We start from the raw sequence: 55,045 nt of genomic DNA, 5'->3' as shown, positions 1-55,045 counted from the left end.
GGTGTCGCCGCGCCCGCCCGGCTGTTGCACCGAATGGGTTGCGTCAAACACGACCGGCGCGCCGAAGCTCTTCATGATCGGGATCGCGCGCATGTCGGAGACGAGCGTGTTGTAGCCGAACGAGGCGCCGCGCTCGCAGGCCATCACGTTGGGATTGCCGCTGCCCGTGATCTTGGCGATCACGTTCTTCATGTCCCAGGGGGCCAGGAACTGGCCCTTCTTGACGTTGATCGGCTTGCCGGTCTCGGCGGCGGCGACGAGCAAATCGGTCTGTCGGCAAAGGAAGGCTGGGATTTGCAGCACATCGACGACTTCGGCGACTTCCGCGCATTGCTCGGGCAAGTGGACGTCGGTGATCACTGGCACGCCGAGCTTGGTGCGGATTTCTTCAAAGATCGGCGCCGAGGCTTCAAAGCCCGCGCCGCGCTTGGTGCCGAGGCTGGAGCGGTTGGCCTTGTCGAAGCTGGTTTTATAGATGAACCCAGCGCCGGCGCGCTTGAACACGCCGCGCAGAAATTCCGCCGTCTCCAAGGCGTGCGCCCGGCTTTCGAGCTGGCACGGGCCGCAGATGAACGTCAGCGGCAGGGCGTTGCCGATCTCAAGCGGGGTGCTTTCCACGCGCGGTATGCGGATCACGGAGGCGGGGTTCATTTTTGTCCTATCCTGGTTCCCCACCAAATAGGCCGACCGAGGCTTCCCCTCAACCGGCCCGATGCGCTGGGCGACGGTGAACTCTCCGTCATTTGGGCGGGCTTGGCGATTAGAAAGCCCCAATGCGGGCGATTGGGGTTTTCGATCTAGCCGACGCTGTTAGCCGGCGACCGTGATTGGGCAGGGAAGTTCTTCAGACGCCGCTTGGGCTTCGAGCCATTCCCTTAAGCGAAGGGCGTCAGGGTTGGCGGCCCGGCCCGTGGGCCAAGCGAGCCAGTAGGCCATATCGTCCCGTACGGCGAGGTCGAACGGCGCGACGAGGCGGCCCGCGCGCAATTCGTCCACCGCCAGCCATTGCCGGCCAAGCGCTACGCCATTTCCAGCAAGCGCCGCGCGCAACAGGAGCGGCGCATCGTCAAACTTCGGGCCGCGCGTCGGCTCCGGCCAATCGAGCCCGGCGGCTCGAAACCAGCGCGCCCATGGCGTCCACGGATTGAGCAGCATGGTCGCACGCTTCAGATCGCTAGGCGCGCGCAACTCAAGCTGATCGCGATACTCCGGCGTACACACCGGCGTCAGCGCTTCATCGAACAGCTTCACTGCGTTCAAACCCGGCCAACCACCGCCGCCGAGACGAATGCCCAGATCAATGCCCTCTCGTCGGTAATCATTGAGCGCTTCGGAGACACGCAGCTCAATGTCGAGATCGGGATGCTCGGCGCGGAATTGTGCGAGCCGCGCGAACAACCAGGTGGAGCCCATGCTCGGCACCGAGGTGATGACGATATGGCGCTTAGCTCTTGTCGTTGCCGTCTTTGGCGGCGCGAAGGCTTGCTCTAGCAGCGACAGGCCCTGGCGCACTTGCGCTTCGAGTTTTTGGCCGGCTTCGGTCAATTGCATCGAATTGCCGACGCGCTTGAAGAGCGGCACGCCCAAGCGCTCTTCCAATTCGCGAATGCGATGGCTCACCGCGCCATGCGTGAGGCCGAGCTCTTCAGCCGCCTTGGAATAGGATTTGTGCCGACCCGCGGCGACGAAGGCGCGCAGCGTCTGCAGCGAGGGCAAATGGCTCATGGGGCGCGCCGCTGAGGATGTGAAAACCGCTCACACCCAAGTCGTCAATCGCTCGTTCGCGATCAAGGGGTCGGCTTCCCATTTCCTGGTTGTAGCCGGCGATCCTCCCCCAAAAACAGCCGGCATTAAACTTTCAGGAGAGTATCCAATGCGTGGCCACCCTTATCTCGACATCCTCGAAACCGGCACGCCGTTCGCTGTAAAGGCCGCTTCGCTTGCGGTGGCCGCGATCCTGTTTCTCGTTGTCGCGTTGCCGGTTTTGGCCGTCGGCGCGGCGGTCGTGGCGTGATCTCATCTCGTCCGTTACGACCAAAGGCGGGGCCGCCGTCCGCCCCCTAGCCCTGACCGCGGCGGTCCCGCCTCTTATTTTTGAGATACGCGCAGCAAATGATCCTGCAAACGACGTGAGAGCGTCTGCAGATTGAAACGCTCAAGCGCCAGCGCGCGGCCGGCTTCGCCCATGCGCCGCGTGGCTTCGGGATCATCGAGCATGCGGCCGATGCGGTCGGCCAGCGCCGCGTCGTCGCGCTCGTCGACGAGATAGCCGGTCTTTCCGTCCTCGACGCATTCGGGAATGCCGGCGTGTTTGGTGGCGGCCAGCGCGCAGCCGGAGAGCATGGCTTCCACGCAGACCAGCGGCAGGCCCTCGGCGTCGCCCGAACGCGCGCGTTCAGACGGCACGCACACGATCGTGCTTTCGGCGAAATGCTTCGGCATCTCGTCCGCCGGAATCCAGCCGGGCAGTTCCACCTTCACGTTCGCGGCTTCGAGCTGCTGCAGCAGCGGCGCTTTGAGTTCGCCGTCGCCGAGCAAACGCACGCGCCAATTCTGCAAACGTGGCCCCAACCGCGCGAGCGCCCGGATCAGCGTGCCAATGCCCTTTTTCTCGGTCCAGCGGCCAGCAAAGAGGAGGATGTTTTGCTTTTCGCCGGGGGAGAAGCGGTCGGGGTCGGCGGCGTTGTAGTGCACGACCATTTTGTCTTGCGGCGCGCCCTTGGCGGCGAGTTCGCGGCGGATGAAGTCCGAGCACGGCAGGATGAGAGAAGCTTCACGCCAGAGCGCTGCGCGGCGGCGATTATAGACGCGGACGAAATTGTCGGCCGTGTTCTGCGTCTTGGTGGCGTCGCCGCCATAATAGGTGACGACGAGCGGCAGATTGAGCGCCCGCGCCAGCGGCAGCGCATAGGCGCCGGATTTGCCGAAGTGCGCGTGAATGGCGATCGGCTTTTCCGTCAACAGTCGCGCCTTCAGTTTTTCCGACACCCAGCCGAATTGCTTGAAGCCGGCCTCGCCGCCAAAGCCATGCAGGGCCCCCAGCTCCAGCGCGCGCACGCCGTCGGGCGCGGGCCCGCGCCGATCGTGGCCGATGAAGAGCGGCGAGAGCTGGTCGAACGCGCGGTAAGAGCGGTGGATGAAGCTCTCCGACGGCGTGAACATCTTGTCCGAGTACGCCAGGATAGTCGCAGCCATCAGCGCGTGCGTCCGATAATGGGGCGCACCAGAGCGCCGGCCCGAAGGGGGCTCCCTGTAGCCCCGGCGCTGGCGATCGGCAATCCGGGCGCCTGCCATGCGGTGACAAACCGGGGCCAGCCGCTAGAAGGACGGCAATGACCGACATCATCAAGCCGGACGCGGCGGTCGCCGCGGGCCAGGAAACCATCCGCATAGAAGCCAGGGCGCTGGAAACACTGGCGCAGGCCTTGGCCGCCGATTTGAAGGAGCCCTTCGTGCACGCGGCGCGCTTGCTGGCGGGCGCGAAGGGGCGGGTGATCGTCTCGGGCATGGGCAAGTCGGGCCACATCGCGCGCAAGATCGCCGCGACCCTGGCCTCCACAGGCACGCCGGCCCAATTCGTCCACCCCGCCGAAGCCAGCCACGGCGATCTCGGCATGATCGTGGAGCAAGATTGCGTGCTGGCCATTTCGCGCTCGGGCGAGACGGCGGAATTGTCGGACCTGCTCTATCATTGCCGCCGCATCGCAGTGCCCGTGATCGGCATGACGTTTAAGCCGAACTCGTCGCTGGCGCGCGCGTCGACGGCGGCGCTGATTTTGCCCGATTGCGGCGAGGCTAGCGAAGAAGCGCCGGCGCCGACGACGTCGACGACGATGTGCTTGGCGCTGGGCGATGCGCTGTCGGTGGCGTTGTTGAAAGCGCGTGGCTTCACCGCCGACCATTTCGGCGCGATCCATCCGGGCGGGAAGCTGGGCGCGGCGTTGAAGCGCGTGCGCGACGTGATGCGCGTGGGCGGCGACGATCCGCTCATCTCGCCGGAAACCAGCGTGCCGAAAGCGCTCGAAGCGATGAGCGTTGGCGGCATAGGCGCCGCGGGTGTGATCGAGAACGGCAAGTTGATTGGGATTATCACGGACGGTGATGTGCGCCGCCGCTTGTCGCCGGAGATGTTTGGGAAGACCGCGCGCGATCTGATGACGGCGAACCCGAAGACGATCGCGCCGGACGCGCCGCTGGCGGATGCAATTGCGATCATGAATTCGAAGCGGATTAATCTGCTGTTCGCGCTGGAAGACGGCAAGCCGGTGGGCGTGGTGCATATGCACGATTTATTGGCGGCTGGGGTTCGCTAGTTGTGGGACATAATACTCCCTCATTCCGGGGCATCGCGCAGCGATGAACCCGGAACCCAGGGCAAGCGACGTGCCGGCGCCCTGGGTTCCGGATCGCGCTCCGCGCGTCCGCAATGACGGAATAGGGGGGTAGGTCAGATGAAACATTTCGCGACGATCGCTTTGGCTGCGGCTTTGTTTGCGGCGCCTGCGCATGCGCAAACTCACCCGGGTTTTTCGCCCGCCGTTGAAAGCTCCATCCAATCCGTGCTGCCGCGCATGGTCACGTGGCGGCGCGACTTTCACCAGAATCCGGAGCTCTCTTATGAAGAGGTCCGCACGGCGCGCATCGTGGCGGCGCACTTGCGTTCGCTGCGCATGGACGTGCGCACCGGCGTTGCGCAGACAGGCGTTGTTGGCGTGCTGCGCGGTGGGCGGCCAGGGCCGGTGATCGCGTTGCGTGCGGACATGGACGCGCTGCCAGTCACCGAGGAAGGCGATCTGCCGTTCCGGTCGCGGGCGCGCGGGCATTATAATGGCCAAGAGGTCGGCATCATGCATGCGTGCGGGCACGACACGCATGTGGCGATCCTGATGGCGGCGGCGAGCGTGCTTGCGGCGCGACGCGAAGAGATTGCCGGCACGATCATCTTCGTGTTCCAGCCGTCTGAAGAGGGCGCGCCTCCAGGCGGGCTGGGCGGCGCGCGGCGCATGCTGGCGGAAAATGTGTTCGGCGATTTGCGGCCGGAAGCGATTTACGGGCTGCACGCTTGGCCCTCCGACAGCGGCACGATCACGATGATCCCAGGCCCGATGATGGCCGGCTCCGATCGCCTCGACATCACCATTACGGGTAGCCAAACCCATGGCGCCCAGCCGCATGCTGGCATTGATCCGATCGTGGTGTCGTCGCAGATCATCAATGCGCTGCAGACGGTGCCGTCGCGGCAGATGGATGCGGTGCGCTCGCCGGTAATCGTCACGATCGGCATGATCCAGGGCGGCGTGCGCTACAACATCATCCCGCAGACCGTGCAGATGCAGGGCACGATCCGTTATCTGAACCCGGAAACGCGCGAGGATCTTTATGCGCGCATTCGCCGGACCATCGCTGAAACCGCCGCTGCTTCTGGCGCGACGGCTGAAGTCACCATTACCGAAAATGCGATCCCCACCGTCAATCCGCCGGACCTGCTCGCGCGCGCACGCAGCGCAGCGGTCGGCGCGCTTGGCGAAGACAATGTGCGCAGCGGTTATCCTGTGATGCCGGCGGAGGATTTCGCCTATTTCCAGCAGGCTGTGCCGGGCGTGTTCTTCTTCTACGGCGTCAATGCGCCCGGTGTGGCCCAGGCGGACGCGGCTCCCAACCACAACCCTCGCTTCTTCGTGCACGAACCAGCGATGGAAACAGGGTTGCGGGCGATGCTCGCGATCGCGCTGGATCGCGTCGGTGCGCCTGCGAATGAGTGAACCGGAGGCCCAAAAGGCGAAAACGCCTTATTTGACGGTGTTTTGCTTCTGTGCTTACCTGAAGTTGTAGTGTCCTGGGGGCTGACCTCGCGGCGCGCATTTGTTTGCGAGAGCGGGGAGGCTGCTCGTGAGCGCTTTTGGTAATGTTGGTCTGGGCGAAATCAGTGCGCTCATCCTGGCGGTCGGCGCGTTTGGCGCGGCGGCTTACGGCATTGTCGAAGCATTCGGTAAAGCGTCCGCATCTTCACATTGGAAAATCATCGACGAGGCCTCGGGGCAAATCGCGCCCAAGCCGCGCGTGGCGACGTTGTGGACGCGCTTCCGCGGCTTACCTTATGTCGGCTTCTCGGCGGTGCAGGATTTCATGCATGTCTTCGCACCGGCGCTGAAGGCGGCGTACGGGCTCGACTATCAGAAGATCGTTCTCGGCCAGTATCGCAATGGGCGAGGCTCGGGCGATGCCCCAGGGACGATACGGCAAGGCGTGCGCATGGGCTTGGCGCTGCTGTCGCCGACTGAGCTCAGCGACATGATTGCACAGACGTGGGGGCTGTCGCGCGAGTCCTCGACGGCGCTGGCGGAGGCGATTTCCGCGCGCAATGCGGCGCTTGCGGAGTCGGCGGAACCGGTTTCGGATGCGCGCACCGAGGGGCTGATGGCGTCTTTTGTCACGGCGCTCGACGCGCGCCTCGACGCGGCCTTCTCGCTGGCGGAAGAGCGCTATCTCTCCGCCGCGCGGACGTGGGCGGCGGTGACGTCGGTCGTGCTCGTCTTGGCTTTGAATTACATTGCGCTTTATTCGAAGACGGGCGATGGCGCTGGTGAGCCGGCGTTGCCTTGGGAAGTGGCGCTGTTCATCGGCGTGGTGGCTGTGCCGCTGGCGCCGATCAGCAAGGATTTGGCCAAGGCGATCTCTGAAGCTGTCGGCGCGTTTCGTTCGTTCAAACTGAGCCGCTAAATGGCGCCGGCGCGCTATCTCCTCTCGCTACGCCGAGACGAGGTCGGCGGACCGGTGACATCGCCGATTCTCTATGCCGTGGGCGGCGATCCCGGCGCGCCCACCAACGGCGTCGACAAGTTCGACGCGCAACTCAGATCCGGCCAATTGCAGCGTCAGGATGTCGAGTTCAACAATCCAATCCTGCGTTACGGGCGCGTTCTGTTCATCGCCCACGGCTTCAACACCTCGCGGTCGCGCGGCATGTGGTCGGGCGAGGAATTGGGGCGACAGGATTTGAACTATGAGTGTGTTGTCGCCTGCCTTTGGCCCGGCGACTCGCATATCGGCGGCGCCATCTATCCGTTCGTGCTCGGTGATGCGCGCGACGCTGGCGACAGGCTGGCCACGTTTCTCGCGCGGCTTAGCATGCGCGCCGACATCGATTTCGTGACGCACAGTTTCGGCGTCCGTGTCGTGTTGCAGGCGGTGCGCCGCTTGATTGACGCTCAGCCGGAGCGGCGCTTGGGACAGGCGGTGTTCATGGGCTCCGCCGCCGACGAATCCATTTTGGAATGGCGCGAATACAAGAAGGGTCTGGAGGCGTTCGCGCGCGTGCTCGTTCTCTCGTCGACTGAAGACAGCACTTTGAAAGATCTCTATCCGAAAGGCGATTGGGTGGAGGATCAATTCTATCGTTCGGAGCGTGGCCGACATCGTGCGCTCGGACGGTACGGGCCGCTACGCGCGCCGGACAGCGTGCTCAATCCGAAGCTGGAGCATGTGGAGATTGATCGCCGGTACGAGCAAGATCACAATAATTACATGCCGTGGCCCTGGGACAAGGGACTCGCCACCGGTGGTTGGGAGCCGAAACGCGTTCGCGTCCGCACCGCGCTCGAAGAAAGGTCGCGGAATAAAGCGCTTAGCGATCCGGCGATGCTTACGCCGCCGGATCGGTTCGGCGACATCCCGCAAAATTAGGCGTTGCACTCGATCGCGTCGGTGCGCCTGCGAACGAGTGACTGATCTCAACCTTTGCTTGACTTGTTCCGGCGCCTCACGCCCAATAGGGACGGACTATCGGTCGTGACGCCGACCGTGCGCGCGCGCACGGCTTTCGTACTTCCACTTGTCCCAGCCGTCCTCGCTCGTGAGGCGGTGCGCTAAAACTGGGAGGGCCGTATGCCCGCTGGCGTCGTAAAGTGGTTCAACATGACCAAGGGCTTCGGTTTCATCGCCCCGGAAGGCGGCGGTCCCGACGTGTTCGTGCACGTCAGCGCGGTCGAGCGCTCGGGCCTCAACGGCCTGCGCGAAGGCCAAGCGGTGACGTTCGATGTTGAGAACGATCCGCGCAAGAACAAGCCCTCGGCGGTGAACATCAAGGCGGTATAGCGCCTCTACGAATTGACTTTCTGTCGCCGTGCGGTTTCTACCCGCGCGGCGATATTGCTTTTCAGGACCCCTCCAATGAATGCTCCGTTCCGCCTCTATGGCGCTGAGCTTTCGCCATACTCGGTGAAGGTTCGTTCCTATCTGCGCTTTAAGGGCGTCGACTTCGACTGGCTACCGCGCACCAATGCGCGCCAAGAGGAATTCGCGCGCTATTCCAAGCTGCCGTTGATCCCGCTCCTGGTCGATGCGGACGAAAATGTGCTGCAGGATTCCACCCCGATCATTGAGACGCTCGATGCGCAATTCGCCGAGCCCTCCATCACGCCGGACGATCCAGCGCTCGGTTTCATCTCGGCATTGCTCGAAGATTATGCGGACGAATGGCTCAACAAGGCGATGTTCCACTATCGCTGGACCTATCCGGAAGATCAGCAGAGCGCCGCGCGCCGCATCGTCTCGATGATCTTCGATGGGGCCGAAGCGCCGGAAGGTCTCGAAGAGAATGTGCGTACGCGCATGGTGAGCCGGCTCTATCATGTGGGCTCGTCGGCCGAGACCGCGCCATTGATCGAAGGTTCGTTCACACGGCTGCTGGCGCTGCTGGAGCGCCTGTTGGCGGGTCGCCCATACTTGTTCGGCGGTCGTCCGTGTCTCGCGGATTTCGGTCTTGCCGGCCAACTTGCCCAGCTGAATTCGGACCCCACCCCGGGCGCGTTGATCAAAGCGCAGGCGCCGAACGTCTCGCGTTGGCTTGAGCGTATGGACAACCCGAAGGTCGAAGGTGACTTCCTCTCGCTCGACGCCCTCCGTGAAGACCTAGCCGCACTGCTGCGTGACGAGGTCGCTGGGGCCTATCTCCTGTGGATGGAAGCCAATGCGCGCGCCGTTGCGGACGATGCGCCAGGCGTGAGCATCGAGATCGCGGGCCATGCCTTTACGCAGAAGCCGCAGCGTTATGCGGCCAAGGCGTTCACGGAGCTGAAGCGTAAGCGCGCCGCGCATTACGATTCGGCCGCGCTGACGGCGCTGTTGGAGGAGACCGGCTGCGAACCGTTCCTTTCATCGCCGCCGATGGAATCCTCTGGCGCGGATGAAGAAGAGGGTGATGACGCAGGCGATGACGCCGAAGACTAGATGTCAGGTCACGCACGCGGCGCGGAAATCGTAAGGCGTCTCGGATGCACAATCGGGCCAAACGTCGGCCTCGCGCCAGTAACGCGCGAGGCCGATGCGTTTGCAGAGCTCGGCGAACCCCGGATCCATCCGCAGCGGCTTGGTCTGGTCGATGAAAAGCAGCGCGCTTTCGTAACCGATGTGTGGCCGGGCGGCCTCCAGCGCGCCGGCACGCCAGGCGTCCACATTGTCGAGCGCCTCGCCGAAGATGGCGAGCGCCGGCCCCGTGAAACCCAGTACGGAGAGCGCGACCGCAAGATCGAGAGCTGAGGCGGGCTCTGCTTCGGCCATCGCCGCGAAATCCTGGCCGAGCTGCAGGAACGCCTCGGGTGAGGGGGCCATCATCAAGTGCTGCATTCGCTCGCCGGCCTTGTAGGAGGCGGAATCGGCCAAACCGGGCACAAGCCGGACGCCGTCGGCGCGCAGTGCGCTGGCGGCGGCGAAATCGCCATCGAGCGCCGCTGTGTTCAAGCGCATGAACCAAACGAACACATTGTCGGGATAGCGCCTGGCGGCGTCTTCCAGGATTGCCCTGCCCGCAGCTTTGTCGCGGCGCGCCCACACATTATAGCCGTGAAACGCCGCGAACATCGGGTCGAGCGGATCAAGCTCGTAAGCGCGTGCTTGTTGCGCATAACCATCTTCAACCCGCCCGGTCGCCACCAGGAATTGCCCATGGCGGAAGAGCAGCAGGGGGTGGTTGGGCTCCACCTCTAGCGCACGCTCGATCAATGCTTCGCGCTCACGCCAGCGGCCGAGATATTCGCCCTCAAGCGCCGCCAAAACGGCGTACGCCTCCCCCATGCTCGGATCCACGCCAAGGGCGCGCTCCGCGGCTTCGCGCGCTTCCTCCACCAATTTGGCGCGATCGGCGCGGGTGAGGCGAAGCACTTCCAGCTTTGCCGTCGCCAGCGCCGCCCAAGCGCGGGCGAAATCGGGAGCTTCGCGGACGATCTTGTCGAGTGCTGCGGCCGCACTCTGGACGCAGACGACCGCGCCGGTGCGAATGAATTCGCGCGCCTCAAAATAGGCGTCCGACAATGCCGCCGTCAGTTTCGGCGCCCGCGCGCGGCGCGCTTCGCCAAGCGTCACCTCCAACGCCTTCGCCACTTCCCCCGCGATTTCTTCCTCAAGTGCAAACGCATCGACGATGTCGCGCTCATAGCGCTCAGACCAGAGAACGACGCCACTCTCAGCCTCAGCGAGGTGCGCCGCCACGCGGATGCGATCCTCCAAGCGTCGCACCGAGCCATCGAGGATATGCGTGGCGTTCAATGCTTTCGCGGCACGGGGTTTGTCGCGGCCACGAAACGCAAAGCTCGACGTTGACCCGATCACTTTGAGGCCAGGCATGCGCGAGACCGCGTAGAGGATCTCCTCCGAGACGCCATCCGAGAAGGTGCGCGTCGCTCGATCACGCGCGGGCGAGTCGAACGCGAGCACCGCGAGCACCGGCTTTGCCGCCACGCGCGCGGTTGTCACCTCGCCGCTGGGCGTGAATGCAAACACCGGAAGGGTGGTGCGCATCTTCGCGAGCTTGATGCGGCCGCGCGGCGCGAACTTGTCCGCCAATTCAGGCGCCACGTTGTCGCGTACGATGGCCGAGATGAGGATTGCGCCTGCGATCGCTTCCGCCTGGAGGCGTGCAGCCACGTTCACGCCGTGGCCGAGCAGATCGCCATCGTCCGTCTGGGTGACTTCCGCCATGTGGACGCCAAAACGCAGTCTCGCGTCGCGCTCCCGCTCGCAGAGGCGAATCGAGGCGACGAGCGCATCGCTGGCGCTGGCGAATTCGAGCATCAGCCCGTCGCCCGCCGTGTTGAAAATTCGCCCGCCGTGGCTATCGGCCACCGCCCCAGCAAGTTCGCGCACGCGCTCGACATGGGCCAGCGCGGCGGCGGCGTCGCGTTCCGTCAGCGCGGAATAGCCTGCGATATCGATGGAAACGATCGCGGCGAGCTTGCGGGGGGCGTCAGGCATCGCGCGCTGATTGTAGCACGTTTATACCCGGGCTCCGCAAAAGCAAAACCGCGTGAGCGGGCGCAAAAATGGCGCGCATCTGGGGGAATGCGCGCCATCGTGATTTCAAGGAATTAGGGCCTGCCGCGCGGCATTCGGGGGGAGGGGGAATTTCGCCGCGCGGCAGGTGGAAGCGGGATTTAGGCCGCTTCTGTCTCGTCATTGGCCGCCGCCTCGACCACTTTGGCCTTCGGCTTTTGCGCGACCGTATTGTTGATCTCGATCTTGCGCGGCTTCAGGATTTCCGGAAGTTCACGCACGAGATCGATCGTCAGCAACCCATTCTCAAGCTTGGCGCCGCCGACGCGGACGTGATCGGCGAGACCGAAGCGGCGTTCAAAGCTGCGCTCGGCGATGCCGCGATGTAGGAAATTGCGCTGCGTCTCGGGCTGCTTGCGCTGGCCGGTCACGATTAGCGAATTCTGTTTGAACTCGATGGTGAGATCATCTTGGCCAAAGCCGGCCACCGCAAGCTCGATGCGGAACTGATCGTCGCCAATCTGCTCAATGTTGAACGGAGGATAGCCCGGCGCAGCGTCGAGGCGCGCAGCCTGGTCCATCAAGTTCGCGATGCGGTCAAATCCGACCAGCGTGCGATAGAGCGGATTGAGTTCGTTCGTAGCCATTTGATTGTCCTTTCAAAGCGACATTCACGCTCCCGAGGGAGCCTGGGTTGGGCGGTATGAATTCCATCCCCGAAGGCGACGTTCATCCCGCGTGTGACCTCTGCAGAGCGCCACATGAAGCCAGATGGGGAGGCGAAATCCGGGTTCAAGCCCCTTTGGTTTGACATTGTTAGGGGTTGACCGTTAGCGCTCGCCCCCATGACGAATTGGACACGCCGCCAAGCGCTTTTCGCCACTGCCGCTCTGGGCCTCGCCGGGTGCGGGGAGGAAACGCCGCGTCTGGGCCAACAAGATTTCGCGCCGGAAGGGTCTTTGGCTTGGGCGATCGACGGCGCCTGGCGGCTCGAGCCCGAACGCGATGAATGGCGCCATCCTTTGCAGACGCTGCAATTCTGGGGGCTCGCGCCTGGGCAAACCGTGCTGGAGATATTGCCGGGCCGTGGTTGGTACACCGCGATCCTGGCGCCCTATCTTGCGCGCAACGAGGGTCGTTTGATCGCGGCGAGTTTTGATCCGGCGTCGCGCTCGCTGGCGCAACGCGAAACGCTCGCGGCGTGGGAAGCGCGGTTTGCCTCGGATCCCGCGCTCTATGGTGACATCGAACGCACAATTGTTGGTCGCGGCGCCTTGGCGCCTGCCGGCAGCGTCGATCTCGCGATCCTGGCGAACAATGTGCACACGCTGATGGCGGAGGGCGTGGCCGAACAAGTGTTCCGTCAAACGCTCGCGGCCTTGAAGCCGGGCGGCGCGTTTGGCGTGGAGCAGCATCGCGCTGCATCGACTGGCCTGCAGGACCCGCTGGCTGGGACCGGCTATGTGCAAGAGGCCTACGTCAAAGCGCTTGCGCAGGAGGCCGGTTTCGAGTTCGTCGCCGCCAGCGATGTGAACGCCAATCCGCGCGACACACGCGATCACCCCTTTGGCGTTTGGACGCTGCCTCCGACCCTCCGGAGTTCACCGCTCGGCGCGCCCGATGATCCGGGCTTCAATTCCGCCCCTTACGCTACGATTGGCGAGAGTGATCGCATGACGCTTCGTTTCCGTAAGCCCAATGGCGCCGGCGCCACAGCACCGATCCCGGCGCCCTAAAAGCGAGGTTGACGCCGCCGTCACCCTTGCGGGAGGCCGCGCCCTAGTGTGTAAGGGGGATCGAGGCTTTTCAGTCCGGAGGAAACACATGACGTTCGATGACATCTATGGTCGTTTTTCCAGCGCCAGCGCCACGGTTGCGGGCAAGAAGGTGAAGTTCGATTTCGGCGACGCCGGCAAGATCTTCCTCGATGGCGTCGGCGGTTCGGTGTCGAAGGACGACGCCGCGGCTGACACGACCATCAAAGTGAAACTCGAAGACTTCGTCTCGATGGCTGAAGGCAAGCTCGACCCGACGGCGGCTTTCATGCAAGGCAAGTTGAAGGTAGAAGGTGACATGGGCGTCGCCATGCAGCTGCAAAGCGTGATGGCGAAGCTGCGCGGCTAACATAGGCAGACGAGAGTCGATGGCGTTCGTTCGCGTCCCAGGTAACGATATCCCCGAGGGCGCGGAGGAGCATTGGCTCGAGGGCCGCGGCGGCGTGAAGGTGCGCGTCATGACGGCGCCCGCTACGCGTAGCCCGGTCCGCGGCTCGGTCATCGTCGCGCCCGGCCGCACGGAATTTATCGAAAAGTATTTCGAGGTGATCCGCGAGCTTCAGGCTCGCGGATTTGCCGTTTTTTGCATCGACTGGCGCGGCCAGGGCCTCTCAGGCCGCGAGGTGGAGAATAGCCAAAAAGGCCATTTCGTCAGTTTTGACGATCCGGTGAACGATCTCTCCACAGCACTGAAGTTGCTCGCCGGCAAGCTGCCGCGCCCGCATATCGGGCTCGCGCATTCAATGGGTGGGGCCATCCTGTTGCGCGCGCTGTTGACGCGCCGCATCGAGCTCGACGCTGCGGTGTTTTCCGCACCGATGTGGGGGATCGCGGGCCTGACCGACCTCGCCAAGAAATACGTGCGCTTCATGGTGGCGCTGGGCGTGGGTTCAATGTTTGCGCCGAGCGTCGAGAAGAAGTGGAAGCGCGAGAATTTCAAAAAGAATCCGGTCACGCACGACAAGGAACGGCACGCCCGCTGCCAGGGTCTTATCACCGAGGAGCCGCGTTTGGCGCTCGCTGGTCCCACAATCGGTTGGGTGGCCGCGGCGGCCGACGTCACGGAATCGTTCCAGCAGCCCGGCGCGCTTGCGCATGTGCGCATTCCGATCTTGATCGCCACAGCCGGCGAAGAGCAATTGGTCGACAACGCGAGCCATCCGATCGTGGCGAATGCTCTGCCGCAGGCGCGCCACATCACCATCGCGGGCGCCAAGCATGAAATCCTGATGGAGCGCGATGAATTCCGCGCGCTCTTCTGGCAAGCGTTCGACGAATTGGTTGAGCGCGTGGCGCCCGTGCCGGCGTAACGCTCGCTATAGACAGGCGCCAATGGACGGCGCCGCAGCGCCCACTACGCTTGTCCTAATAAATTGAGGGAGGCCGCTCATGGCTGGAGAATTGGTTCTCGTCACCGGCGGCTCGGGCTTTGTCGGCTCGCACGTCATTTTGCAATTGCTGAACGCCGGCTATCAGGTGCGCACAAGCGTGCGTTCGCTGAAGCGCGAGGGCGAAGTGCGCGACATGCTGCGCGTAGGCGGCGTGGAGGCGGGCGATCGCCTGAGCTTCGCGGCGGCTGATCTTACCAGCGATGCCGGTTGGTCGGAGGCCGTCGCGGGCTGCACCTACGTGCATCACGTTGCCTCGCCATTCCCGCCGGAAATTCCCAAGCACGAAGACGAAGTGATTATCCCGGCGCGCGATGGCGCGCTGCGTGTGCTGAAGGCGGCGCGCGATGCGGGCGTGAAGCGCGTGGTGCTGACCTCATCCTACGCCGCGATCGGCTATGGTCAGCCTGAGCAGAAGGCGCCGTTCGATGAAACGAACTGGACTGACCCAAACGGCGATGACGTCCGCGCCTATGTGAAATCGAAGACGCTGGCTGAGCGCGCGGCGTGGGATTTCATCGCGCGCGAGGGCGGCGCGCTTGAGCTTTCAGTGGTGAATCCGGTCGCGGTGCTGGGGCCAGCGCTGGCGCCGGACTATTCAACCTCGATCATGCTGATCCAGCGTTTGATGGACGGCGCCATGCCGGGGTGTCCGCGGCTCTATTTTGGCATTGTCGACGTGCGCGATGTCGCCGACATGCATATGCGCTGCATGACCAATCCGGCCGCGAAGGGTGAGCGCTTCCTGGCCTTGGCGGGCGAATTCCTCTCGATCGCGCAGATCGCGCGCATCTTGAAGCGCAATCTCGGGGCGGCGGCGAAGCGCGTGCCGACGTTGGAGCTGCCGGATTTCCTGATCCGCATGGCGGCGCGCAACGACCCGGCCGTGCAGCAGATTCTGCCGGAGCTGGGTAAGCGCAAGGACGGGACTAACGCAAAGGCCAAGCGCGTGCTGGGCTGGGCGCCGCGTTCCAACGAGGAGGCGATCGTGGCGACCGCCGAAAGCCTCATGCGTCTCGGCCTTTTGAAGGATTCGCCGAAAAAGGCCGCCTGAGTGTCGAAACCGACTAGCGTGGCGCGTCACTGAGGTGCGGGTACGATCCCCGCGACCTAAGAGGAGGCGTTCATGCACTACATGCTTTTGATTTACGGCGATGAATCCGTGTGGGCGAACCTGTCGCCGGAGCAAATCTCGGCCGAGATGGGCGCTTATTTCGCGTATAGCGAAGACTTGGCGAAGGCCGGCGTGTTGCTTGGCGGTGATGAACTGCACCCGGTCGCCACTGCGAAAACGATCAGCGTCAGCGATGGCAAGCAGAAGGTTGTCGACGGTCCATTCGCTGAAACCAAGGAAGCGCTAGGCGGCTATTATCTGATCAATGTCGAGACCATCGAGGACGCTTTGGCGTGGGCCGCGAAATGCCCCGGCGCGCGCTATGGGCGCATCGAGGTTCGCCCTGTCGTTATGCGCTAGCGCATGAATGCCGCCGCCGCCGCCGAACGCGTCGCGCGCGAGAGCTACGGGCGTTTGCTCGCGCTGCTCGCCGCGCGCACGCGGGACGTGGCCGCGGCCGAAGATGCGCTGGCGGATGCGTTTGCGGCAGCTCTCTCGGCGTGGCCGCGCGGCGGCTTGCCAGATAATCCGGAAGCTTGGCTCTTCGCCGCCGCCAAGCGCAAGCTGATCGACGCCGCGCGTCGGCGAAAAACCGCGAGCGACGGCGAGCAGCAGATCATTCTCGGCATCGAGGAGCTTGAGGCGGAAATGTCGGCGAGCGATACGCCGGACAAGCGCTTGGGGCTCATGTTCGCGTGCGCGCACCCGGCAATCGAAGAAAGCGTGCGCACGCCCTTGATGCTGCAAGTGGTGCTGGGTTTCTCCGCCGAGCGTATTGCCAGCGCTTTTCTCGTCGAACCCAGCGCGATGGGGCAACGTCTTGTTCGCGCGAAGAAGAAAATTCGCGACGCCGGCATTGGCTTCGAAGTGCCCGAGCCTGACGCGTGGCGCGCGCGCCTTGGCGCTGTGCTTGATGCGATCTATGCGGCCTACACCTCCGGCTGGAGTGATCCGCTGGGCGCCGACCCGGAGCGGCGCGGCTTGGCGGAAGAGGGCGTGTGGCTTGCCCGCGTGCTGGTGTCGCAAGTACGCGACGATCCAGAGCCGCTAGGTTTACTATCGTTGATGCTGCATCTGGAAGCGCGGCGCCCTGCGCGCCGAGATCGCGATGGCTGTTTTGTGCCGTTGGACGAGCAAGACGTCTCGCTTTGGAAGCGCGAATATATGCTGGAGGCTGAGGCTGCTTTACGCGCCGCGAGCCTCGCCAAGCGACCGGGCCGCTATCAGCTCGAAGCCGCGATTCAATCCGCGCACGCGACCCGCGCGTGGCGCGGCGAGGCGGATTGGGAGGCGATTGTGCTCCTCTATGGCGCGCTGTCGGAATTGACGGGTTCGCCAGTCGCGCGCCTCAACGCCGCCGCCGCCATAGCGCGACGCGATGGGCCGGAGCGGGGGCTCGCAGCGGCGGAGGAGGTGGCGCGCCTGCATCCCCTGCTGAATACGTACCAACCCTATTGGGCGCTGCGCGCCGATCTCTGCGCGCGCCTGGGGCGGGCCGACGCGGCGCGGGCGGCCTATGATGAAGCCATCGCGCGCGAAGCCGACAAAGCGGTGGTGGCGTTCCTCGAAGCGCGCCGCGACAGCGTGTAAGTCGAAGCCGAGTTTGCCCGCGCGTCTTAGCGGCGAGGGCGGCATGAGGCCGCCCGAGGGAGACCGAAATGCACTACGCCATTCTCTGCTACGAAACGCCCGACGATTTCGCGCGCCGCGAAGATCCCGAGCGTCAAGGCGCCTATCGCGGGGCGCACGCTGATTTTCTGCAAGCTCTACGCGACGCGAAGGTCGCCGCGACCAGCGTTGCCGGCGGCGCGGGTCTCGTCGCGCCCCACGCCGCGACGACGCTGCGCGTTCGCGGCGGGTCGCGTCAGGTCGTGGATGGTCCTTACAGCGACATCAAGGAGAGGCTCGGCGGCATCTATCTCATCGATGTGCCCGACCTGGACGTGGCGCTTTCGTGGGCCGAACGCTGTCCGTGTGCGCGCACAGGCGCTGTTGAAGTGCGTCCCGTGATGTATGCGCCCTGATCAGTTCGGGTGAAGACGCGCCATTTCCGCGCGCGCTGCATCTAGTTCGCGCTGAAATTCCGGATCGGCATGGAGTCGGGCCACGGCGGCTGAGGCCACCGTGCGCCCGGCTTCCACGTCGCTTGGATAGTGCACGCCGCAGACGACGCGGCTCCAACTGAAATCATATCCACGCGCGATGAGTGCGTCCGCGCGCGTCGGTACAAGTTCGGCCAGCACCAACGACCAGGCAAAACCAAGCGCGGCGTGACCGGATGGATAGGAAAAGCTCGCCCGCAACGCGGGCTCGTCGGGAATGCAGGGCGTGATGTTGCTGTCGGTGACGAACGGACGCGGGCGTTGGTGGAGTGCTTTGACCGGATCGCCGGCGTAGCCGGCGGCGCGCCCTGTGCGCGTCAGGACGGCCAGAGTCGCGGGATAGTTCGCGGCGGTGAAATCCTCGCCAAGCACGGCGTCGAACGCGGCGAAGGGATCGATGGCGTTGTCCTCGAGCGCTTGCTGGCGGCGCGCCTCGCTCCACGGGCCACGGACGATCGCCAATTCTTGTTGTGCAAGCGCGCTGCCCGCCGCCGGCGGCGCGGGCAAGAATGTCCGAGCGTCCACCTGCACGGCGGCGTGACGTTGCGCCGCGCTCACGGGCGCGGGCGGCGGCGGCGCGGTAGGGGGCGCGCCGATTTCAGCCGTTGCGCAGGCGGCCAGAAGAAGCGCGAACAGGGGGGCGATTTTCAAATGCATGACCGATCCCTAACCGATCACGCGTCTGCCCGCCAATTGGCGCCGGTCGATTTGTTAGGCGACGCGCCGCAGCATGTTGCGATTGAGGATCGGCGCTTGCGCTTCCAGCAAGTCCTTCTCGACGCGCTCGCGGGTCTGACCGTCCTTGACCACGAGAATATGGATTTCTCGCGCGCCCAGGTTCTGTGCGGCTTGCCACATATCATGCCGCGCTAGCGTAGTGGAGAAATCGTCGGTCTTGGCGGCGAACAAGCAGATAGGGCCGCCCCAATCCATGGAAGGCTGCTCGGGCGGCTTCACGAACAGATAGACGCCGCCGACGGGCTCCCATGCGCGCTGCGCACGGACGATTTCAAACTCGTACCAACGACCGCTGCCGCCCTGCCAAGAATACGTGTTCACCCATGCCTCCGAAGCACCCAGTGATCGCGACCGTAAGCTGAGTCGCGGCGTCATAAACGCTACGCGCTAGGGGGCGGGGTCGGTGCTTACAGTTTGGACATCGGCTGCATCGAAGAAGCTTGGCCAAAATTCCGTAAGCGCAATGGCCTGACGCTCGGCGTGGTCAGGGCGATCAAGGGGAACGACCCGAAGGTCGACGCGCTCAAGGTCTGGTGGACCTTGCGGGGAGGCCGCGCGCCATGCCGCATAATTTGCTGGCTCGTTGTAAAGTGAGAAGCTTGGCGGATCGTGTTCCAGGAGGTCTGAAATCAGCACCAGCCTGCGGATCGTCAGGCGATCATATTGGCCAAGCCTCGCGCGTTCCTGCATCAACACAGCACGCAACTTTCGACGGTGACGCGGTTCTAGCCGATCGGTGGAATCCACCAGCACGATTGTATGTGCGCCAAGCGGCGCGTCGATGCGGCACAGCGTTGTTTCATCCAAAGGCGGCGGTCGCAGGAGAAAGGTCGCCGCGCCCAAACCGCCGAGCACCGCCATTGCGGCGACGATGAGCGCCACGCCCAGCAGGTTCGACCCGCGCGCGGCGCGCGCGCGTCTCACGCGCCGCCGCCGGTGTCGAGACGTTCGGCGGCCGCCTCCAATTCCTGCAGCAAGGCTTCAAGCGCTTGCGCGGATTGCTTCTGCGCATCGGCGAGGCGCGTCCTTGCATCATCGATCATGTTGGCCGCGCCCGACAGCGCATCGAGCGAGGGGCCGACTGTGGGCGGCGGCGCGTTGAAATAGGCCGGCGCCGGCGTGGTTCGCACCGCTGCATTCTCTTGACGGTACAAATGGATTGCGCTTGCTGCGGCTTCATCGAGGGCGCGCGCTTTGGCGTCGAGGGCCTCCAACTTGAGCGCCGCGGTGTCGAACGCCTTGTTCATGGCCTCAAACTCCGCGCGCATCTTCTCGAGCCGCGCGGCGAGTGCAACCTTGGCGGATTCAATTGGCGCTTCCAGTTCGCGCCGCGCCTCCGCCCGCAGCGTCGAGAGATGTTCTGCCGCGTCGTGCGCGGCGCGGTCCATTTTTCCGAAATCGGGGTAGGGATCGTCGAAACCCGAATAGCCCTTTAATGTCGCAAACACCCAAACGGCTGCGCCGAGCATGAGCAGAATGATCGCTTGCGGCGAATCCAATTGTAGCAGCGACCAGAAGCGGAAGCTGGCGTCGGATCCAAGATCCACTTCACGCCCCGCCAGCGCCGCCATCTGATCGCGCCAATCGGCCGCGAACAGATTCAACATCAACGCCAACGCGGTGAAGATCATGAAGGCGGCGGCGCCCATGATCTTTGGCGGCAATCTGACGTGCTGGAGATAGCGAAGGCCCAGAAAACCGGCGAGATAGCCAAGCGTAACGTTCGCGCCCGACAAGCCGATCGCCGTGATTGCGCCGCCGAGCAGGCCGCGCGCATCGTCCTCGGCAAAGAGCGCGGCGCTGAACAAGGCTTCGAACACCGCGGCGCAGAGCAGCAGGCCGGCCTGCAGAAGTGTTGAGCTTGGATACACGGCGCCTCTGCGCAATTGGTTCGCGCGCTTGAACGCCTCCAGATCGGCGCGCGCCTGCGCCGCGCCTGCGGCCGCCTCGCCCCAATCATGGCCGACGCGCCCGGCGGCTTGCTTGAGCGCGAGGCGGGCATCGAGCGCAGGGCCGGCGAAATCCTGCGGGGTCGGCGCAAGCGCCCGCAAACGCCGTTCCGCCTCCGCCTTCACCTCGTTGCGCGCCTGGTCGACGTGAGCGCGCTCTGTGCCCACGGCCTCAAGGACGGCCCGTTCGGCCGCGGAGAGGTCTTCGGCGTCGTGTCGCGGGGCGTTATGGGCGGCGTCTTCTCTGGCGCGTTTGCGCAGATGCAGACGCTTCTCCAACGCCGTGGCGCTGAAGCCTTGCGGCGGCTTCGCCGCGCGCCCGCTGGCCTTGGCTTGCCCGCCATCCATAGCCCGCTCCCGGCGGCACTAAAGCGCGGATGCGGCGCTTCTCCAAGAGGATCGCGGGCGCTATCACGCTCATGGGAGCCGATCTTGAGCGAATTGCACGACTTGCTGGCCATCGCCGAATCCGCCGCCGCGGAGGCCAGCGCGGCGCTCTTGGCGCATCGCGCCGCCTGGAGCGTGATCGCGGGGGAAGAGGGCCGTGAGGTCAAGATCGACGCCGACAAGCGCGCCGAGGCGCTCATCCTTGCGGCGCTGGAGCGAACCTCTCCCTATGCTGTGATTTCCGAGGAGGCCGGCTGGGTGCGGGCCGCGGAGCGCGGAGACCGTTTCGTGTGGGCGGTCGATCCGCTTGACGGGAGCGTCAATTATTTGCGCGACTATCCCCACTGCGCAGTCTCAATTGCATTGCTCGACAATGGCCGGCCGATTTTGGGGGTGGTCGATTGTTTCGCACTCCGTGAGCGCTTCACCGGCATTGTAGGGGTTGGAGCCTGGCTGAACGGCAAGCCCATGCGCGTGTCGGACATTACCGCGCCGGCGAGCGGTATTCTGCAGACAGGCGTGCCGTCGCGCGCCACTGCGGAATCAATGCGTCTGTTCGAGGATCGCCTGAAGACTTGGCGAAAAGTCCGCATGATCGGTTCCGCCGCGTCCGCGCTTGCGTATGTGGCGGCGGGCCGCGCGGAGGCCTACCGCGAGTCAGGCTCCATGATCTGGGATGTGGCCGCGGGATGCGCGCTTGTTGAGGCGGCCGGGGGCGAGTTCCGCATCGAGGGCGCTGGCCTGGACCAGCCACTGGAGGTCGCTGCCGGCAACGCCCGGATAGGTCTGCCGGCTTAGTCCCGAGGCGGTTACATATTGTTTTTGTGAAATTGCGACGGACGCGCTGTACACGGGCGTTTGATCAGGCAATCGTTATACCTCTAGCTGCAACGTGCGGTGGACACGACTGCGCGATTCGGTGATGGGTTCGACGGGATCAACGGTCGGCGAGCGAGGGGATGACGCTGGCAGCCATTATTATCGGTTCCGCCTGCTCGGTGGATGACGCGTGGCGCACGCGCGATGCTTGGCGCGCCCGCGGCATGCGCCTCGATGGCGCAGTTGTTGTCGGTCCAGGTCAAGTCGAACTCCCCCTGGCCGCAAGAATTTCCGCATGGGATGCGTTTGAAAGCTCATCGCTTACTTGCGAAGTACTGATCCTGGCAGAACCCCCACGCTCGGCCGCGCTCTCGCGTGACTTGCTGCACAAGGCGGCGGCCGCGCGCATGCAGATTTCGATGCTTGAGGGTGGGCGCCTGCGTCCAATGGCGTTGCACGATCTGATCGGCGGCGCGCTCGCCGATATCGACATCGCGCGCATCGCCAAGACGTTCGCGGACAAGCGCATTCTGATTACGGGCGGCGGCGGTTCGATCGGTTCCGAGCTCGCGCGGCGCATCGCGGCGTGTGGCCCCTCTCACCTGACGCTGCTCGACAGCTCCGAGTACAATCTCTTCAAGATCTGCAACGAATTGCGGGACGCGCGCCCGGTGCTGGCCGACATTCGCGATGCGGCGGCGATGCGCCGTTGGTTTGCGCGGGAGCGGCCGGAAATCGTCTTCCATGCGGCGGCGCTGAAGCAGGTGCCCCTTGTCGAGGCGTTCCCCAGCGAGGGCGTGCTCACCAATATTGGCGGTTTGCGCAACGTGGCCGAGGCGGCGCACTTCGTCGACGCCGATCTCATCCTGCTTTCCACCGACAAAGCTGTTGATCCGTCGGGCGCGATGGGCGCTTCCAAGCGTTTAGGCGAACTCTATTGCCAAGCGCTTGATCGCCGCGGCCCGAAGCGGGCGATCCCGGTGCGCCTGGGTAATGTGCTCGGGTCTGCCGGCTCGGTCGCGCCGATCTTCGAGAGGCAACTCGCGGAGGGCGGACCGCTCACCGTCACGGACCCCCAAGTCACGCGCTACTTCATCTCCATTCCCCAAGCGGCTGATGCGCTGCTTCACGCGGCAGCCGCAAGCTTTGCAGACGCGCGCCGCGGCGCGGTGCTCACGATCGACATGGGCGAGGCGCTCTCCATCGTTGAATTGGCGCGCGAGGTTATCCGCTTATCGGGGCGCGAGCCCGGAGAGGACATCTCGATCGTGTTTACCGGGTTGCGCCCTGGCGAGAGGCTGCACGAAAGCCTGATCGCATCTGACGAGCGGGAAGAAGTCGGACCGGCGGATGGTCTGATCGCGGCGATCTCGCCCCCCCGCGGTCTGGCTGAGCTGCACGAGGTGATGGAGCGGCTCGTGCTCTTGGCGCGAGAAGGCGCCGACGCCGAGGTCGCGGCGGCCCTGTTCGCGGCGACCGCGCCGGCCCCGAGCGCCGGCGAAGTGGCGCTGAAGCTGGCTTAGCCCCGACCGAATCCGGTTGTGATCACAGTGTCGACTTTGCTCCTCCAAGTGCTAGAGGAGTGCGATGGGTCTTGGGGACATCATCGCGCGTGAGACGCGCCGTTTCGAGGAAACGCATCCTCAGAGTGTGGCTGGAGCCGGCGCTTTGGAGGCGCATTGGCTGTTTGGCGCGCCGTTTCATTGGATGAAGGACTGGGCCGCACCCGCCGCGATCGTCGCGGCGCATGGCGAGGGGCCGACGCTGACCGACATCGACGGCAATCAATACGACGATTTCTGCTTAGGCGACACGCCCGGCATGTTTGGCCATGCGCGGCCGGAGATCGCGCGCGCGGTGGCAGAGCAAGCCGCGCGTGGCGCGACCTTTATGTTGCCGACGGCGGAAGCGGCTGAAGTTGGCGCGCTGTTGGCGGAGCGGTTCGGCTTGCCGTTTTGGCAGACGACGCTGTCAGCCTCCGATGCGAACCGGGCGCTGATCCGCTGGGCGCGGGCGGTGACGAAGAAGCCAGTGATCGTCGTGTTCGACGGCTGTTATCACGGCATGGTCGAGGATTGCTTCGTCGAATTGCGGCACGGGCGGACGCGCTCGGATGCGGGGCTTGTGGGCCAAGCGCTCGATATCACGCGCACGACGCGCGCAGTGCCCTTCAACGATATTGGCGCGCTGGAAGCGGCGCTGGCGCAGGGCGATGTGGCTGCGGTGCTGGCTGAGCCTGCAATGACCAATTGCGGCATGATCCTGCCGGAAGAGCATTATTGGAAGCGCGCGCAGGCGCTGGTGAAGAAGGCCGGCGCGCTACTGATCATTGATGAGACGCACACGCTCTCGACTGGGCCGGGCGGGGCGGCGCAGGCATGGGGTATTGCGGCGGACGCGCTGGTGATTGGCAAGGCCGTCGCGGGTGGATTTCCGGCGGCGGTTTGGGGCGTGAGCGCGGAGCTGGCGGCCGCGATTGCCGCTGTGCCGCGCGGTTCTGGGCGCTCCGGAATTGGCACCACGTTGGCCGGCAACGCGATGGGGATTGCGGCGGTGGGCGCCACGTTGCGCGAGATCGCAACGCCAGCGGCTTACGATGTGATGCTGCGCGGCGCCGAAGAGCTTGTGGCCAAGCTGCGCGGCTTGATCGCGGCGCGGCGGCTGCCGTGGTGCGTGGTGCATGTGGGCGCGCGGGCGGAGATTGTGTTCGCGCCTGCGCCGCCCAAGAACGCGGCGGAGATGCGGCCGGCGTTGGCGCAAGCCGAGCTGAACCATGCGCTCCATTTGTATCTGATCAATCGCGGCGTGCTGATCGCCCCATTTCATATGATGATGCTGGTCTGTCCCACGACGACCAGCGCACAGATTGACCGCCTCGTCGCGGCGGTCGATAGCTTCGCAGCCGAATATTCCCAAGAAAGCGCTACATGAGCATTGCCGATCCGAAGGAAGTCAAAGCCTTCCTCGACGCCCATCCCGAAATCAAATTCTTCGAAGTGTTCTTCACGAACATGGCGGGCGTGCCGCGCGGCAAGCGGCTGCGTCGTCATGAGATCGAGGCTGTGTATGCGCAGGGGCGCTTTTTGCCGGGGTCGATTCTTGTGAACGACATTACCGGCCAGGACGTCGAAGCGACTGGGCTGGTGTGGGAAGATGGCGACGCCGATCGTGTGGCGCGGCCGATCGCGGGGCGGCTTACGCCCGCCCCGTGGCTGGGCGCGGACGTCGCGCAAGTGCCGGTGTCGATGTACGAGTTGGACGGCAAGCCGCACGATCTCGATCCGCGCCATGTGTTGCAGCGCGTGATCGATCGGTTCGCCGCCGACGGGCTTGTGCCGGTGGTTGCGTGTGAGCTGGAATATTATCTGGTCGATGCGCGTCGCACCGAGACAGGCAAGATTCAGTTGCCGCCGTCCCGCCTGACCGGCGATCGCGCGACGCAGCATCAAGTCTATGGTCTGCGCGAGGTGGAAGAGGCCGCGCCGTTCCTACGCGAATTGTGGGCGGCGTGCGATGCGATGGGCGTGCCGCTGGAAGGGGCGATCAGCGAATATGCGCCGGGGCAACTCGAGCTCACTTTGAAGCATCACGCCGACGCGCAACGCGCGGGCGACGACGCCGTGCTCTACAAGCGCGCCGCCAAAGGCGTCGCCTTGCTCCACGGCTGCGAAGCGACATTCATGGCCAAGCCCTTCGCGGATCTCGCGGGCTCGGGCATGCATTTGCACGTCAGCGTCAACGACAAGGCCGGAAAAAACATCTTCGCTTCGGAGAAGCCCGAAGGCGAGCCGGTACTGGCGCATGCGGTTGGCGGCATGAAAGCTTTGCTTGCGGACTCGATGGCGATCTTTGCACCGAACGCGAACTCATATCGCCGCTTCAAGGCGAACTCGTACGCGCCAGTCGCCCCGACATGGGGCGTCAACAACCGCACAGTGTCGTTCCGCGTACCGGCCGGCGCGCCGAATACACGCCACATCGAACACCGTGTCGCCGGCGCGGATGCGCATCCCACGCTCGCACTCGCAGCATTGCTTGCTGCGGTGCATCACGGGATCACCAACAAGATCGATCCAGGCCCGGCCATCGTTGGGGACGGCTACGCACAATCGGAAGGCGGCGAGCGGATACCGACGAATTGGTTCGCAGCGGTGGATCGGTTCGCGGATTCGGCGGTGCTCAAGGATTATTTGGGTGACCGTTTTGTGCGCATGTACGCCATCGTAAAGCGCACGGAGCAAGAACGCTTCCAAAGCGTGATCACAGATGTTGATTATGACTGGTATTTGCGTGCTTGTTAGCGGCTAAGCTGCGGTCGCTATTGTAGGGGGCGCCCGTCAGGGCGGCATAGGATCAGGAAAGGGCAGATTCCATGGCGAAGGGAAAATACATTCGAGGCGCATCGCGCCGCTCGCTGCTTCAGCAATTCGGCGCGGCCGCGATTGGCATTTCCTTCGCGGGCGGTCTCGCAGCTTGCGGTCGCCAAGGCGGCTCCGAGCGCGTCGTCAATTTCTACAATTGGGACACCTATATCGGACCGACGACGCTGGACGATTTCCAGGCCGCGGTCGGCCCGCGCGTCGAGATGAGCTTGTTCGCCACCAACGACGAATTGTTCGCCCGCTTGCGCGCCGGCAATCCCGGCTTTGACGTGATCGTTCCGTCGAACGAATTCGTCACGCGCATGAGCCAGGCCCAGATGCTTATGGAATTGGATCATTCGAAGATCCCGAACATGGCCAATCTGCTGCCGGAATTCCAGGACGCCGCGTTCGATCCAGGACGCCGCTATTCGATGCCCTATACGTGGCTCGTGCTCGGCATCGCCTACCGCAAGGACCGCATGCCGGCGGGCTTCGTGCCGAATTCCTGGCGCTATCTGTTCGATAGCCCGCAATTCTCGCAGCGCATCGCGCTGCTCTCGGAATCGGCGGACCTCATTCGCTTGGCCGCGAAATACAAGGGCCATTCGGTCAACGGTATTCCCGATGCGATGCTGACCGAGATCGAACAGATGTTCATCCGCCAGAAGCCGCACGTGAAGGCTTTCCACGAAGACGACGGCCAGGATTTGCTGGCCGCCGGCGAAGTGGACATCGTGCTTGAATACAACGGCGATATCGCGCAGCTGATGGCCGCGCCGGGCGGCGAAGCGTATGACTTCGTCGTGCCGACCGAAGGCACGCTGATCAATTCGGATTGCCTGTGCATTCCGACCGGCGCGCCGCACGTCGATGACGCGCATGCGTTCATCAATTATCTGCTCGACGCCGAGGCCGGCAAAAAGATCACCGAAGAAATTCAGTATCCGACGCCGAATGCCGCCGTGGCGCAGCTGATGGGCGAAGCGTATCAGAACAATCGCGTGATTTTCCCGCCGGCGGACGTCATGGCGATCAGCGAATACGGCGCGTTCGAAGGCGACGAGAAGGCGCGTCAGTACGAGGAAATCTTTACGCGCATCAGCGCCGCCTAGGATGCATCTTGAACCGCCGGCGTCCGCGCCGGCGGTTTTGCTCGTATAGGTGGAGTTTCGCGCCGGCGGCGACGCTAGCGGTCCAAGAGGGAGCGTATGGAGCAAACGTGGAAACAGGCGAAGGCGGCGTTCGCGGCGATCTCGATCCCGCCGATCGCGTGGCTTTTCCTGTTCTTCCTGGCGCCCTTGGCGGTGGTGTGGGCCTATTCGTTCGGCGAGAACACTGGGCCCGTCACTATCGATTTCACCGGCACCTTCTCTAATTATGCGCGCGCGCTTGAGCCGCTTTATCTGCAAATCTTCTGGAAGAGCATCATTATCGCCGGCGCGACGACGCTGCTGTGCTTGGTGATCGGCTTTCCCGTGGCGCTGGCGATCGCGTTTGCATCGCCCAAGATGAAGGCATGGCTGCTGTTGCTGATCATGCTGCCGTTCTGGACCAATCTTCTGATCCGGACGTTCGCGCTGATCGCGGTGCTGCGTGAGCAGGGCTATGTGAATTTCACGCTCGAATGGTTCTGGAACAATACGTCGTCGCTGATGACGATGGTCGGAATGCAGCCGCTCGGTGAGTTCGAGCCACTGACTTTGCTCTACAACAATTTCGCTGTGATCGTCGGGCTCGTGTACGTGCACTTGCCGTTCATGGTGCTGCCGCTTTATTCCGCGCTCGACCGGATGGATCGCTCGCTCATGGAAGCGAGTCTTGATCTGGGCGCGGGGCATATGCGCACGATCCTCTCGGTTGTCGTGCCGCTTGCGGCGCCAGGTATCGCCTCAGGCGTGTTGATCACGTTCATTCCCGCGCTTGGCTCATACCTGACGCCCGACCTGCTGGGCGGCACGGATAGCCAGATGATCGCCAACGTGATCGAGCGGCAATTCAAGCGCGCCAATGATTGGCCGTTTGGCGCGGCACTTTCATTCTTGCTCATGTATCTTACGGTGATTGCGATCTTCGTGCAGGCGATGCTGCAGCGTCGTTCGGATCGGAGAGCGTGATGGTCGACGAAGCGCTCACTACGATGCCAACGCCCAAGCTCGCTCGGCCACGTAAGGAAAAGCCGGGGCCGCTCGAATACATGCGGCAATGGCCGCTGCGCGTGATCGTCGGCGCTACGCTGCTGTTCCTCTATTTGCCGCTGATCACCTTGATGGTGTTCAGCTTCAATGACAGCCGCCGCAACATCGTCTGGCAGGGCTTCACCTTCAAATATTACGAGAAGGTGTTTCAGAACGATTCCCTAATCCAGGCGTTCGTGAACTCGCTGACCATCGCATTCTTCACCACAATCTTCTCGGTGATCTTGGGCGCGCTCGCGGCGGTGATGCTGTGGCGCTTCCGCTTTCCGGGAAAGACAGCAGTTGAAGGCGGCATGGCGCTGCCGATCGTGGTGCCGGAAATCTGCATGGGTGTGGCCATGCTCGTGTTCTTCGCCCGCGTCATGCCGTGGCCGATGGGCTTGCCTTGGCCGCTAAATCTGGGCGCCATCACCATCGCGCATATCTCGTTCGCGTTCCCGTTCGTGGCGACGGTGGTGCGGGCGCGGCTCGCCTCGTTCAATCGCGAGCTTGAGGAGGCGGCCAAGGATCTGGGCGCAAGCGAGTGGCGCACGTTCTGGGACGTGCTGGTGCCGCATATGCAGCCGGGCTTAATTGCAGGCGCGTTGCTGGCCTTCACCTTGTCGTTGGATGATTTCGTCATCACCTTCTTCACCGCCGGGCCGGACACGATCACGTTCCCGGTGAAGGTCTATTCGATGCTGCGCTTTTCGGTGACGCCAGAGGTCAACGCCGCGTCCACCATCCTCATTGTTCTCACCGTGGTTCTCACCGCGATTGGTCTGCAAATGCAGAACAAAACGCCGGCGGATCAGAAGGCTTGATGCATGACTGACGTTACGCACTCCAACGCGCCTTCGCCAAAGGCGGCGCCGCACATCAAAGAGAACGCCATCATCAAGTTCGAGGGCATCACCAAGCGCTTCGGCAAGATGGTCGCGGTCGACAATGTGAATCTGGAAATTCGCGAGGGCGAGTTTTTCGCGCTGCTTGGGCCATCGGGCTGCGGCAAGACCACGTTGTTGCGGATGCTGGCAGGGTTCGAGACGCCGAGCGAAGGCCGCATCCTGATCGACGGCAAAGACATCGCCGCGCTGCCGCCGAACAAGCGGCCGGTGAACATGGTGTTTCAATCCTACGCCGTGTTTCCGCACATGAAGGTGGCGGACAATGTCGCCTACGGCCTCAAAATGGACGGCGTGCCGGGGACGGAGATCAAGACGCGTGTGGAAGAGGCGCTGGATCTGGTGAAGCTTGGCGGCTTGGGCGCGCGGATGCCGGATCAGCTGTCGGGCGGTCAGCGGCAACGTGTGGCGTTGGCGCGCGCGCTGGTGAAGCGGCCGCGGGTGCTGCTGCTGGACGAACCGCTTTCGGCGCTCGATGCGAAACTGCGCGATCAGATGCGTTCGGAGCTGACCAGCCTGCAGGAGAAGGTGGGCATCACTTTCATCATGGTGACGCACGATCAAGACGAAGCGCTCGCGATCGCCACGCGCTGCGCCGTGATGAATCGGGGCGTGCTGACGCAAGTGGCGACGCCGGCTGATCTCTATGAATTCCCGAACTCGCGTTTCGTCGCGGATTTCGTGGGCAGCGTGAATATGTTCGAAGGCACATTGGCGGAGGACGAGCCGGGTCATGCTCTGGTGCGCGTGCCGGAGCTGACTGCGCCAGTTTATCTCGATCACGGCGTGACGGGCGCGAGGGGCTCGACCGTGTGGGTTGCGCTGCGGCCCGAGAAGATCGAGATGCACAAGCGCGAAGCAGGCGCCTCGGGCATGAAGATGGAAGATGCGCCGGCCGGTACGAACGTGGTCGGCGGCGTCATCCGCGACATCGTCTATCTCGGCAGCGAGACCATATATGAAGTGGAGCTCGAAAGCGGCCGGCGCGTGAAAACGTTCCGCTCGAATTTGACCCGCTACGATCAAGAAGATTTCACGTGGGACGAGCCGGTATGGCTGGCGTGGCACGCATGCTCGCCGGCGGTGCTGCTCTCCTAAGACGAAGACGAACATGCACAGCGACCAACAACGTCCCGTTCTGGGCGTCATTTCATGCAACCGCGATGTCGAAGGACAAGCCGCGCAAGCGGTGATGACGCGCTATCTCGTATCCGCGCTCACCTATGCTGACGCCGCTGGACTGCTTGTGCCAGCCATGCCGGCGCTGATGCATGCCAAGGAAGTGGCGACGCGGCTGGATGGTTTGTTGCTCACCGGCACGCCGTCGAACCTTGATCCCAAGCGCTATGGCGAATTGGTAGATGATGCGCCGGGGCCGTTCGACCCGGATCGCGACGAAATGACGGCGCGCCTGATCGACGCCATGCTCGAAGCTGGTAAGCCGGTGTTTGGCATTTGCCGCGGCTTTCAAGAATTGAATGTGGCGTTCGGCGGCACGCTGCGCCGCGATATGGCTGAGCACCCAGAACTCATCCCGCACCATGCGCCGAGCGATGCAAGCTTCAATCAATATTTCGAACACATCCACCCCGTGAAGCTTGTCGAAGGCGGCGTCCTGCATAAGGCTTACCAGCGCGACGAGCTCGATATCGTCAGCGTGCACTATCAAGGCGTCGACAAGTTGGGGGCTGGCTTGAATGTCGAAGCCGTGGCGCCAGACGGCGTGGTTGAAGCGATTTCAACGCACGTGAACGGCGCGCCGGTGCTCGCCGTGCAATGGCACCCCGAGTGGAAAGCGCACGAGAACCCGCAAAGCCAAGTCTTCTTTCAATTGCTCGGCCGCGCGCTGCGCGGCGACAAACTCAGCGCCTGAGCGCCAACAAGAACACATAAAAGGAAACCCCATGGTGGCCCGCAACTACAATATTCCCGAATTACGTCGTCTCGACATCGAGCATCATCTGCCCGCGCAGGCGAATTATTCCGAATTGGTGGCGCTCGGCGGCAGCCGCATCATCACGCGCGCAGAAGGCTCGACCATCTATGACGGCGACGGCAATGCGCTGCTCGACGGCATGGCCGGACTCTGGTGCGTGAATGTCGGCTATGGCCGCGAAGAGCTGGTGGAGACGGCGACGCAGCAGATGCGCGAGCTGCCCTTTTATAACACCTTCTTCAAAACGGCGACGCCGCCGACCGTGATGCTCGCGGCGAAGCTTGCGGAAAAGCTCGGCGGCGATCTGAAGCATGTGTTCTTCAATTCGTCGGGCTCCGAAGCGAATGACACCGTCTTCCGCATGGTGCGCCATTATTGGAAATCTTTGGGCCAACCCAAGCGCAACGTCTTTATCAGCCGTTGGAACGCCTATCACGGCTCAACCGTCGCCGGCGTGAGCTTGGGCGGTATGAAGCTGATGCACGCGATTGGCGATTTGCCGATCCCTGGCGTCGAGCATGTGATGCAGCCTTACAAATTTGGCGAAGGCTTCGCCGAGGACGAAGAAGCGTTCGCCGCGCGCGCCGCGCAGGAGATCGAAGATCGTATCTTGAAGGTTGGCCCGGAGAACGTTGCGGCCTTTATTGGCGAGCCCGTGCAGGGCGCCGGCGGCGTGATCATTCCGCCGAAAGGCTATTGGAAGCGCGTTGACGCAATCTGCAAGAAGTACGGCATCTTGCTCGTTGTCGACGAAGTGATCTGCGGCTTTGGCCGTTTGGGCGAATGGTTCGGATTCCAGCATTTCGGCGTGACGCCCGATCTCGTGCCGATGGCGAAGGGCTTGTCGTCGGGCTATCTGCCGATTTCAGCGGTTGGCGTGTCGCACAAGATCGTCGAAGTGCTCCGCGAGAAGGGTGGTGAATTCATTCACGGCTACACCTATTCGGGTCATCCGGTGGCGGCTGCGGTGGCGCTGAAGAATATCGAAATTATCGAGCGCGAAGGCTTGGTCGAGCGCGTGAAGACGGACATCGGCCCGTATTTCGCCGAAGCGCTCAAGCGCATCGCCGATGATCCGATCGTTGGCGAAGTGCGTTCGCTGGGCCTGATTGGCGCGGTTGAGATCGTGTCCAAGAAGGGGACGAACGAGCGCTTCACTGGTGAAGAGGGTAAGGCTGGGCCGATCGTGCGCGATCATTGCATCAAGAACGGCTTGATGGTGCGCGGCATCCGCGACTCGATCGTGATGTGTCCGCCGCTGATCATCACCAAGGCTGAGATTGATCGCATGGTGGACATCATTGGCCGCTCGTTGCGCGAAGCCGAGCCGGTGCTGCGCGCGCTTTAGTCCTCCCCCGCCAGCGGGGGGTGCTGAGCGTAGCGAACAATCTGTGTCGTCTTCCCGGACGCGTGGAGCGCGATCCTCCGCATGGCCCGGAATGACGGACGCTATATAGTTTGCGATGGTTCTGTTGTCGCCAGCCCCGTCCGCCCGATCAGGCCCATGCCATCGGCGATGTCTGTTGAGATGGCGGCGCGCAGGGCGTTGGTGTCGCGGGCTTCAACAGCGCGGATCGCGGCTTGATGGCTGTCGTTCAAATGCGCGCCTGAGACGCGGCCATGCACCACGCGCATGAATGGGCCAAATTGCAGCCAGAGCGTTTCGATCAATTGCGTCATCGTGCGGCGGCCCGTGGCGCGATAGAGCGTGAAATGAAAATCGTGGTTGCTTTGCATGTAGGCGTCCGTGTCGCCATTGGCGATGGCCGCGTCGAGGGCCGCGTCGAGCTGTTTCAATCGGACCACGTGCACGTCCGTGAGGTGCGGCAGCGCAAGTACGGCGGCCTCTGGCTCCAGCACCAGGCGGCATCGCAGCAAATCCTCGAAGCGATCGCTCGTCATCGGCGGCACGCGCACACGGCGTTTGGAGCGAATGGATACAGCGCCCTCAGCGGAGAGCCGCGATAGCGCATCGCGCACGGGCGTCTGGCTCACGCCCAGTTCGGCGGCAATGCCGCGGGTGGACAATTCGTGTCCGGGCGCCATGCGCCCAGTGACGAGCCTGGCGCGCAATTCGGCATAAACCGCCGTATTCAGCCCTTCATCAGCGTCAGGTTCGTGTTCCATTCTGAAAGCTTAACCAGAAGGCGAGCGGAAGATCACGCGAAAACGGCAGGCGAATAGCGCTCAATCGCGCCGGGCGTTGGCTTGACTTGCCATTAGGCGCCCCAGCATACTGAGATATCAGGTGACTTATGCGCTCCCGCAGCCTTCGTCAGAGGGCCGATGGGCGTGGCCAGCGAGCGGTTTCTAATCGCACGTGTTTTATCGCGCCGCGCCCGTTTGAAAGAAATTCATGTGCGGCTTTCGCGCGCCATTTCGGCGTGATCGCGCATGCGCGCCTGCAAACCGAAGTGTGATGTATGGATAAGACTTTCGCCAATTGGATCAAGGAACGTGGCATCGCCGAGGTGGAATGCCTCGTGCCTGATCTGAACAGCGTCGTGCGGGGCAAGGTGTTCCCGGCGCAAAAATTTCTGCAAAGCGAGCGCGATGGCTCCCTGCGGATTCCATCGAGCATCTATCTGCTTACGGTGACGGGCGAGTACGCCGATGACGCAGACGAGGCGTTGTCGATGCAAGACCCTGACGTTGTGTTGCGGCCCGATCTGGAGACGCTGTGCGTCGCGCCGGGCTACAAGACGCCGACCGCCTTTGTGTTCGCCGATGCGTATCACACCAGCGGCGAGCCGTATGACATCGCGCCGCGCTATGTCCTAAAGCGCGTGGTGGAGCTTTACGATAAGGCGGGACTTCGTCCGTTGGTGGCGCCCGAATTGGAATTTTATCTGACGCAGGTGAACACCGATCCGGATTTGCCGTTGATGCCGCCGGCAGGCCGCTCAGGCCGCTCGGAAACCTCGCCGCAGCCTTATGGCTTGGAAGCGATCACCGAATACGAGGATCTGATCGAGACGATTTATGAACACGCCGAAGCCGCGTCGCTGCACCTCGATACGATGATCCACGAAAGCGGTACGGCGCAGCTTGAGATCAATTTCAACCACGGCGATCCCGTGCATGTGTCGGATCAGGTGCTGGTGTTCAAGCGCATCGTGCGTCAAGTCGCGCTGAAGCACGGTGTCTACGCGACGTTCATGGCCAAGCCGATGGAGAACCAGCCGGGTTCGGCGATGCACTTGCACGTCTCGGTGGTTGACGCGAAGAAGGGTGACAATCTATTTGGTGTCGAAAAGAGCGCGGAGAGCGACGGCAACACCGATATGTTCCGGCATTTCGTCGGTGGCTTGCAAAAGTATCTGGGCGACGTGACCCCTCTGTTTGCGCCCAACGTGAATTCGTTCCGCCGCATGCGGCCGGACTTCTCCGCGCCGATCAATCTGCAATGGGGCTATGACAATCGCTCGTGCGGTCTGCGGGTGCCGATTTCGCGGCCGGAAAATCGCCGTATCGAAAACCGCCTGCCGGGCGCGGACGCGAACCCGTACCTCGCGATCGCCGCGGTTCTGGTGTGCGGCTATATCGGCATTCGCGACAAGATCGCGCCCAATGAGATGGTGCAGGGAAGCGCCTATAAGTGGGCGCGTACCTTGCCGCGGACGCTGAGCGAAGGGCTTGACCGCTTCAAGACGTGCCAGCCTGTGATCGAATTGTTGGGCGAGCATTTCTGCACGGCATTCCAAATGATCAAGGCGCATGAGCTCAGCAATTTCGAAGGCGTGATCTCGTCCTGGGAACGCGACCACTTGCTGCTCAAGGTCTAACGTGAGCTTCAATTCCGGCCTCGGCATGGAGCGGTCGTATTATGCGGCGACCGCCAATCCGTTTGCGCCGGCGCCGAGGCTTGAAGACGAAGCGCACGCCGATGTCGTGGTTATCGGCGGCGGCTTCACCGGTCTGCACGCGGCGCTGAATGCTGCCGAGCGCGGTTTCTCTGTGATCTTGCTGGAAGCGGGCCGCATCGGCTGGGGCGCGTCGGGCCGCAATGGCGGGCAGATGATCCCCGGCTGGCGCAAAAGCGCGACCGATTTGATCGCGCGCTATGGCGAAGCGAAAGCGCGCACGCTGTTCGATATGGCGATGGAGGCGCGCAATCTCAGCATCGAGCGCATCACCAAGCACAACATCGTGTGCGATTTACGCGTGAACGGGCATCTGACCGTCGCGGCCAAGCCGACGGATCTGAGCTGGATGCGTGAAGAGGCGGAGGTGCTGACGCGCGTGATGGATTATCCGAATGCGCGGGTGTTGAATGCTGAGGAAGCGCGCACGAAGCTGGACGCGCCCGGCTTTCATGGCGGGTTTCTCGATGAATGCGGCGGGCATGTGCATCCGCTGAATTATGCGCTGGGTTTGGCGGACGCGGCGCGGGACGCTGGCGTTGTGCTGCACGAAGGCGCGCGCGTGGTGGCGCTGGAAACGACGAGCGGCGTTGTCGCGCGTACGGAATCTGGCGCCGTTCGGGCGCGCTATGGCGTGCTCGCATGCGATGCGTTGCTAGGCAATTTGGAACCGCGGGTCGCCAAGCGCATCATGCCGGTGGCGAACTATCTTGTGGCCACGGAGCCGCTTGCGAATGCGCGCGAACTGATCGCGGATGATCTGGCCGTCAGCGACAGCCGTTTCGTCGTGAATTATTTCCGCATGAGCGCCGACCATCGCCTCATCTTCGGCGGCGGCGAACGTTACACGCCGGACCCGCCAGCGGACATGGCCGCATTCGCGCGTGGGCATATGCTCAAAGTGTTTCCGCAATTGGAGCGCGCGCGCATCGATTATGCCTGGGGTGGGTTGGTGTCGGTGACGATGTCACGACTGCCGCACATCGGGCGCACCGGCGATCTCTTCTTCGCGCACGGCTATTCGGGGCTTGGTGTGTTGTTGCCGGCGTTGACGGGCAAAGTCCTGGCCGAAGCCATGGCGGGGACGGCAGAGCGCTTCGATTTGCTCGCGGGCCTCGCGCCGCCGGAATTTCCGGGCGGCGCCGCGTTGCGCTCGCCGCTCTATGTGCTGGGCATGCTCTGGTACGCGTTGCGCGACCGGCTTTAGCGCTTCAGCGCGACGGCCTTTTTCGCCGCCTCTTCGATCGACGCCCAATCGCCCGCTTTGATCTTGTCGTTCGGCGCGATCCAGGAGCCGCCGACGCAGAGCACGTTGTCGAGTGCGAGATAGGCCGGCGCTTTTTCGAGCGTGATTGAGCCCGTAGGGCAGAAGCGCGCCTTTGCCAGCGGCGCGCCAATGCCTTTGATGGCGCCCGCGCCGCCCAATTGTTCGGCGGGGAAGAATTTGAAATGCGTGTAGCCGAGTTCCAGGCCGCGCATGATTTCGCTGGCGGTGGCGACGCCCGGAATGAACGGGATCGACGCGTTCTCCGCCGCCTTCATCAATTTCTTGGTGCCGCCGGGCGAGAGCGCGTAGCGCGCGCCGGCATCGATCGCGGCTTTGAGATCATCTTCGCTGAGCACTGTGCCGGCGCCGACGATCATTTCTGGCGCCGCGTCCGCCACGGCGCGGATGGCGCCGAGGGCTGCCGGCGTGCGCAGCGTGATCTCGATCGTATTGATGCCGCTGGCGAGCAGCACGCGCGCGAGCGGTTCGGCGTGGCCGACATCCTCGATCGTGACGACCGGCAGAACCGGCGTTAGCGACATCACATAAGCGGAGGTCAGCTTCTCGCTCATCGGCGCACATCCGATCCTGACGCGGAGAGGTGGAACAGCACGTCGGCTTCGCTGGCGAGATTGAAATCGCCCGGAATAGTGTGCTTGAGGCACGCGGCGGCGACGGCGAAATCGAGCATGTTTTGATCGTTGCTGCCTTTGGCCAGCCCGTGCAGCAGGCCAGCGGCAAACGCGTCCCCGCCTCCGATACGGTCGACGATGCCGGTGATCGCGTTATTGCCTGTGCGCGTCGCGCCGGAGCGGGTGAACATCACGCCACGCAATTCGTGATGATCGGAGCTGACGACCTTACGCTCAGTGGCGGCGATGCGTTGCAGGTTCGGATAGCGCGCGAATGCGACCTTCGCGGCTTCTTCATCGCTGCCGCATTTGTCGCCGGTGACGAGCGTGATGTCGCGTGCGTTGGCGAACATGAGATCGGCTTCGGCAAAGAGCGCGTTCAAGGTCGGGCGTGGGTCGTCGCCGCGCACTTCCCAAAGCTTGGCGCGGAAATTGGCGTCGAACGACACCTTCACGCCGTAGCTGCGCGCGGCTTTCACGGCGCGAAGCGCGGCTTCAGCGGCGTTGGCGCTGACGGCGGGCGTGACGCCGGAGACGTGCAGCCAATCGGCGCCGCCGAGTGCGGTTTTCCAATCGATCGCGTCGGGCGCGGCGAGTGCGAAGGCGGATTGCGCGCGATCATAGAGCACGTCGGACGGACGTTGGCCGGCGCCGGCGGTCATGAAATAAAGACCCATGCGGCCCGCGCCATGTTGCACGCCGTTCGTGTCGACGCCGTAGCGGCGGAGTTCGCCGAGCGCGCCTTGGGCGAGTGCATTGTCCGGCACAACGCTGACCATGCGCGTGTCATGGCCCAAGCGTGCCAGCGAGATTGCGACATTGGCTTCGGCGCCGCCATAATGCGTCGTCAGCTGCGGCGTCTGCAGCAGCAATTCGCGGCCAGGCGGCGATAGGCGAATGAGCAATTCGCCGAAACAGACGAAGCGAGTCACGTGAACCTCTTAATGCCGGCTCAGCGCGCGAGCCAGCCCCCGTCCACCGGGATGATGGCCCCGTGGACGTAATCCGACGCGGCGCTGGCCAGGAACACGGCCGCACCGCCGATATCGCGCGATTCACCCCAACGGCCGGCCGGGATGCGGTCGAGGATTTGCGCATTGCGGTTGGGGTCCGCGCGCAGCGCCTCGGTGTTGTCGGTGCTCATATAGCCCGGCGCGATCGCGTTCACGTTCACGCCTTTGCCGGCCCATTCGCAGGCGAGCAATTTGGTGATGCCGGCGAGGCCGCTTTTGCTGGCGGTGTACGAGGGCACGCGGATGCCGCCTTGGAAGGAGAGCATCGAGGCGATGTTGATGATCTTGCCGTGGCCTTGGCCGATCATGTGGCGGCCGACGGCTTGGGCAAGGAAGAACGCGGACTTGAGATTGGTGTCGATCACCGCGTCCCAATCGTCTTCGGTGAAGTCGACGGAATCGTTGCGGCGGATGATTCCAGCATTGTTCACGAGGATATCAACTTTGCCGAATTCGTCGATTGTCCGCTGCACAATGCCGGCGATTGGCGCTGTGGAAGAGAGATCAGCTTCGATCGAGAGAAAGCGGCGACCGAGCGCCTTCACCTGCGCGCCCGTTTCTTCCGCTGGACGGCGGCTGGTCGAGGCGATGTCTGCGCCAGCCTCCGCCAAAGCGAGCGCAATGGCTTGACCCAGGCCGACATTGCCGCCGGTGACGATCGCGGTTTTGCCGGCAAGGCTAAACGGATTGGCGCTCATGGCTCCCTCAGATTCTTCTTGTTTGGTGCGGTTTCGCTGGGCCTTACGACGCGCGCACGCGGCGCACGTAGTCAGCGATCGCTTGGTCCTGGGCGTTAGCGAAGAAGATCTCTTCAAAGCGCTCGCCCGCGAGAGCGCTCTTCAGCAGCTCCTGATCGACCGATTTCAACACCGTCAGCATGTCGTGGCAGGAAGCCGCCTTCAATTCCTTCAGAATGCCGCGGTTCTTCGCCATGACCTGCGCGCGCTCTTTCGGATAGCCGAGGCCACGCTCGCCGTCGAAGAGCTTGCGATAGCAATCCTGCAGATTGAGTTCCGCGGCCCAGCCGAAGCCCTTGGCGTAGGGCATGGCGATGGCGTTGCCGTCATTGATCTGGCCGAACAGGAATGCGTCGGTCGGGTCCGCGATCAAGCCGCAGAACACGCCGGGCATCGCATTGCACGCAAGCATCGAGCCCATGCCGGTGCCGCAACCGGTGACAACGAAATCCGCGGCCTTCGAATTGAGCAGGATGCCGGCGAGAAGCCCGTTCATCACGTAGGTCAGCGAGGCTTTGTCCTCGGCGCTGTACATTCCGTAGTGGTGCACTTGGTGGCCGAGCGGCTCAGCGACCGATTTCAGCGCGTCATGCACGATGCTGCTTTTTGCGGCTTGGCTGTTCTCGATAATGAGCGCGATTTTCATGGGGCTGATCCTGTTTGGCTTAGAGCTTCAGGGCTTGTTCTGGTCGGGGCGTACGCCGGCCGAATTTAGGCCGGCCTCCGGTGCAATTGATCTTCTTGGTAACCGGTGTCAGAATCCGATTCAAGCGGCTTCTCTGGGGCAAGCTCAGCGTGGGGCGGGCCCGGTAGAGTCGCGGACGACCAGGGCGGGTGAGGTGGCCGGGGCGGCTTCGCGGGGCGGGGCCTCGTCCTCGTCGGCCTCGGAAAAGCCGATGAGCTTTTCTGCGGCCATGCGGCCGATTTCACGGGTCGGCGTGCGCACGGTGGTCAGCGGCGGCCACACGGAGGAGGCGATTTGGAAGTCGTCGAAACCCACCACGGAGACATCGTTCGGGCACGTCAGCCCGGCGCGGCGCACGGCGTGCAGCACGCCGGCGGCCATTTCGTCATTGGCGGCGAATATGGCGGTTGGCCGGGGTTCTCGCTTCAACAATTCGGCGCCGCAGGAGATGCCGGTTTCGAACGTATAGGCGCCCTGGATGATGTAGTTTTCATCGAGTTTCAGGCCGCGATCTTTCAACTCTTCGACAAAGCCGCCGTAGCGCTCATGCGAGGAGCGGAAGCTGGGTGGGCCGGAGATGAAGCCGATGCGGGTGTGGCCGAGTTCGGCCAGATGCCGCGCGGCGGCGCGGCCGCCTTGGCGGTCGTTCGAGACGATGATGTGCTGGGGTTCGTCCACCGGCACGGAGGCGATGCGGATGTAAGCGCAGCCAATTTCATCGAGAATGGCTTTGACGCGATCATCTTCCGAGACGGACGGCGTCAGCACCACGCCGGAAAGTTTCTGGCGCTCGATGAAACGCCGAAAATCTGCGAGAAACGTTGGATTTCCGCGATTGCAGGGATGGACGACGAGCTCATAGCCGGAGCCGCGCATGGCATCGAGCATGCCGAGTTGCATGTTGACGACATATTGCGGGTTCGGGTTGTCGTAGACGAGACCGATCAGGAACGAGCGGCGGAAGGCAAGGCCGCGCGCTTGTGGATCGGGCGAGAAGCCGATCTCGGCGATGATGCGGTTGATGTTTTCCCGCGTCTCTCCCTTAACGAACGGCGATTGGTTTATGACGCGCGAGACCGTCTTTTTGGAGACCCCGGCCAAGCGTGCGACGTCGTTGATTGTGGGTTTCTTTTCCCCGCTCAGACCGCGCCGCGGCGGCGTTTTATCGTCATCAGCCATTGTGCCGGGAAGATAGGCGCCGCGGGCGCGAATTGGCAATGCAATTGTCGCGGGACAATGGCACACAGACAAAGCGTTGGCGCCCTGTTTGCGCCCGCGCCCGAACACTAGTTTGAAGAGCGCATGGCAGAGTTCATCCCCGTCCCCCCGTTCGATCTGGTTGTCTTCGGCGCCACGGGCGATCTCTCGCTGCGAAAATTGTTTCCAGCGCTGCTGCACCGCTTCCTGGACGGACAAATCCCGCCGCAGTCACGCCTCATTGGCGTGGCGCGTTCGGACCTCGATACCGAGAGCTTCCGCAACATGGTGCGCGAAAGCCGGGGCAAGTTTTCGCCAAACGCCTGCGTGGATGAGAGCAGGTGCGAGGATTTTCTCCGCCATATTGAATACGCGCGTGTCGACGCGAGTGCGCCGGCGGAGCAATGGTCGGCGCTCAAGGATTTGCTGGCGAACGGCAATGGCAACGTTCGTATCTTCTATCTCTCCACTGCGCCCTCGCTGTTCGTGACCATCGCGGAGCGCCTGCGGGAAACCGATCTGGCCACGCCGACCTCGCGCATCGTGTTGGAGAAGCCAATCGGCCGCGATCTCGCCTCCTCGCGCGCGATCAATGACGGTGTGGGGCGCGTGTTTGACGAACATCGCACGTTCCGCATCGACCATTATCTCGGCAAGGAGACAGTGCAGAATCTGCTGGTGCTGCGTTTCGCCAATATGATGGTGGAGCCAGTCTGGTCTCGCGCGTATATCGATCACGTGCAAATCACGGCGGCCGAAGAGCTCGGCGTCGAAGGCCGCGCCGACTATTACGACAAGTCCGGCGCCTTGCGCGACATGGTGCAGAACCACTTGTTGCAGCTGCTCTGTCTGGTTGCGCTGGAATCGCCAAACTCGATGGATGCGGATGCGATCCGCACCGAGAAGCTCAAGGTGCTCTCCGCGCTACGTCGCATTGGACCAATGGATGTCGCGGCTAAGACGGTGCGCGGACAATACAAGGCGGGGCTCGTCGGCGGGCAACCGGCGCCGGCCTATGCCGACGAAGTGGGCCGGCCGTCGCGCACCGAGACGTTCGTGGCGATCAAGGCGGAAGTGGACAATTGGCGCTGGGCCGGGGTGCCGTTCTACCTGCGCACCGGTAAGCGCATGAGCGCGCGCCGGTCCGAGATCGTGGTGCAGTTCAAGGATACGCCCGTGCCGATTTTTGGCGCGAACGCGGGCTTGCCGAACAGATTGGTGTTGCGTTTGCAGCCCGATGAAGGCGTGCGGCTGTGGCTCAATATGAAAGAGCCGGGGCCGGGCGGTTTGCGCATTCAAGCCGCGCCGCTTGATCTCACGTTCGAGGACGCGTTTGGCGTGCGTTATCCGGATGCGTATGAGCGATTGTTGATGGACGTGGTGCGCGGCAATCTCTCGCTCTTCATGCGCCGGGATGAAGTCGACGCGGCGTGGAAGTGGGCTGACGAATTGTTGGCCGCGTGGGATGCGAACGGCGCCGAGCCTTATCCGTACGCCGCCGGCTCCAACGGGCCAACGCAATCAGCGTTGCTGCTGGATCGCGACGGTCGCGCTTGGTGGGATCCGGATTGATGGTTCGCGCGCTCGCCTTAAGCATGTTCCTGATAGCCGGCGCCGACCCTGAACCGTCGAACATTTCCGCTTCGGATGAGTCGGGCGTGACAGAGTTCATGGATGGCATTGGTGCTGTCGTAGAGGGCGGTGCCGTCGAGTGGAACGCCGCATCGGTAGGTGAGCGGCGTGGGGCAGTCAGCCGAATCGTGTTCGAACAATTTGGTCCTGGCGCGGTTGATCCCATGTCCGAGCGTGAACGAGAATTGGCTACGCTTGCGCTGCAACAATGTGTCGAGACAAGCATCCAGAATTCGAGTTTTCGAGATGCTGCGGTGGAGTGCATCGATGAGCTTGGCCTAGAAACGATGTAGTGAGCGCTTATGGCCGAATTGAATTCAACTGTTGCACAGGTCACTGAACGCATCGCGCAGCGCAGTGCAAAGCGCCGGCGACGCTATCTTGATCTGATTGATGCGTATGATCCAACCAAGCCCGCGCGCGTGAAGCTCGCCGAAGCGAACCAGGCGCACACGTCGGCTGGTTGCGCGGTGCAGGATAAAATCCAATTACTTGGCGGCAAATGGCCGTCGATCGGCATTGTGACCGCCTACAATGACATGCTCTCGGCGCATGCGCCCTATGAGCGTTTTCCTGATGTGATCCGCAAAGCCGCGCGCGAAGCCGGCGCGGTGGCGCAAGTCGCGGGCGGCGTGCCGGCGATGTGCGATGGCGTCACGCAGGGCTTCGAGGGCATGGAGCTGTCGCTGTTCTCGCGCGATGCGATTGCGCTGAGTACGGCGGTCTCGCTCTCGCACGCGACGTTCGATGCGGCGCTGCTGTTGGGGATTTGCGACAAGATTGTGCCGGGCCTTCTGATTGGCGCGCTCCGGTTTCCCTGGTTGCCGGCGATCCTTGTGCCGTCTGGGCCGATGCCATCGGGTTTGCCGAACAAGGAGAAAGCGGCGCGGCGCCAGCTCTTTGCTGAAGGCAAAATCGGCCGTGAGGACTTGTTGAAGGCAGAAGCGGAGAGTTATCACGCGCCGGGCACGTGCACCTTCTACGGCACGGCGAATTCCAATCAAATGATGATGGAGATGATGGGCCTGCATATGCCCAGCGCCGCATTCGTGCCGCCGAACACGCCGTTGCGCGATGCGTTGACTGTCGCGGCGACGAAGCGCGCGGCGGCGATCACCGGGCTTGGCAAAGATTATCGCCCGATTGGCCGCGTGGTCGATGAGAAGGCGATCGTCAACGCGATGATCGGCCTGATGGCGACGGGCGGCTCGACCAATCATTTCATTCATCTGCCCGCCATCGCGTTGGCGGCGGGTATCGAAATCAATTGGGACGATTTCGCGGAGCTCTCGCGCGTGACGCCGCTGCTGGCGCGCATCTATCCGAATGGCTCGGCGGACGTGAACCATTTCCACGATGCGGGCGGCATGGCGTTATTGGTGCGTGAATTGCTCGATGCGGGCTTGCTGCACGGAGATATTGTAACGGTCGGCGGCGACGGCCTGGCTGCGTATACGCAAGAGCCATTCCTCGCCGGTGAAGCGCTAAGCTGGCGCGATGCGCTAGCGACGAGCGGTGATGAGGGCGTGTTGCGCGGCGCCAGCAAGCCATTTGCGAACGATGGCGGCTTGCGCCTTATGAGCGGCGGCCTGGGCCGCGCCTGTGTGAAGGTCTCCGCTGTGGCGGACGACAAGCGCGTGGTGGAAGCGCCAGCGCTTGTGTTCGATTCACAGGCCGAAGTGCAGGCGGCGTTTAAACGAGGTGATCTCGATCGTGATTGCGTGCTCGTTGTGCGTGGGCAGGGGCCGCGCGCCAACGGCATGCCCGAGCTGCACAAATTGATGCCGCTGATCGGCGCGCTACAGGATCGCGGCTTCAAGATCGCTCTCGTGACGGACGGGCGTTTATCAGGCGCAAGCGGCAAGGTGCTGTCCGCCATCCACGTCACGCCCGAGGCGGCGGAGGGTGGGCCGATCGCGAAAGTGCGTGATGGCGATCTGATCCGCGTCGATGGCGAGGCCGGTGTGCTTGAGGTGCTTACGCCAGCGGATTGGCGTGAGCGGGCGCCGTCGCAGCTTGATCTGGCCGGCCATGCGCGCGGGGTGGGCCGCGAGCTGTTCGCGCTGTTCCGGCAAAATGCCTGCTCGGCCGAGCGCGGCGGATCGGCGTTTCCCGACTACGATCCGCTCTAGTCTTCGTGGCGGCGCGCCACGCGCTCGCGGAACGCCTCGTCGCGCATGGCCGGCGCGAAGCCTTCGCCGACGGAGATCTCCAGATTTCGGTCACGTCCGCCGCCCAACGGTATGGCGAGATGCTCGACGTTGCGGAACACGGTGAAGTCGCCCGCGACGAAGGGCATATAATCAGTACGCTGATGCACGATCAGCACCCGCGCACCTTCTTCGGGCCGCATCGGGTCTCGGGACTCGGCCGAATTCTCAGCCTCGCCATGCAGCAGCCACATCCGCAGCGGCGGCAGCGGCGCGCCCTCGCGGCGCAGATCGCGCCAATGGTAATTGAGCTCGAAATAGAGATCGCGGTCATCGACCATGATCGCCGTAAACGGGGTCTCGCCTGGCGCTGTGGTGGCGCGCACCGCGATCGCTTGCGCAGTCTCAGACCACCCCTGCGCGTTGCGGATATTCTTGAATTGCGTGGCGAAGCTGGGGTTGAAGACGAACATGCCGGCGATGAACAGGCCCAACGCCATGTTCACGGCCGTTGCCCCAAGCAGTACAACACGCCCCTTGCGCGTCGCAAACAGGACGCCTGTCAGCCACACGACAATGGCGGGATACGCCACAGCCGCCCAATTTGCGTTTGCGCGAGAAATGAACGCGATGATCGAGATGAACAGGAAAGGCGGCAGCACGTAAGCGAAGAGAAATTTGTCCTCGATGGTGTTGGTTTCGCCGCGCCGCACCGCGCGCCATACGAGCCAGATCAGCGCGAAAAAGACCAAAGGCCCCAAAACCGCGCCCTGACCGCCGATGAATTCGAACAATTCATCGAAATGGAACATGTCATCGACGTTGAGGCCCGCGTTCGAGGCCGTGTGTCGCGCTGTGGCGAAGCCGTTCTGGGCGTTCCAGTACAGGTTGGGCGCCAGGATTAACGCCGCAATCGCACCGGCGACCCAGCCACGACCTTTCGCGAGCGCTTGGCGCACGGGTTCAAGCCAAAAGGCCGCAAGCGCCGTACAGACCACGAAATAGAGCATCGCGTATTTCGCCAGCGCGCCAAGGCCGACGCAGACGCCAACGACGACCGCCCAAGCCATCGCCCGCGTGTTCACCAGTCGCCACATCGCCAATAGCGCGACGCTCCAGAGCGGCAGCAGCATCGCGTCTGTCGAGATCAGGCTGGATGAGAAGAACACGCCCGGCAGCATCAGCCAGCCGAAGCCCGCCCAGAAGCCTGGCCATGCGCCGAAAATCGAACGACCGAGCAGATAGAGCGCGGTGGCGGCTACGGCGTGCGCGAGCGGCGCGCCCAGGCGCACCGCCCATTCGGCATCGCCAAAGATCGCGGTGGTGGCGCCGATCACCCAGGCGATCATCGGCGGCTTGGTGAAATAGCCCCACTCGAAGCTGCGCGACCACGCCCAATATTGCGCCTCGTCGACGCCCAGGCCGACGGGGTTCAAAAAAAGCAGATTGATGCGGATCGCGGTCATCACGATCAGCACGGCTGCGAAAGCGAGGCTCGCGCGGTCGAAGGCGGCCTGGAACGGCGTCATAGGCGTCTCGGATTATCCCCGCCCGCGTCTTAGCCGAACGGGGCGGGGTGCGCCAGAAGCGGGGCGCATCTTGCGCGGAGGTCGTAAACGCCTATCTGGCGTCGTTTGCATGCGCTAAGGAGCGGCCATGACGACGATTCCAGCCGAATGGCAGCCCCACAAGGCGATCTGGACCGCTTGGCCGTCCGCCGCTGATCTTTGGGGAGAAGATTTGGAGCCGGCGCGCGCCGAGGTCGCGGCGATGATCCGCGCACTCGCCGATGGCGGTAAGGGCGACAAGATGCGCGTGCTGGCGCACGGGCGTGAGGCGGAAGCGACGGCGAAACTGGCGCTTGGCCAAAACGCTGAAATCATTCCGGGCGCGTTTGGCGACATCTGGTTTCGCGACACGGGGCCGATCTTCACCGCGGACGGCCAAGCTCTAGGCTTCAAGTTCAACGGCTGGGGCGGCAAGTATCAGCTGCCGCATGACGATGAAGTCGCCGCGCGTGTCGCGCTGCTGGCGGGCGCCGGCTTCAAGCAGAACGATTTTATTCTGGAAGGCGGCGCCATCGAGATGGATGGCGAAGGCACGCTGCTGACGACGCGCCAATGCCTGCTCAATCCCAACCGCAATGCGCACTGGACCGAAGAAGGCGCCGAGGTCGCGCTGAAGAAGGCGCTCGGTGTGACGAAAATCTTGTGGCTCGATGAAGGTTTGGCGAATGACCATACCGACGGCCACATCGACAATCTCGCGCGCTTCGTCGCGCCGGGCAAAGTCGTGTGCCAGGCGCCGTTCGGGCGCGAAGATCCGAATTTCGAAGTGCTGGAAGAAATCGCGCTGTCGCTGGCGGCGATGAGTGACGCTGCGGGCCGCAAGCTTGAGGTGATCCGCATTCCGTCGCCGGGTGTCGTCGTCGACGAGGACGATGATCCGATCCCTGCCAGCCACATGAATTTCCTGATCGGCAATTCCACGGTTGTGGTGCCGATCTATTCGGGCAGCGGCGATGACGCCGTGAATGCGCTGGCGCCGCTCTTCCCGGGCCGGAAGGTCGTCGGGCTTTCGTCGCACGCCATTCTCACGGGCGGCGGCTCGTTCCACTGCATCACGCAACAGGAGCCGGCATGAGCACGCCTGTGATCCAATTCTGGTTCGAGTTCGCCTCGACCTATTCCTATCCCGCCGCGATGCGTATCGAGGCGGCGGCGAAGGCGCGCGGCGTTGTCGTCGAATGGCGACCGTTCTTGCTGGGGCCGGTGTTCGCCTCGCAAGGCTGGCAGGACTCGCCGTTCAATATTTATCCGATCAAGGGCAAATACATGGTGCGCGACCTGCAGCGCACCTGTGCCGCGCTCGATCTGCCGTTCACGATGCCCAATCCGTTTCCGCAAAACGGGCTGCTCTGCGCACGCATCGCCGCCGCGCTCGAAGGCCCGCTGCGCGCGCGCTTTGCGCAGGCCGTCTATCAGCTTGAATTCGGCGAAGGCCGCACCATTTCGGACCCGTTGACGGCGGCGGAAGCGTTGCGCCGCGCCGGGCTCGACACCGCCATGGTCGAGCTCGCGCAAAGCGACGACGTGAAGTCCGCGCTGCGTGCGTCCACCGAGGAAGCGCAAGCGCTTGGCATCTTTGGCGCGCCCACCTTCGTGACCGCCGACAAGGAATTGTTCTGGGGCAATGACCGCTTGGAAGCCGCGCTCGATTGGGCGGTTCAGGGACATCTCTAATGCCACGCACGATTAGAGTCGCCGCGATCCAAACCAGCTACGGCGAAGACCTGAAAGCCAATATCGAGAAGACCGAACGCTTCGTGCGCGAAGCGGCGGGCAAGGGCGCGCAAGTGATCTTGCCGTCGGAGCTTTATCAGGGGCCGTATTTCTGCACGACGCAGGAAGAGAAATGGTTCGCCACGGCGTATGAGGCGGCGACGCACCCGTGCGTGGTGGCGATGGCGCCAGTGGCGAAGGAATTGGGCGTCGTTGTGCCGGTCTCGATCTTCGAGCGCGCCGGCCCGCAATATTACAATTCGATCGTCATCCTCGATGCGGACGGCAAGCAGCTTGGCGTCTATCGCAAGAGCCACATTCCTGACGGCCCCGGCTATCAGGAGAAATATTATTTCCGCCCCGGCGATACCGGTTTCAAAGTTTGGGACACCGCGTTCGGCCGCATCGGCGTTGGCATTTGCTGGGACCAATGGTTTCCCGAATGCGCGCGCGCGATGGCGATCCAAGGTGCGGAAGTGCTCTTCTACCCAACCGCGATCGGCAGCGAGCCGCACGATAGCTCGCTCGACACGCGCGATCCGTGGCGGCGCGCGATGCAGGGCCATGCCGTGTCAAACGTGATCCCGGTGGTGGCGAGCAATCGCATCGGTACGGAAGCGAGCGGGCAGAAATTCTACGGCTCCAGCTTCATCGCCGATCATCGCGGCGATCTGGTGCAAAGCTTCGAGCGCGCAGACGAAGGCGTGCTGGTGCACGAATTCGATCGCGACTTCCTCGACCGCCACCGCGCCGCGTGGGGTTTCTTCCGTGACCGACGGACGGAGCTTTATCGCTAATGACCCAAACCCTTCGCATCGATTTCGTCTCGGACGTGGCGTGCCCTTGGTGCGTGGTCGGCTTGCGGTCTTTGTTACAGGCGTTGGATGCGGTGGGCGATCAGGTGAAGGCGGAGATCCGCTTCCAGCCGTTCGAGCTCAATCCGAACATGGCGCCGGAAGGCGAGAACACGACCGAGCACATTCAGAAGAAATACGGCGCCTCGCCGGAGCGCTCGGCGGCGACGCGCCAAGCCATCAAGGAAAACGGCGAGCGCTTTGGCTTCACGTTCAATTACAGCCCCGAGAGCCGCATCTGGAACACGTTCGATGCGCACCGGCTGCTGCATTGGGCCGGCCTTGAAGGAAAGCAACTCGCGTTGAAGGAAGCGTTGTTCAAGTCAAACTTCACCGATCAGCGCCCCACGAACGATCCGGTCGCACTAGCCGATGCTGCGGCTGAAGCCGGCCTAGATCCTGCCCGCGCGCGCCAAATTTTGGCATCGGACGAGTTCGCAGCCGAAGTGCGGGCCGAAGAAGAGCATTGGCGGCGCAACGGCATTCAGGCCGTGCCGTCGGTGATCTTCAACGAACGCTGGCTCATCCAAGGCGGCCAGCCGCCGCACGTGTTCGAACAAGCGATCCGCGAGATCGTGGCGGGCACGGCGCGCGAAGCGGTCTAACGCAGCTCCAAATCCGCCAGCACCGGCTCCGCCGTCGCCTTCGCGTAATCGCGTGTATGCGAGCCCCAGTTTTGGGTGATGCGGCCAGCGGCGTTTTTGTACCACGAGGCGCAGTGCGGATCGGCCCAGACGGTCTTCGCCAATTGATCTTGCAGCGCCGCGTTGAAGCGCGTTTGCGCATCCTCCCGCACACCGACGGTGCGCGCGTTTTGCGCCCGCGTGGCGGCGAGCGCTTTGATTATATACTCCACCTGGCGCTCGATCATGAAGGTGATCGAATTGTGCGCGAGATTGGTGTTTGGCCCGTAGAGCATGAACATGTTCGGGAAGCCCGCGGTAAGCAGGCCGAGATAGGCTTGCGGCCCATCCTTCCAGGCATCGTTCAGGTGCACGCCGCCGCGGCCGTAAACATCGAGCGACCAGTGCCAGTCGGTGGTCTCAAAGCCGGTGGCGTACACGATCACGTCGCCTTCGTGCAGCACGCCGTCGCGGGTGACGACGCCAGTCTCGGTGATCCGTTCAATCCGCTCCGTCACGAGCGAAACATTGTCCCGCATCAGCGCGGGGTAGAAATCATCGACGATCAGCACGCGCTTGCAGCCGATCGGATAGTCGGGCGTGAGCTTCTTGCGTAGCGCCTCGTCCGGCACTTGCGCGTGCAGGTGATCCAGTGCTTGACGGGTCAGCGCGGCGCGCCCTTCCGGCGTCCATTCGAAGGCTTGCCAGAAGAAATGATCGGCGCGCTCATAGATCAGCTCGCGGGTCATCGCGCCGAGCTTCATGGCGACCGCAGGATTGGTCATCAGCAGCGCTTTATCTTCCGGCGTAATCGCTTGATCCATGCGCGGGATGCACCAATTCGGCGTGCGCTGGAACACAGTGAGGTGCGCGGCCTCCTTCGCCACTTCCGGAATGAGCTGCACGGCGCTGGCGGCCGAGCCGATGCAGAGCACGCGCTTGCCCTTGAGGCTGACGCTCTGGTCCCAGCGGGCCGAGTGCATGGACGCGCCCTTGAAGCCGTCGCGGCCGGGGATATCGGGCCATTGCGGACGGTTGAGCTGGCCGAGCGCGGGAACGATTACGTCGGCCTCGTACGTAGCGCCGGCGCGCGTCGTCAGCGTCCACGCTGATTTCGCATCGTACCAAACGGCTTTCACCGGCTCTTCGTTGACTCTCAAATGTGGGCCCAGCTGAAACCAATCACAGAGGTCGTTGGCGTATTCGCGGATTTCCGGGCCGCGCGCGTAGAGGTGGCTCCATTTCGGCGTCGGCGCGAACGAGAATTGGTAGAGCGCGACCGGCACATCGCAGGCGCAGCCCGGATAGGCATTGTCGCGCCAGGTGCCGCCGACGCCATCCGATTTTTCCAGGATGGTGATGTCGGTGTAGCCCGCCTGCTTCAGCTGGATCGCCGCGCAAAGCCCGCCAAGACCGGCGCCGATGATTGCCACGCGCATGCGCTTCCTCCCGTATGTTCTGTTTTGCGGGAGCCTAGTACGAAGCGGGCGGCGGCGCATCCGTGCCGTTGGGGCGCCGAACCAGGCGTTAGGCGCCTAGCATTTCCAATAGGGCGGGCTTCAGCGCCACGTCGCCGACCGCAAGCACCTGGCCGCCTTGGGCCGCGTCCCCGCCGCGCCACGAGACGACATCGCCGCCAGCGCCGCGAATGATCGGAATGAGCGCGGCGATGTCGAAGGCCTTGAGGCCGCTTTCAATCACGCAATCGAGATAGCCCGCGGCGACCATGGCGTAGGCGTAGCAATCATAACCGTAGCGCGTGAGTTTTGCGGCGTTTCGGACGCGGGCAAACGCGTCAGCCTCAGCACCGTGGAAAAGATAGGGATCCGTCGTGGAGGCGAGTGCTTGACTGAGGTCGGCGCAGGGGCGCGTACGGATGGCTTGCGTGTAGCCACGCGCGGTGACGTTCGCCGCGGCGTTCCAACCGCGATAGCGCTCGTCGAGATAGGGTTGATCCATCACGCCGATTAGCGGCTGGCCCTCGAAATAGAGACCGATCAGCACGCCCCAAGACGTGAGCCCTGAGATAAAGGCGCGCGTGCCGTCGATCGGATCGAGCACCCATTGATACCCGCTCGCGCCGGCGCGCGCGCCATATTCTTCGCCAAGAATGGCATGCTCCGGATATTCGCGCTCGATCAGCGCCCGCATCGCAGCTTCGGCGGCTTTGTCGGCGTCGGTGACAGGATCGAAGCGATCACCGCCTTTGTGGTCTATCGCGTGCGCGCTACGGAAGAACGGCAGAATCGCGCCGCGCGCGGACTCGGCCAGCACGTCAGCGAATGCGAGGAGGCGAGGAATGTCGTGCGCGACCATCGCGCTCCTTCAAGCACAACGAAAGCGGGCCCGCCATAGGCGAGCCCGTTTCCCTTGCCCCAAACCAGCGCGGCGGATTAGGCCGCGTCGGTGGATTCGTCTTGCAGCGCCTTCGCGAGGTCCAGCAGGCGGCGGCGCGGACGTTCGCCGAGCTTGTAATAAGCGCGGATCAGTTCCAGCGTTTCCTTTTGCGAGAGCACATCGGCCGCGATCAGATCGCGATCGTTGGCAGGTGCGCCCGGCGCGCCCGGCGTCGCCGGAGCCGCAGCAGCCTGCAGGCCTTCGAAGAAGTAATTCACCGGCACGTTCAGCGCGACAGCGAGTTCGTACAAACGGCTCGCAGTGACGCGATTGGCGCCGCATTCATATTTTTGGATCTGCTGGAAGCGGATGCCAATGGACTCAGCCAATTGTTGTTGGGTGAGGCCCAGAAGCCGGCGACGGCGGCGAAGCCGCTTGCCGACATGGAGGTCAATGGCGTTAGCCATGAGTAGCGCCCTTATTCGCGGCGGTTCCCCCATTGGGCCCGCCTGTTGTGCGAAAGGGGAAGAGCAAGGCTCGCGCCATCATTTCGAGGGGGTGTTTGACCCGTTTACACGCGCTCAACCACGCGGCTTTGCGCGCGTGAGGTGAGTTCCGCCCCGAAATGGCGCCAGCGATTTGGTGAACGCGGCGCGCCCCTTTTTCGTCATTGCATCGCCTCGCGAGGCGCACGTTCGCCCTTAGGGTGGCGATCGTTAGATTGTGGGACATTGCGATGCGAATTCGAGCTTTGCTGGTTGTGGCGGCCCTTGTGGTGAGCGGCTGCGCTTCAACCCAGAACCTGCTGACCTATCCCGCCGGCTGGTCGGACGCCGATGTGATGGTCGGACGCGAGCGGTATCAGATATGGTTTCACGAGCGCCAGCCCACTGTGCTGGTGCAGCGCGGCGAGCCGCGCCCGCTTGGGCAGATGATCGCGCAAAACGTCACCATTCGCGCTGCCGATCAGTCGCCCGGCATTTTGACCTGGGGCGCGGCGGCGAATGCCGTGCTTCACCAGATCGGCTGCGGCGCGACCGAAGTGACCGGCTCCGATCAGATGCGCGAGATTAGCTATACGTGTCAGCCGGGCGTGAACGTCCGCAACGAGGTCGCCGCGCGGCGTGAGGAATGGCGCCGCGGCGTGATCGTGGAAGCGCCGGCCACGAACTGATTGACGGCCACCTGCAGCGTGGCACGCTGCAGGCATGGCGATCACCAAGGCTCGTGTTCGTAAATTGGCGCTAGCGCTCGAAGGCGCGAGCGAGGTTGTGCATGTGGATCGCCCAGCCTTCCGCACCAAGCGCAAAATCTTCGCCACCGTGCCGCCGGACGCGCAGGCCGTGAACCTCATGTTCGACCCGGCGACCCAGGAATTCTTCTGTGAGCAGGCGCCGGCAATGTTCGCGCCGGTGAGCGGCGGCTGGGGCCGCATGGGAATCACGGTGTGTGACCTGAAAGTCGCGGACGAGGCGACTTTCCTCTCCGCGCTCAAAGCTGCCCACGCTTTGGCAAAGCCTGCGCCAAAGAAGGCAAAGCGCACAGCCAAACGCAGCTAGGCCATGCGATAGAGTTTGCGATCGCCGCGAAGCAGCGCAGCCTCCTTGTTGGTGCTGCGGGGCCCATCAACTCGGCGTGTGAACGCATCCGGCGTGGAGCCAAGCCGCATCCCTTGCGTTGAGGTTCATGTGAACGCGCTGAAAGGTTTTGTTTAGCAATCAAGCGCAGCCTTTCTTTGCTCGGAGAAGTCCAATGCTCGAAAAGAAAATTGGCGAGCCTTGCCCGACCTGTTCGACGCCGTTGCAGCGTCGACGCTCCACGTTCCGTACGATCGTCGGCGACGTCGCGTTCTGCGCGCGCTGCTGCTCGTCGTTCGAACTGGCGAAGGAAGAGGATAAGGCGCTGGCCGCGTTCGGCCCGCCGCAATACGCGCTCTAGAGCGCGGCCAAGGTTTGAGGAAGCGACGCCGGACCGTGTGGCCCGGCGCCTTTAAGCTTCACCGATTGTCCAATTGCGCGCGCACGGCGGCCAAGCCATCGCGGGAAATGCGATAGGGGCCGCCATTTTCGCTCCGGATGAAACGACGCCGGCGCAGTTTCTTGAAGATTTCGAGCGTGCAATCGTTGAGCCGCCAACCGTCGCGGTTGACGCAATCGATCTCGATGATGTCGCCCTTCTCGTTCTTATAATGATGGATGCACCCGCCTTGGGCGAGCGCGTGCAGCGTGCGCTGCTCGTACTTCGAAATGTTCACTGGAAAGATCGCCTGATCTGAACACGTGCGTTCGCGATCCACACCGCGCGGTGTGGGGTTCAGAGCGGGTCGGCGTTATGCACACGCGGCCCGCGAGCGTCAGGCAATCTCGGTCGTCATAGGCGGCGGTCTGTGCCGCAAATCGCTGCGGAAAGCAATCAGCGCGGTCCACGCCAGAGAAATAGGGCGAACAGCGCGACGAACACCAGATCACCCATGCCCAGCATGAAGGTGGAGAACGGCACGATGCCGGCCTGGTATTGCAGTGTGCCCAGCACCGCCGCGCCGATCTTGCCGATCATGCCAATCCAAACGATGCCGCGGTTGCCCGCCGGGTTGTGCGCCACCATGGCGTAGCCGATGCCGAACATGGCGATCAGAAGCCCGGACATCATCAACGCAAACGGTGCGCCGGCGCCTTCGACGCCGAGCTGTGGTGCGAGCAGCGCCGGCGTCGCCAGCATCGTTCCGCCCACCGCCAAATTATAAAGCGCCGCCAAGGCGAACAGTACGCGCCAACCCATTTGATCCTCCCCACGTTTGGGGAAGGCTATCCAGGGCGCTGGAACAAAACTAGGTGATGCGCGCTTTCGGGGCTGGAATAGGCGGCCCTACCGTTTATCTCCGCCACAATGGCGTCTAAGACTGCCTTTATTGCTTCATTACGGTTAGGTTAGGAAAGTCCGGCTCCCCCATGCCCACACTCGCCCTTGTCGACGACGACGAGAACATCCTCGCTTCCCTGAAAGTCTTCTTTGAGGGCGAGGGCTACACTGTGCGCACCTATACGGATGGGGCCACGGCGCTGGCGGCGCTGTGCGAGACCCCGCCGGATCTCGCCATCCTCGACATTAAGATGCCACGTATGGACGGTGTCGAGGTGCTGCGCCGTTTGCGTCAGGGCTCGAACCTGCCGGTCATCTTCCTCACATCCAAGGATGATGAGATGGACGAGGTGGTCGGCTTCAATGTCGGCGCCGACGATTACATCACCAAACCCTTCTCGCAGCGCCTGTTGAACGAGCGCGTGAAGGCGTTGCTTCGTCGCACGCGCGCTGGCGCTCCCGGTGCGGAGGCGGCAGGCGACAAGAAGCCGATCGTGCGCGGCGAGCTGACGCTCGATCCCAACCGCCACGCCTGCACATGGAAAGGCGAACAAGTCCGCCTGACCGTGACCGAATTCCTCATCCTGCAAGCGCTTGCGCAGCGCCCCGGCTACGTGAAGAGCCGTGATCAGCTGATGGACGCTGCCTATGACGACCAAGTCTATGTCGACGACCGCACCATCGACAGCCACATCAAGCGGCTCCGCAAGAAATTCCGCGACATCGACGACAGCTTCGACGCGATCGAAACCCTCTATGGCGTCGGCTACAGATACAACGAAGCGTGAAGGTTTCCGCGCGGTTCTGAGGTCTCGGATCGCCCAGATCATCTTCATTTGGAACTTCGCCGGTCTCGCCTTTCTGGTGATCGGCGTGCTCCTGCTTACGGAAATGCGGGCGGGCCTGACCGACGCGCAATTCCGCAATTTGCGCACGCAAGGCGAGTTGATCACCAATCTGTTGATCGAGACCGGCACCGTGCAGGGCGATCCGTACCCT

Annotated in this window: 59 protein-coding genes (2 of these 59 running past the window's edge); 38 read left to right on the top strand and 21 right to left on the bottom strand. The window is 63.3% G+C overall.

The annotated features are described in order from the left end of the window. Both kdsA and gcvA read right to left on the bottom strand, forming a co-directional pair. On the bottom strand, positions 1-651 hold the 5' portion of the coding sequence (gene kdsA / locus VF769_RS06875) for a 3-deoxy-8-phosphooctulonate synthase (protein ID WP_331007643.1). The gene continues 210 nt to the left of window position 1, outside the view; 651 of the gene's 861 nt are visible here — the first part of the coding sequence; the start codon lies at positions 649-651; its stop codon lies off the left edge, out of view. 159 nt (positions 652-810) lie between these two features. After that, the gene (gene gcvA / locus VF769_RS06870) at positions 811-1,725 is read right to left on the bottom strand and encodes a transcriptional regulator GcvA (RefSeq protein WP_331007642.1); all 915 of its coding nucleotides are present in this window, start codon (positions 1,723-1,725) and stop codon (positions 811-813) included. Between the two features lie 148 nt (positions 1,726-1,873). On the opposite strand from gcvA, the gene VF769_RS06865 reads away from it, so the two are divergent. Continuing rightward, the gene (locus tag VF769_RS06865) at positions 1,874-2,014 is read left to right on the top strand and encodes a hypothetical protein (protein ID WP_331007641.1); all 141 of its coding nucleotides are present in this window, start codon (positions 1,874-1,876) and stop codon (positions 2,012-2,014) included. A 74-nt stretch (positions 2,015-2,088) separates the two neighbouring features. Here VF769_RS06865 and VF769_RS06860 read toward each other — a convergent pair whose 3' ends face one another. Next, the gene (locus VF769_RS06860; protein WP_331007640.1) at positions 2,089-3,195 is read right to left on the bottom strand and encodes a glycosyltransferase; all 1,107 of its coding nucleotides are present in this window, start codon (positions 3,193-3,195) and stop codon (positions 2,089-2,091) included. Between the two features lie 137 nt (positions 3,196-3,332). Here VF769_RS06860 and VF769_RS06855 point away from each other — a divergent pair, with 137 nt between their 5' ends. The 6 genes from VF769_RS06855 (at position 3,333) to VF769_RS06830 (ending at position 9,228) form a co-directional block, all read left to right on the top strand. Beyond that, on the top strand, positions 3,333-4,313 hold the full coding sequence (locus VF769_RS06855) for a KpsF/GutQ family sugar-phosphate isomerase (protein WP_331007639.1): 981 nt from the start codon (positions 3,333-3,335) through the stop codon (positions 4,311-4,313). Between the two features lie 138 nt (positions 4,314-4,451). Further along, a complete protein-coding gene (locus VF769_RS06850; protein ID WP_331007638.1) occupies positions 4,452-5,762 on the top strand; it encodes an amidohydrolase in 1,311 nt (436 codons plus the stop codon). Between the two features lie 127 nt (positions 5,763-5,889). Continuing rightward, the gene (locus tag VF769_RS06845; protein WP_331007637.1) at positions 5,890-6,720 is read left to right on the top strand and encodes a hypothetical protein; all 831 of its coding nucleotides are present in this window, start codon (positions 5,890-5,892) and stop codon (positions 6,718-6,720) included. Continuing rightward, positions 6,721-7,683 carry an alpha/beta hydrolase gene (locus tag VF769_RS06840; RefSeq protein WP_331007636.1) on the top strand — a complete coding sequence of 321 codons (963 nt, stop codon included), beginning with the start codon at positions 6,721-6,723 and terminating at the stop codon, positions 7,681-7,683. Positions 7,684-7,884: 201 nt separating this feature from the next. Further along, positions 7,885-8,094: a cold-shock protein gene (locus tag VF769_RS06835; protein ID WP_331007635.1), complete on the top strand. Its 210-nt coding sequence runs from the start codon at positions 7,885-7,887 to the stop codon at positions 8,092-8,094. A gap of 75 nt (positions 8,095-8,169) precedes the next feature. Beyond that, entirely contained in the window at positions 8,170-9,228 is a 1,059-nt protein-coding gene (locus tag VF769_RS06830) for a glutathione S-transferase family protein (RefSeq protein ID WP_331007634.1), read from the top strand. A 3-nt stretch (positions 9,229-9,231) separates the two neighbouring features. Here VF769_RS06830 and VF769_RS06825 read toward each other — a convergent pair whose 3' ends face one another. Both VF769_RS06825 and VF769_RS06820 read right to left on the bottom strand, forming a co-directional pair. Further along, positions 9,232-11,247 carry a hypothetical protein gene (locus VF769_RS06825; RefSeq protein ID WP_331007633.1) on the bottom strand — a complete coding sequence of 672 codons (2,016 nt, stop codon included), beginning with the start codon at positions 11,245-11,247 and terminating at the stop codon, positions 9,232-9,234. 179 nt (positions 11,248-11,426) lie between these two features. After that, positions 11,427-11,912 (bottom strand): Hsp20 family protein, encoded by a 486-nt coding sequence (locus VF769_RS06820; protein WP_331007632.1) that lies wholly within the window; start codon positions 11,910-11,912, stop codon positions 11,427-11,429. A 198-nt stretch (positions 11,913-12,110) separates the two neighbouring features. Between VF769_RS06820 and VF769_RS06815 the strand changes: the two genes are divergently transcribed. The 7 genes from VF769_RS06815 (at position 12,111) to VF769_RS06785 (ending at position 17,566) form a co-directional block, all read left to right on the top strand. Then, the gene (locus VF769_RS06815) at positions 12,111-13,001 is read left to right on the top strand and encodes a hypothetical protein (RefSeq protein WP_331007631.1); all 891 of its coding nucleotides are present in this window, start codon (positions 12,111-12,113) and stop codon (positions 12,999-13,001) included. 88 nt (positions 13,002-13,089) lie between these two features. Further along, positions 13,090-13,389, top strand: a complete 300-nt coding sequence (locus tag VF769_RS06810; protein WP_331007630.1) for an SCP2 sterol-binding domain-containing protein — start codon at positions 13,090-13,092, stop codon at positions 13,387-13,389. A gap of 19 nt (positions 13,390-13,408) precedes the next feature. Further along, positions 13,409-14,350: an alpha/beta fold hydrolase gene (locus tag VF769_RS06805; RefSeq protein WP_331007629.1), complete on the top strand. Its 942-nt coding sequence runs from the start codon at positions 13,409-13,411 to the stop codon at positions 14,348-14,350. Between the two features lie 79 nt (positions 14,351-14,429). Next, positions 14,430-15,482: an aldehyde reductase gene (locus VF769_RS06800; RefSeq protein ID WP_331007628.1), complete on the top strand. Its 1,053-nt coding sequence runs from the start codon at positions 14,430-14,432 to the stop codon at positions 15,480-15,482. 72 nt (positions 15,483-15,554) lie between these two features. Continuing rightward, the gene (locus tag VF769_RS06795) at positions 15,555-15,902 is read left to right on the top strand and encodes a YciI family protein (protein WP_331007627.1); all 348 of its coding nucleotides are present in this window, start codon (positions 15,555-15,557) and stop codon (positions 15,900-15,902) included. A 3-nt stretch (positions 15,903-15,905) separates the two neighbouring features. Continuing rightward, positions 15,906-17,132 (top strand): RNA polymerase sigma factor, encoded by a 1,227-nt coding sequence (locus tag VF769_RS06790; RefSeq protein ID WP_331007626.1) that lies wholly within the window; start codon positions 15,906-15,908, stop codon positions 17,130-17,132. Positions 17,133-17,200: 68 nt separating this feature from the next. Next, positions 17,201-17,566, top strand: coding sequence for a YciI family protein (locus VF769_RS06785; protein ID WP_331007625.1), 366 nt, complete (start codon positions 17,201-17,203; stop codon positions 17,564-17,566). On the opposite strand, the gene VF769_RS06780 is transcribed toward VF769_RS06785, so the two are convergent. From VF769_RS06780 to VF769_RS06765, 4 genes are all read right to left on the bottom strand, one after another. Next, positions 17,567-18,301, bottom strand: coding sequence for a phosphatase PAP2 family protein (locus VF769_RS06780; RefSeq protein ID WP_331007624.1), 735 nt, complete (start codon positions 18,299-18,301; stop codon positions 17,567-17,569). 54 nt (positions 18,302-18,355) lie between these two features. Further along, a complete protein-coding gene (locus tag VF769_RS06775) occupies positions 18,356-18,703 on the bottom strand; it encodes a hypothetical protein (RefSeq protein ID WP_331007623.1) in 348 nt (115 codons plus the stop codon). Between the two features lie 66 nt (positions 18,704-18,769). Then, positions 18,770-19,306 (bottom strand): hypothetical protein, encoded by a 537-nt coding sequence (locus tag VF769_RS06770; protein WP_331007622.1) that lies wholly within the window; start codon positions 19,304-19,306, stop codon positions 18,770-18,772. After that, positions 19,303-20,679, bottom strand: a complete 1,377-nt coding sequence (locus tag VF769_RS06765) for a hypothetical protein (protein ID WP_331007621.1) — start codon at positions 20,677-20,679, stop codon at positions 19,303-19,305. The genes VF769_RS06770 and VF769_RS06765 overlap by 4 nt, the downstream gene beginning before the upstream one ends. Positions 20,680-20,763: 84 nt before the next feature. On the opposite strand from VF769_RS06765, the gene VF769_RS06760 reads away from it, so the two are divergent. The 10 genes from VF769_RS06760 to VF769_RS06715 all read left to right on the top strand — a co-directional run bounded on the left by VF769_RS06760 (position 20,764) and on the right by VF769_RS06715 (position 32,264). Beyond that, entirely contained in the window at positions 20,764-21,516 is a 753-nt protein-coding gene (locus VF769_RS06760; RefSeq protein ID WP_331007620.1) for an inositol monophosphatase, read from the top strand. Positions 21,517-21,677: 161 nt separating this feature from the next. Then, the gene (locus VF769_RS06755; protein WP_331007619.1) at positions 21,678-23,060 is read left to right on the top strand and encodes a polysaccharide biosynthesis protein; all 1,383 of its coding nucleotides are present in this window, start codon (positions 21,678-21,680) and stop codon (positions 23,058-23,060) included. Positions 23,061-23,124: 64 nt separating this feature from the next. Next, the gene (locus VF769_RS06750) at positions 23,125-24,468 is read left to right on the top strand and encodes a transaminase (RefSeq protein WP_331007618.1); all 1,344 of its coding nucleotides are present in this window, start codon (positions 23,125-23,127) and stop codon (positions 24,466-24,468) included. Continuing rightward, positions 24,465-25,838, top strand: a complete 1,374-nt coding sequence (locus VF769_RS06745) for a glutamine synthetase family protein (RefSeq protein WP_331007617.1) — start codon at positions 24,465-24,467, stop codon at positions 25,836-25,838. The genes VF769_RS06750 and VF769_RS06745 overlap by 4 nt, the downstream gene beginning before the upstream one ends. Before the next feature lie 71 nt (positions 25,839-25,909). Beyond that, positions 25,910-27,013: a spermidine/putrescine ABC transporter substrate-binding protein gene (locus VF769_RS06740; RefSeq protein WP_331007616.1), complete on the top strand. Its 1,104-nt coding sequence runs from the start codon at positions 25,910-25,912 to the stop codon at positions 27,011-27,013. Between the two features lie 96 nt (positions 27,014-27,109). Further along, positions 27,110-28,015, top strand: a complete 906-nt coding sequence (locus VF769_RS06735; RefSeq protein ID WP_331007615.1) for an ABC transporter permease — start codon at positions 27,110-27,112, stop codon at positions 28,013-28,015. Then, positions 28,015-28,899 (top strand): ABC transporter permease, encoded by an 885-nt coding sequence (locus VF769_RS06730; RefSeq protein WP_331007614.1) that lies wholly within the window; start codon positions 28,015-28,017, stop codon positions 28,897-28,899. Before VF769_RS06735 ends, VF769_RS06730 begins: the two co-directional genes overlap by 1 nt. A gap of 108 nt (positions 28,900-29,007) precedes the next feature. Next, the gene (locus VF769_RS06725) at positions 29,008-30,078 is read left to right on the top strand and encodes an ABC transporter ATP-binding protein (RefSeq protein WP_349258110.1); all 1,071 of its coding nucleotides are present in this window, start codon (positions 29,008-29,010) and stop codon (positions 30,076-30,078) included. A 13-nt stretch (positions 30,079-30,091) separates the two neighbouring features. Continuing rightward, entirely contained in the window at positions 30,092-30,853 is a 762-nt protein-coding gene (locus VF769_RS06720; RefSeq protein ID WP_331007612.1) for a gamma-glutamyl-gamma-aminobutyrate hydrolase family protein, read from the top strand. A gap of 31 nt (positions 30,854-30,884) precedes the next feature. Further along, positions 30,885-32,264, top strand: a complete 1,380-nt coding sequence (locus VF769_RS06715) for an aspartate aminotransferase family protein (protein ID WP_331007611.1) — start codon at positions 30,885-30,887, stop codon at positions 32,262-32,264. Between the two features lie 101 nt (positions 32,265-32,365). On the opposite strand, the gene VF769_RS06710 is transcribed toward VF769_RS06715, so the two are convergent. Next, positions 32,366-33,043: a GntR family transcriptional regulator gene (locus tag VF769_RS06710; protein ID WP_331007610.1), complete on the bottom strand. Its 678-nt coding sequence runs from the start codon at positions 33,041-33,043 to the stop codon at positions 32,366-32,368. A 296-nt stretch (positions 33,044-33,339) separates the two neighbouring features. On the opposite strand from VF769_RS06710, the gene VF769_RS06705 reads away from it, so the two are divergent. Continuing rightward, positions 33,340-34,701, top strand: coding sequence for a glutamine synthetase family protein (locus VF769_RS06705; protein ID WP_331007609.1), 1,362 nt, complete (start codon positions 33,340-33,342; stop codon positions 34,699-34,701). Between the two features lie 25 nt (positions 34,702-34,726). Continuing rightward, positions 34,727-35,986, top strand: coding sequence for an FAD-binding oxidoreductase (locus tag VF769_RS06700; protein ID WP_349258109.1), 1,260 nt, complete (start codon positions 34,727-34,729; stop codon positions 35,984-35,986). On the opposite strand, the gene eda is transcribed toward VF769_RS06700, so the two are convergent. From eda to VF769_RS06675, 5 genes are all read right to left on the bottom strand, one after another. Next, a complete protein-coding gene (gene eda / locus VF769_RS06695) occupies positions 35,983-36,618 on the bottom strand; it encodes a bifunctional 4-hydroxy-2-oxoglutarate aldolase/2-dehydro-3-deoxy-phosphogluconate aldolase (protein ID WP_331007607.1) in 636 nt (211 codons plus the stop codon). The genes VF769_RS06700 and eda overlap by 4 nt on opposite strands. Continuing rightward, positions 36,615-37,610 (bottom strand): sugar kinase, encoded by a 996-nt coding sequence (locus VF769_RS06690; protein ID WP_331007606.1) that lies wholly within the window; start codon positions 37,608-37,610, stop codon positions 36,615-36,617. Before VF769_RS06690 ends, eda begins: the two co-directional genes overlap by 4 nt. A gap of 20 nt (positions 37,611-37,630) precedes the next feature. Further along, positions 37,631-38,389, bottom strand: a complete 759-nt coding sequence (gene kduD, locus VF769_RS06685; protein WP_331007605.1) for a 2-dehydro-3-deoxy-D-gluconate 5-dehydrogenase KduD — start codon at positions 38,387-38,389, stop codon at positions 37,631-37,633. Positions 38,390-38,432: 43 nt separating this feature from the next. After that, complete coding sequence (locus tag VF769_RS06680) at positions 38,433-39,074, bottom strand: RpiB/LacA/LacB family sugar-phosphate isomerase (protein WP_331007604.1); 642 nt, start codon at positions 39,072-39,074, stop codon at positions 38,433-38,435. Positions 39,075-39,218: 144 nt separating this feature from the next. After that, positions 39,219-40,292: a LacI family DNA-binding transcriptional regulator gene (locus tag VF769_RS06675; RefSeq protein WP_331007603.1), complete on the bottom strand. Its 1,074-nt coding sequence runs from the start codon at positions 40,290-40,292 to the stop codon at positions 39,219-39,221. Between the two features lie 123 nt (positions 40,293-40,415). Between VF769_RS06675 and zwf the strand changes: the two genes are divergently transcribed. The 3 genes from zwf to edd are packed head-to-tail and all read left to right on the top strand — an operon-like array spanning position 40,416 to position 44,074. Beyond that, positions 40,416-41,882, top strand: a complete 1,467-nt coding sequence (zwf, locus tag VF769_RS06670) for a glucose-6-phosphate dehydrogenase (RefSeq protein ID WP_331007602.1) — start codon at positions 40,416-40,418, stop codon at positions 41,880-41,882. Next, positions 41,882-42,235, top strand: coding sequence for a hypothetical protein (locus VF769_RS06665; RefSeq protein ID WP_331007601.1), 354 nt, complete (start codon positions 41,882-41,884; stop codon positions 42,233-42,235). Before zwf ends, VF769_RS06665 begins: the two co-directional genes overlap by 1 nt. Before the next feature lie 9 nt (positions 42,236-42,244). Then, on the top strand, positions 42,245-44,074 hold the full coding sequence (gene edd, locus VF769_RS06660; RefSeq protein WP_331007600.1) for a phosphogluconate dehydratase: 1,830 nt from the start codon (positions 42,245-42,247) through the stop codon (positions 44,072-44,074). On the opposite strand, the gene VF769_RS06655 is transcribed toward edd, so the two are convergent. Next, positions 44,071-45,621, bottom strand: a complete 1,551-nt coding sequence (locus tag VF769_RS06655; RefSeq protein WP_331007599.1) for an ArnT family glycosyltransferase — start codon at positions 45,619-45,621, stop codon at positions 44,071-44,073. The two genes, edd and VF769_RS06655, sit on opposite strands and share 4 nt — an antisense overlap. A gap of 127 nt (positions 45,622-45,748) precedes the next feature. Between VF769_RS06655 and VF769_RS06650 the strand changes: the two genes are divergently transcribed. The 4 genes from VF769_RS06650 to VF769_RS06635 are packed head-to-tail and all read left to right on the top strand — an operon-like array spanning position 45,749 to position 48,832. After that, on the top strand, positions 45,749-46,735 hold the full coding sequence (locus VF769_RS06650) for an agmatine deiminase family protein (RefSeq protein ID WP_331007598.1): 987 nt from the start codon (positions 45,749-45,751) through the stop codon (positions 46,733-46,735). Beyond that, entirely contained in the window at positions 46,732-47,334 is a 603-nt protein-coding gene (locus VF769_RS06645) for a 2-hydroxychromene-2-carboxylate isomerase (RefSeq protein WP_331007597.1), read from the top strand. The genes VF769_RS06650 and VF769_RS06645 overlap by 4 nt, the downstream gene beginning before the upstream one ends. Beyond that, a complete protein-coding gene (gene aguB / locus VF769_RS06640; protein ID WP_331007596.1) occupies positions 47,334-48,170 on the top strand; it encodes an N-carbamoylputrescine amidase in 837 nt (278 codons plus the stop codon). The genes VF769_RS06645 and aguB overlap by 1 nt, the downstream gene beginning before the upstream one ends. Next, a complete protein-coding gene (locus VF769_RS06635) occupies positions 48,170-48,832 on the top strand; it encodes a DsbA family oxidoreductase (protein WP_331007595.1) in 663 nt (220 codons plus the stop codon). Before aguB ends, VF769_RS06635 begins: the two co-directional genes overlap by 1 nt. Here VF769_RS06635 and VF769_RS06630 read toward each other — a convergent pair. The 3 genes from VF769_RS06630 to VF769_RS06620 all read right to left on the bottom strand — a co-directional run bounded on the left by VF769_RS06630 (position 48,829) and on the right by VF769_RS06620 (position 51,654). Further along, positions 48,829-50,289: an NAD(P)/FAD-dependent oxidoreductase gene (locus tag VF769_RS06630; RefSeq protein WP_331007594.1), complete on the bottom strand. Its 1,461-nt coding sequence runs from the start codon at positions 50,287-50,289 to the stop codon at positions 48,829-48,831. The two genes, VF769_RS06635 and VF769_RS06630, sit on opposite strands and share 4 nt — an antisense overlap. 88 nt (positions 50,290-50,377) lie before the next feature. Then, a complete protein-coding gene (gene hisN / locus VF769_RS06625; protein ID WP_331007593.1) occupies positions 50,378-51,166 on the bottom strand; it encodes a histidinol-phosphatase in 789 nt (262 codons plus the stop codon). A 77-nt stretch (positions 51,167-51,243) separates the two neighbouring features. Further along, positions 51,244-51,654, bottom strand: coding sequence for a helix-turn-helix transcriptional regulator (locus tag VF769_RS06620; RefSeq protein ID WP_331007592.1), 411 nt, complete (start codon positions 51,652-51,654; stop codon positions 51,244-51,246). A gap of 269 nt (positions 51,655-51,923) precedes the next feature. Here VF769_RS06620 and VF769_RS06615 point away from each other — a divergent pair, with 269 nt between their 5' ends. The 3 genes from VF769_RS06615 to VF769_RS06605 all read left to right on the top strand — a co-directional run bounded on the left by VF769_RS06615 (position 51,924) and on the right by VF769_RS06605 (position 53,125). Next, positions 51,924-52,361, top strand: coding sequence for a hypothetical protein (locus VF769_RS06615; RefSeq protein WP_331007591.1), 438 nt, complete (start codon positions 51,924-51,926; stop codon positions 52,359-52,361). Positions 52,362-52,395: 34 nt separating this feature from the next. After that, positions 52,396-52,746, top strand: coding sequence for an MmcQ/YjbR family DNA-binding protein (locus VF769_RS06610; RefSeq protein ID WP_331007590.1), 351 nt, complete (start codon positions 52,396-52,398; stop codon positions 52,744-52,746). A gap of 193 nt (positions 52,747-52,939) precedes the next feature. After that, positions 52,940-53,125 (top strand): hypothetical protein, encoded by a 186-nt coding sequence (locus VF769_RS06605; RefSeq protein WP_331007589.1) that lies wholly within the window; start codon positions 52,940-52,942, stop codon positions 53,123-53,125. Positions 53,126-53,183: 58 nt separating this feature from the next. Here VF769_RS06605 and VF769_RS06600 read toward each other — a convergent pair whose 3' ends face one another. Continuing rightward, a complete protein-coding gene (locus VF769_RS06600) occupies positions 53,184-53,441 on the bottom strand; it encodes a YjhX family toxin (RefSeq protein WP_331007588.1) in 258 nt (85 codons plus the stop codon). A gap of 158 nt (positions 53,442-53,599) precedes the next feature. Next, positions 53,600-53,965 carry a hypothetical protein gene (locus tag VF769_RS06595; protein WP_331007587.1) on the bottom strand — a complete coding sequence of 122 codons (366 nt, stop codon included), beginning with the start codon at positions 53,963-53,965 and terminating at the stop codon, positions 53,600-53,602. A 170-nt stretch (positions 53,966-54,135) separates the two neighbouring features. On the opposite strand from VF769_RS06595, the gene VF769_RS06590 reads away from it, so the two are divergent. Together VF769_RS06590 and VF769_RS06585 are read left to right on the top strand one after the other, a co-directional pair. Then, positions 54,136-54,834, top strand: a complete 699-nt coding sequence (locus VF769_RS06590; protein ID WP_331007586.1) for a response regulator transcription factor — start codon at positions 54,136-54,138, stop codon at positions 54,832-54,834. Further along, positions 54,803-55,045: the 5' end (the start) of an ATP-binding protein gene (locus VF769_RS06585; RefSeq protein WP_331007585.1), read on the top strand. Its footprint extends 1,392 nt past the window's final position; only the first 243 of its 1,635 coding nucleotides appear in the window; its start codon is at positions 54,803-54,805; its stop codon lies off the right edge, out of view. The genes VF769_RS06590 and VF769_RS06585 overlap by 32 nt, the downstream gene beginning before the upstream one ends.

Source organism: Vitreimonas sp., from assembly GCF_036392335.1.
GTDB lineage: Bacteria > Pseudomonadota > Alphaproteobacteria > Caulobacterales > Aquidulcibacteraceae > Vitreimonas.
Note: the sequence above shows the minus strand (reverse complement) of the source record. Positions and strands in the feature narration are given on the sequence as shown.

Coding starts and splice junctions, on each gene's coding strand:
- gcvA (WP_331007642.1), bottom strand. CDS start 1,725: ATGAGCCATTTGCCCTCGCTGCAGACGCTGCGCGCCTTCGTCGCCGCG.
- VF769_RS06865 (WP_331007641.1), top strand. CDS start 1,874: ATGCGTGGCCACCCTTATCTCGACATCCTCGAAACCGGCACGCCGTTC.
- VF769_RS06860 (WP_331007640.1), bottom strand. CDS start 3,195: ATGGCTGCGACTATCCTGGCGTACTCGGACAAGATGTTCACGCCGTCG.
- VF769_RS06855 (WP_331007639.1), top strand. CDS start 3,333: ATGACCGACATCATCAAGCCGGACGCGGCGGTCGCCGCGGGCCAGGAA.
- VF769_RS06850 (WP_331007638.1), top strand. CDS start 4,452: ATGAAACATTTCGCGACGATCGCTTTGGCTGCGGCTTTGTTTGCGGCG.
- VF769_RS06840 (WP_331007636.1), top strand. CDS start 6,721: ATGGCGCCGGCGCGCTATCTCCTCTCGCTACGCCGAGACGAGGTCGGC.
- VF769_RS06835 (WP_331007635.1), top strand. CDS start 7,885: ATGCCCGCTGGCGTCGTAAAGTGGTTCAACATGACCAAGGGCTTCGGT.
- VF769_RS06830 (WP_331007634.1), top strand. CDS start 8,170: ATGAATGCTCCGTTCCGCCTCTATGGCGCTGAGCTTTCGCCATACTCG.
- VF769_RS06825 (WP_331007633.1), bottom strand. CDS start 11,247: ATGCCTGACGCCCCCCGCAAGCTCGCCGCGATCGTTTCCATCGATATC.
- VF769_RS06820 (WP_331007632.1), bottom strand. CDS start 11,912: ATGGCTACGAACGAACTCAATCCGCTCTATCGCACGCTGGTCGGATTT.
- VF769_RS06815 (WP_331007631.1), top strand. CDS start 12,111: ATGACGAATTGGACACGCCGCCAAGCGCTTTTCGCCACTGCCGCTCTG.
- VF769_RS06810 (WP_331007630.1), top strand. CDS start 13,090: ATGACGTTCGATGACATCTATGGTCGTTTTTCCAGCGCCAGCGCCACG.
- VF769_RS06805 (WP_331007629.1), top strand. CDS start 13,409: ATGGCGTTCGTTCGCGTCCCAGGTAACGATATCCCCGAGGGCGCGGAG.
- VF769_RS06800 (WP_331007628.1), top strand. CDS start 14,430: ATGGCTGGAGAATTGGTTCTCGTCACCGGCGGCTCGGGCTTTGTCGGC.
- VF769_RS06795 (WP_331007627.1), top strand. CDS start 15,555: ATGCACTACATGCTTTTGATTTACGGCGATGAATCCGTGTGGGCGAAC.
- VF769_RS06790 (WP_331007626.1), top strand. CDS start 15,906: ATGAATGCCGCCGCCGCCGCCGAACGCGTCGCGCGCGAGAGCTACGGG.
- VF769_RS06785 (WP_331007625.1), top strand. CDS start 17,201: ATGCACTACGCCATTCTCTGCTACGAAACGCCCGACGATTTCGCGCGC.
- VF769_RS06780 (WP_331007624.1), bottom strand. CDS start 18,301: ATGCATTTGAAAATCGCCCCCCTGTTCGCGCTTCTTCTGGCCGCCTGC.
- VF769_RS06765 (WP_331007621.1), bottom strand. CDS start 20,679: ATGGATGGCGGGCAAGCCAAGGCCAGCGGGCGCGCGGCGAAGCCGCCG.
- VF769_RS06755 (WP_331007619.1), top strand. CDS start 21,678: ATGACGCTGGCAGCCATTATTATCGGTTCCGCCTGCTCGGTGGATGAC.
- VF769_RS06750 (WP_331007618.1), top strand. CDS start 23,125: ATGGGTCTTGGGGACATCATCGCGCGTGAGACGCGCCGTTTCGAGGAA.
- VF769_RS06745 (WP_331007617.1), top strand. CDS start 24,465: ATGAGCATTGCCGATCCGAAGGAAGTCAAAGCCTTCCTCGACGCCCAT.
- VF769_RS06740 (WP_331007616.1), top strand. CDS start 25,910: ATGGCGAAGGGAAAATACATTCGAGGCGCATCGCGCCGCTCGCTGCTT.
- VF769_RS06735 (WP_331007615.1), top strand. CDS start 27,110: ATGGAGCAAACGTGGAAACAGGCGAAGGCGGCGTTCGCGGCGATCTCG.
- VF769_RS06730 (WP_331007614.1), top strand. CDS start 28,015: ATGGTCGACGAAGCGCTCACTACGATGCCAACGCCCAAGCTCGCTCGG.
- VF769_RS06725 (WP_349258110.1), top strand. CDS start 29,008: ATGGTCGCGGTCGACAATGTGAATCTGGAAATTCGCGAGGGCGAGTTT.
- VF769_RS06720 (WP_331007612.1), top strand. CDS start 30,092: ATGCACAGCGACCAACAACGTCCCGTTCTGGGCGTCATTTCATGCAAC.
- VF769_RS06715 (WP_331007611.1), top strand. CDS start 30,885: ATGGTGGCCCGCAACTACAATATTCCCGAATTACGTCGTCTCGACATC.
- VF769_RS06710 (WP_331007610.1), bottom strand. CDS start 33,043: ATGGAACACGAACCTGACGCTGATGAAGGGCTGAATACGGCGGTTTAT.
- VF769_RS06705 (WP_331007609.1), top strand. CDS start 33,340: ATGGATAAGACTTTCGCCAATTGGATCAAGGAACGTGGCATCGCCGAG.
- VF769_RS06700 (WP_349258109.1), top strand. CDS start 34,727: ATGGAGCGGTCGTATTATGCGGCGACCGCCAATCCGTTTGCGCCGGCG.
- eda (WP_331007607.1), bottom strand. CDS start 36,618: ATGAGCGAGAAGCTGACCTCCGCTTATGTGATGTCGCTAACGCCGGTT.
- kduD (WP_331007605.1), bottom strand. CDS start 38,389: ATGAGCGCCAATCCGTTTAGCCTTGCCGGCAAAACCGCGATCGTCACC.
- VF769_RS06680 (WP_331007604.1), bottom strand. CDS start 39,074: ATGAAAATCGCGCTCATTATCGAGAACAGCCAAGCCGCAAAAAGCAGC.
- VF769_RS06675 (WP_331007603.1), bottom strand. CDS start 40,292: ATGGCTGATGACGATAAAACGCCGCCGCGGCGCGGTCTGAGCGGGGAA.
- zwf (WP_331007602.1), top strand. CDS start 40,416: ATGGCAGAGTTCATCCCCGTCCCCCCGTTCGATCTGGTTGTCTTCGGC.
- VF769_RS06665 (WP_331007601.1), top strand. CDS start 41,882: ATGGTTCGCGCGCTCGCCTTAAGCATGTTCCTGATAGCCGGCGCCGAC.
- edd (WP_331007600.1), top strand. CDS start 42,245: ATGGCCGAATTGAATTCAACTGTTGCACAGGTCACTGAACGCATCGCG.
- VF769_RS06655 (WP_331007599.1), bottom strand. CDS start 45,621: ATGACGCCGTTCCAGGCCGCCTTCGACCGCGCGAGCCTCGCTTTCGCA.
- VF769_RS06650 (WP_331007598.1), top strand. CDS start 45,749: ATGACGACGATTCCAGCCGAATGGCAGCCCCACAAGGCGATCTGGACC.
- VF769_RS06645 (WP_331007597.1), top strand. CDS start 46,732: ATGAGCACGCCTGTGATCCAATTCTGGTTCGAGTTCGCCTCGACCTAT.
- aguB (WP_331007596.1), top strand. CDS start 47,334: ATGCCACGCACGATTAGAGTCGCCGCGATCCAAACCAGCTACGGCGAA.
- VF769_RS06635 (WP_331007595.1), top strand. CDS start 48,170: ATGACCCAAACCCTTCGCATCGATTTCGTCTCGGACGTGGCGTGCCCT.
- VF769_RS06630 (WP_331007594.1), bottom strand. CDS start 50,289: ATGCGCGTGGCAATCATCGGCGCCGGTCTTGGCGGGCTTTGCGCGGCG.
- hisN (WP_331007593.1), bottom strand. CDS start 51,166: ATGGTCGCGCACGACATTCCTCGCCTCCTCGCATTCGCTGACGTGCTG.
- VF769_RS06620 (WP_331007592.1), bottom strand. CDS start 51,654: ATGGCTAACGCCATTGACCTCCATGTCGGCAAGCGGCTTCGCCGCCGT.
- VF769_RS06615 (WP_331007591.1), top strand. CDS start 51,924: ATGCGAATTCGAGCTTTGCTGGTTGTGGCGGCCCTTGTGGTGAGCGGC.
- VF769_RS06610 (WP_331007590.1), top strand. CDS start 52,396: ATGGCGATCACCAAGGCTCGTGTTCGTAAATTGGCGCTAGCGCTCGAA.
- VF769_RS06605 (WP_331007589.1), top strand. CDS start 52,940: ATGCTCGAAAAGAAAATTGGCGAGCCTTGCCCGACCTGTTCGACGCCG.
- VF769_RS06595 (WP_331007587.1), bottom strand. CDS start 53,965: ATGGGTTGGCGCGTACTGTTCGCCTTGGCGGCGCTTTATAATTTGGCG.
- VF769_RS06590 (WP_331007586.1), top strand. CDS start 54,136: ATGCCCACACTCGCCCTTGTCGACGACGACGAGAACATCCTCGCTTCC.